53 protein-coding genes, 1 tRNA gene and 1 rRNA gene (1 of these 55 only partly in view) are annotated in these 56,772 nt (G+C 69.3%); 36 read left to right on the plus strand and 19 right to left on the minus strand.

Annotation, left to right across the window (positions count from 1 at the left end):
* The first annotated feature begins 2 nt into the window (after positions 1–2).
* The 18 genes from rrf to LC452_RS17785 all read left to right on the plus strand — a co-directional run bounded on the left by rrf (position 3) and on the right by LC452_RS17785 (position 17,372).
* Positions 3–119, plus strand: a 5S ribosomal RNA gene (gene rrf / locus LC452_RS17700).
* A 68-nt stretch (positions 120–187) separates the two neighbouring features.
* Positions 188–1,978, plus strand: coding sequence for a primosomal protein (locus tag LC452_RS17705; RefSeq protein ID WP_223627743.1), 1,791 nt, complete (start codon positions 188–190; stop codon positions 1,976–1,978).
* Positions 1,978–3,018 carry an HAD-IIA family hydrolase gene (locus LC452_RS17710; protein WP_223627745.1) on the plus strand — a complete coding sequence of 347 codons (1,041 nt, stop codon included), beginning with the start codon at positions 1,978–1,980 and terminating at the stop codon, positions 3,016–3,018. The genes LC452_RS17705 and LC452_RS17710 overlap by 1 nt, the downstream gene beginning before the upstream one ends.
* Positions 3,019–3,072: 54 nt before the next feature.
* A complete protein-coding gene (locus LC452_RS17715) occupies positions 3,073–3,249 on the plus strand; it encodes a hypothetical protein (RefSeq protein WP_223627747.1) in 177 nt (58 codons plus the stop codon).
* Positions 3,246–4,043, plus strand: a complete 798-nt coding sequence (locus LC452_RS17720) for a TlyA family RNA methyltransferase (protein WP_223627748.1) — start codon at positions 3,246–3,248, stop codon at positions 4,041–4,043. Before LC452_RS17715 ends, LC452_RS17720 begins: the two co-directional genes overlap by 4 nt.
* Positions 4,040–4,960, plus strand: coding sequence for an NAD kinase (locus LC452_RS17725; RefSeq protein ID WP_223627751.1), 921 nt, complete (start codon positions 4,040–4,042; stop codon positions 4,958–4,960). Before LC452_RS17720 ends, LC452_RS17725 begins: the two co-directional genes overlap by 4 nt.
* Positions 4,957–6,648, plus strand: coding sequence for a DNA repair protein RecN (gene recN / locus LC452_RS17730; RefSeq protein WP_223627753.1), 1,692 nt, complete (start codon positions 4,957–4,959; stop codon positions 6,646–6,648). The genes LC452_RS17725 and recN overlap by 4 nt, the downstream gene beginning before the upstream one ends.
* Before the next feature lie 17 nt (positions 6,649–6,665).
* Positions 6,666–8,363 (plus strand): CTP synthase, encoded by a 1,698-nt coding sequence (locus LC452_RS17735; RefSeq protein WP_223627754.1) that lies wholly within the window; start codon positions 6,666–6,668, stop codon positions 8,361–8,363.
* 7 nt (positions 8,364–8,370) lie between these two features.
* A complete protein-coding gene (locus LC452_RS17740) occupies positions 8,371–8,952 on the plus strand; it encodes an NUDIX hydrolase (protein WP_223627756.1) in 582 nt (193 codons plus the stop codon).
* A gap of 2 nt (positions 8,953–8,954) precedes the next feature.
* Positions 8,955–9,857 (plus strand): site-specific tyrosine recombinase XerD, encoded by a 903-nt coding sequence (gene xerD / locus LC452_RS17745; protein WP_223627758.1) that lies wholly within the window; start codon positions 8,955–8,957, stop codon positions 9,855–9,857.
* An 81-nt stretch (positions 9,858–9,938) separates the two neighbouring features.
* Complete coding sequence (locus LC452_RS17750; protein WP_223627760.1) at positions 9,939–10,820, plus strand: ParA family protein; 882 nt, start codon at positions 9,939–9,941, stop codon at positions 10,818–10,820.
* Positions 10,804–11,652 carry a ScpA family protein gene (locus LC452_RS17755; protein WP_374197784.1) on the plus strand — a complete coding sequence of 283 codons (849 nt, stop codon included), beginning with the start codon at positions 10,804–10,806 and terminating at the stop codon, positions 11,650–11,652. Before LC452_RS17750 ends, LC452_RS17755 begins: the two co-directional genes overlap by 17 nt.
* Complete coding sequence (gene scpB, locus LC452_RS17760; protein ID WP_223627762.1) at positions 11,642–12,247, plus strand: SMC-Scp complex subunit ScpB; 606 nt, start codon at positions 11,642–11,644, stop codon at positions 12,245–12,247. The genes LC452_RS17755 and scpB overlap by 11 nt, the downstream gene beginning before the upstream one ends.
* Positions 12,244–13,041 carry a pseudouridine synthase gene (locus tag LC452_RS17765; RefSeq protein ID WP_223627764.1) on the plus strand — a complete coding sequence of 266 codons (798 nt, stop codon included), beginning with the start codon at positions 12,244–12,246 and terminating at the stop codon, positions 13,039–13,041. The genes scpB and LC452_RS17765 overlap by 4 nt, the downstream gene beginning before the upstream one ends.
* Positions 13,038–14,174, plus strand: coding sequence for a prephenate dehydrogenase (locus LC452_RS17770; RefSeq protein WP_223627766.1), 1,137 nt, complete (start codon positions 13,038–13,040; stop codon positions 14,172–14,174). Before LC452_RS17765 ends, LC452_RS17770 begins: the two co-directional genes overlap by 4 nt.
* A complete protein-coding gene (gene cmk / locus LC452_RS17775) occupies positions 14,167–14,859 on the plus strand; it encodes a (d)CMP kinase (RefSeq protein WP_223627768.1) in 693 nt (230 codons plus the stop codon). The genes LC452_RS17770 and cmk overlap by 8 nt, the downstream gene beginning before the upstream one ends.
* Positions 14,860–14,899: 40 nt before the next feature.
* Entirely contained in the window at positions 14,900–16,372 is a 1,473-nt protein-coding gene (gene der / locus LC452_RS17780; protein WP_223628189.1) for a ribosome biogenesis GTPase Der, read from the plus strand.
* 76 nt (positions 16,373–16,448) lie between these two features.
* A complete protein-coding gene (locus LC452_RS17785) occupies positions 16,449–17,372 on the plus strand; it encodes an NUDIX domain-containing protein (RefSeq protein WP_223627769.1) in 924 nt (307 codons plus the stop codon).
* Between the two features lie 10 nt (positions 17,373–17,382).
* On the opposite strand, the gene LC452_RS17790 is transcribed toward LC452_RS17785, so the two are convergent.
* The 6 genes from LC452_RS17790 to LC452_RS17815 are packed head-to-tail and all read right to left on the minus strand — an operon-like array spanning position 17,383 to position 21,190.
* The gene (locus LC452_RS17790; protein WP_223627770.1) at positions 17,383–18,810 is read right to left on the minus strand and encodes an HNH endonuclease signature motif containing protein; all 1,428 of its coding nucleotides are present in this window, start codon (positions 18,808–18,810) and stop codon (positions 17,383–17,385) included.
* Between the two features lie 39 nt (positions 18,811–18,849).
* The gene (locus LC452_RS17795) at positions 18,850–19,224 is read right to left on the minus strand and encodes an RNA-binding S4 domain-containing protein (protein WP_223627771.1); all 375 of its coding nucleotides are present in this window, start codon (positions 19,222–19,224) and stop codon (positions 18,850–18,852) included.
* Positions 19,224–19,895, minus strand: a complete 672-nt coding sequence (locus LC452_RS17800; RefSeq protein WP_223627772.1) for a lysoplasmalogenase — start codon at positions 19,893–19,895, stop codon at positions 19,224–19,226. The genes LC452_RS17795 and LC452_RS17800 overlap by 1 nt, the downstream gene beginning before the upstream one ends.
* Before the next feature lie 40 nt (positions 19,896–19,935).
* Positions 19,936–20,391 carry a hypothetical protein gene (locus LC452_RS17805; RefSeq protein ID WP_223627773.1) on the minus strand — a complete coding sequence of 152 codons (456 nt, stop codon included), beginning with the start codon at positions 20,389–20,391 and terminating at the stop codon, positions 19,936–19,938.
* Between the two features lie 20 nt (positions 20,392–20,411).
* The gene (locus tag LC452_RS17810) at positions 20,412–20,609 is read right to left on the minus strand and encodes a hypothetical protein (RefSeq protein ID WP_223627774.1); all 198 of its coding nucleotides are present in this window, start codon (positions 20,607–20,609) and stop codon (positions 20,412–20,414) included.
* Positions 20,606–21,190 carry a GNAT family N-acetyltransferase gene (locus tag LC452_RS17815; RefSeq protein WP_223627775.1) on the minus strand — a complete coding sequence of 195 codons (585 nt, stop codon included), beginning with the start codon at positions 21,188–21,190 and terminating at the stop codon, positions 20,606–20,608. Before LC452_RS17815 ends, LC452_RS17810 begins: the two co-directional genes overlap by 4 nt.
* A gap of 107 nt (positions 21,191–21,297) precedes the next feature.
* Between LC452_RS17815 and LC452_RS17820 the strand changes: the two genes are divergently transcribed.
* Positions 21,298–21,371 (plus strand) — tRNA-Pro (locus LC452_RS17820).
* A gap of 129 nt (positions 21,372–21,500) precedes the next feature.
* Here the strand turns inward: LC452_RS17820 and LC452_RS17825 are convergent.
* Positions 21,501–22,463, minus strand: a complete 963-nt coding sequence (locus tag LC452_RS17825) for a zinc-binding dehydrogenase (protein ID WP_223627776.1) — start codon at positions 22,461–22,463, stop codon at positions 21,501–21,503.
* A gap of 86 nt (positions 22,464–22,549) precedes the next feature.
* Between LC452_RS17825 and LC452_RS17830 the strand changes: the two genes are divergently transcribed.
* Positions 22,550–23,179 (plus strand): TetR/AcrR family transcriptional regulator, encoded by a 630-nt coding sequence (locus LC452_RS17830; protein ID WP_223627777.1) that lies wholly within the window; start codon positions 22,550–22,552, stop codon positions 23,177–23,179.
* Between the two features lie 12 nt (positions 23,180–23,191).
* Here LC452_RS17830 and LC452_RS17835 read toward each other — a convergent pair whose 3' ends face one another.
* Both LC452_RS17835 and LC452_RS17840 read right to left on the minus strand, forming a co-directional pair.
* Complete coding sequence (locus tag LC452_RS17835) at positions 23,192–23,953, minus strand: class I SAM-dependent methyltransferase (RefSeq protein WP_223627778.1); 762 nt, start codon at positions 23,951–23,953, stop codon at positions 23,192–23,194.
* The gene (locus LC452_RS17840; protein WP_223627779.1) at positions 23,950–24,627 is read right to left on the minus strand and encodes a TetR/AcrR family transcriptional regulator; all 678 of its coding nucleotides are present in this window, start codon (positions 24,625–24,627) and stop codon (positions 23,950–23,952) included. The genes LC452_RS17835 and LC452_RS17840 overlap by 4 nt, the downstream gene beginning before the upstream one ends.
* A gap of 89 nt (positions 24,628–24,716) precedes the next feature.
* Between LC452_RS17840 and LC452_RS17845 the strand changes: the two genes are divergently transcribed.
* Complete coding sequence (locus LC452_RS17845) at positions 24,717–26,156, plus strand: cytosine permease (protein WP_223627780.1); 1,440 nt, start codon at positions 24,717–24,719, stop codon at positions 26,154–26,156.
* Positions 26,153–27,769, plus strand: coding sequence for an amidohydrolase (locus tag LC452_RS17850; RefSeq protein ID WP_223627782.1), 1,617 nt, complete (start codon positions 26,153–26,155; stop codon positions 27,767–27,769). Before LC452_RS17845 ends, LC452_RS17850 begins: the two co-directional genes overlap by 4 nt.
* Positions 27,770–27,776: 7 nt before the next feature.
* Here the strand turns inward: LC452_RS17850 and LC452_RS17855 are convergent, their stop codons facing one another.
* A complete protein-coding gene (locus LC452_RS17855; protein WP_223627784.1) occupies positions 27,777–28,682 on the minus strand; it encodes a patatin-like phospholipase family protein in 906 nt (301 codons plus the stop codon).
* A 157-nt stretch (positions 28,683–28,839) separates the two neighbouring features.
* Positions 28,840–30,972: an RNA polymerase recycling motor ATPase HelR gene (gene helR, locus LC452_RS17860; protein WP_223627786.1), complete on the minus strand. Its 2,133-nt coding sequence runs from the start codon at positions 30,970–30,972 to the stop codon at positions 28,840–28,842.
* 418 nt (positions 30,973–31,390) lie between these two features.
* Between helR and LC452_RS17865 the strand changes: the two genes are divergently transcribed.
* Entirely contained in the window at positions 31,391–31,771 is a 381-nt protein-coding gene (locus LC452_RS17865; protein ID WP_223627788.1) for a hypothetical protein, read from the plus strand.
* Positions 31,772–31,791: 20 nt separating this feature from the next.
* Here the strand turns inward: LC452_RS17865 and LC452_RS17870 are convergent, their stop codons facing one another.
* From LC452_RS17870 to LC452_RS17880, 3 genes are read right to left on the minus strand one after another with little or no spacing between them, the layout of a single operon-like run.
* Entirely contained in the window at positions 31,792–35,253 is a 3,462-nt protein-coding gene (locus LC452_RS17870; RefSeq protein ID WP_223627790.1) for an error-prone DNA polymerase, read from the minus strand.
* The gene (locus LC452_RS17875; RefSeq protein ID WP_223627793.1) at positions 35,253–36,791 is read right to left on the minus strand and encodes a DNA polymerase Y family protein; all 1,539 of its coding nucleotides are present in this window, start codon (positions 36,789–36,791) and stop codon (positions 35,253–35,255) included. The genes LC452_RS17870 and LC452_RS17875 overlap by 1 nt, the downstream gene beginning before the upstream one ends.
* Positions 36,788–37,618 carry a hypothetical protein gene (locus tag LC452_RS17880; RefSeq protein WP_223627795.1) on the minus strand — a complete coding sequence of 277 codons (831 nt, stop codon included), beginning with the start codon at positions 37,616–37,618 and terminating at the stop codon, positions 36,788–36,790. Before LC452_RS17880 ends, LC452_RS17875 begins: the two co-directional genes overlap by 4 nt.
* A 145-nt stretch (positions 37,619–37,763) precedes the next feature.
* On the opposite strand from LC452_RS17880, the gene LC452_RS17885 reads away from it, so the two are divergent.
* The 5 genes from LC452_RS17885 (at position 37,764) to LC452_RS17905 (ending at position 41,011) form a co-directional block, all read left to right on the plus strand.
* The gene (locus LC452_RS17885; protein ID WP_223627797.1) at positions 37,764–38,234 is read left to right on the plus strand and encodes an A24 family peptidase; all 471 of its coding nucleotides are present in this window, start codon (positions 37,764–37,766) and stop codon (positions 38,232–38,234) included.
* 17 nt (positions 38,235–38,251) lie between these two features.
* Positions 38,252–38,467, plus strand: a complete 216-nt coding sequence (locus LC452_RS17890) for a response regulator (RefSeq protein WP_116636791.1) — start codon at positions 38,252–38,254, stop codon at positions 38,465–38,467.
* Complete coding sequence (locus LC452_RS17895; protein WP_223627799.1) at positions 38,457–39,074, plus strand: CYTH domain-containing protein; 618 nt, start codon at positions 38,457–38,459, stop codon at positions 39,072–39,074. The genes LC452_RS17890 and LC452_RS17895 overlap by 11 nt, the downstream gene beginning before the upstream one ends.
* Before the next feature lie 63 nt (positions 39,075–39,137).
* Positions 39,138–40,304 carry a type III polyketide synthase gene (locus LC452_RS17900; RefSeq protein ID WP_223627801.1) on the plus strand — a complete coding sequence of 389 codons (1,167 nt, stop codon included), beginning with the start codon at positions 39,138–39,140 and terminating at the stop codon, positions 40,302–40,304.
* Complete coding sequence (locus LC452_RS17905; RefSeq protein ID WP_223627803.1) at positions 40,301–41,011, plus strand: methyltransferase domain-containing protein; 711 nt, start codon at positions 40,301–40,303, stop codon at positions 41,009–41,011. The genes LC452_RS17900 and LC452_RS17905 overlap by 4 nt, the downstream gene beginning before the upstream one ends.
* Before the next feature lie 63 nt (positions 41,012–41,074).
* Here LC452_RS17905 and lpdA read toward each other — a convergent pair whose 3' ends face one another.
* On the minus strand, positions 41,075–42,472 hold the full coding sequence (lpdA, locus tag LC452_RS17910; RefSeq protein ID WP_223627805.1) for a dihydrolipoyl dehydrogenase: 1,398 nt from the start codon (positions 42,470–42,472) through the stop codon (positions 41,075–41,077).
* A 9-nt stretch (positions 42,473–42,481) separates the two neighbouring features.
* Positions 42,482–43,132 (minus strand): copper resistance CopC family protein, encoded by a 651-nt coding sequence (locus LC452_RS17915; protein WP_223627807.1) that lies wholly within the window; start codon positions 43,130–43,132, stop codon positions 42,482–42,484.
* A gap of 100 nt (positions 43,133–43,232) precedes the next feature.
* Between LC452_RS17915 and LC452_RS17920 the strand changes: the two genes are divergently transcribed.
* The 3 genes from LC452_RS17920 (at position 43,233) to LC452_RS17930 (ending at position 45,040) form a co-directional block, all read left to right on the plus strand.
* On the plus strand, positions 43,233–43,718 hold the full coding sequence (locus LC452_RS17920; RefSeq protein WP_223627809.1) for an FHA domain-containing protein: 486 nt from the start codon (positions 43,233–43,235) through the stop codon (positions 43,716–43,718).
* The gene (locus LC452_RS17925; RefSeq protein ID WP_223627811.1) at positions 43,718–44,395 is read left to right on the plus strand and encodes a MerR family transcriptional regulator; all 678 of its coding nucleotides are present in this window, start codon (positions 43,718–43,720) and stop codon (positions 44,393–44,395) included. The genes LC452_RS17920 and LC452_RS17925 overlap by 1 nt, the downstream gene beginning before the upstream one ends.
* A gap of 99 nt (positions 44,396–44,494) precedes the next feature.
* Positions 44,495–45,040: a MerR family transcriptional regulator gene (locus LC452_RS17930; protein ID WP_116636800.1), complete on the plus strand. Its 546-nt coding sequence runs from the start codon at positions 44,495–44,497 to the stop codon at positions 45,038–45,040.
* 65 nt (positions 45,041–45,105) lie between these two features.
* Here the strand turns inward: LC452_RS17930 and LC452_RS17935 are convergent, their stop codons facing one another.
* Positions 45,106–45,909, minus strand: coding sequence for a ParA family protein (locus LC452_RS17935; protein WP_136054474.1), 804 nt, complete (start codon positions 45,907–45,909; stop codon positions 45,106–45,108).
* A gap of 92 nt (positions 45,910–46,001) precedes the next feature.
* Here LC452_RS17935 and LC452_RS17940 point away from each other — a divergent pair, with 92 nt between their 5' ends.
* The 3 genes from LC452_RS17940 to def all read left to right on the plus strand — a co-directional run bounded on the left by LC452_RS17940 (position 46,002) and on the right by def (position 51,829).
* Positions 46,002–49,409 carry a pyruvate carboxylase gene (locus LC452_RS17940; RefSeq protein ID WP_223627813.1) on the plus strand — a complete coding sequence of 1,136 codons (3,408 nt, stop codon included), beginning with the start codon at positions 46,002–46,004 and terminating at the stop codon, positions 49,407–49,409.
* A gap of 66 nt (positions 49,410–49,475) precedes the next feature.
* Positions 49,476–51,338, plus strand: coding sequence for an AAA family ATPase (locus LC452_RS17945; RefSeq protein ID WP_223627815.1), 1,863 nt, complete (start codon positions 49,476–49,478; stop codon positions 51,336–51,338).
* Positions 51,338–51,829, plus strand: coding sequence for a peptide deformylase (gene def, locus LC452_RS17950; protein ID WP_223627817.1), 492 nt, complete (start codon positions 51,338–51,340; stop codon positions 51,827–51,829). Before LC452_RS17945 ends, def begins: the two co-directional genes overlap by 1 nt.
* A 75-nt stretch (positions 51,830–51,904) precedes the next feature.
* Here the strand turns inward: def and LC452_RS17955 are convergent, their stop codons facing one another.
* Complete coding sequence (locus tag LC452_RS17955) at positions 51,905–53,737, minus strand: long-chain fatty acid--CoA ligase (RefSeq protein ID WP_223627819.1); 1,833 nt, start codon at positions 53,735–53,737, stop codon at positions 51,905–51,907.
* Between the two features lie 152 nt (positions 53,738–53,889).
* Here LC452_RS17955 and LC452_RS17960 point away from each other — a divergent pair, with 152 nt between their 5' ends.
* Together LC452_RS17960 and LC452_RS17965 are read left to right on the plus strand one after the other, a co-directional pair.
* Complete coding sequence (locus LC452_RS17960) at positions 53,890–54,588, plus strand: 1-acyl-sn-glycerol-3-phosphate acyltransferase (protein WP_223627821.1); 699 nt, start codon at positions 53,890–53,892, stop codon at positions 54,586–54,588.
* Positions 54,589–54,625: 37 nt separating this feature from the next.
* Complete coding sequence (locus LC452_RS17965) at positions 54,626–55,966, plus strand: class II 3-deoxy-7-phosphoheptulonate synthase (RefSeq protein WP_223627823.1); 1,341 nt, start codon at positions 54,626–54,628, stop codon at positions 55,964–55,966.
* A gap of 89 nt (positions 55,967–56,055) precedes the next feature.
* Here the strand turns inward: LC452_RS17965 and pknB are convergent, their stop codons facing one another.
* Positions 56,056–56,772 carry the 3' end of a Stk1 family PASTA domain-containing Ser/Thr kinase gene (gene pknB / locus LC452_RS17970; RefSeq protein WP_223627825.1) on the minus strand. Its footprint extends 1,215 nt past the window's final position, so only the last 717 of its 1,932 coding nucleotides appear in the window; its start codon lies beyond the right edge, outside the window; its stop codon occupies positions 56,056–56,058.

Genomic DNA, 56,772 nt, shown 5'->3' on the forward strand with positions numbered 1-56,772 from the left:
GTTTCGGCGGCCATAGCGTGAGGGAAACGCCCGGTTACATTCCGAACCCGGAAGCTAAGCCTCACAGCGCCGATGGTACTGCAGGGGGGACCCTGTGGGAGAGTAGGACACCGCCGGACTTCTTTTAAGCAAATGGCCACCCATCGATGGGTGGCCATTTTGCGTTTATACGAAAACAGGGAGCATCATGCCGGAAGACGAAGAGCGCCGTCCGCGTCGCGACAACGACAGTGGATCGCGCAATCAGCGCCCTTCCGGCGGACGCCCCACACACAACCGCGACTCTGCGCCGCGCCGTGAGGGCGGCAACCGCTCCGGCGACCGCGCTCCTCGTCGTGAGGGTGGCGGGTACAACCGTGACTCCGCTCCCCGTCGTGAGGGTGGCGGGTACAACCGTGACTCTGCCCCGCGTCGTGAGGGTGGCGGCTATAACCGTGACTCGGCTCCCCGTCGTGAGGGTGGCGGCTACAACCGTGACTCCGCCCCGCGTCGTGACGGTGACAACCGTTCTGCTGACCGTGGCCCTCGTCGTGAGGGTGGCGGGTACAACCGTGACTCCGCCCCGCGTCGTGAGGGTGGCGGCTACAACCGTGACTCGGCTCCCCGTCGTGAGGGTGGCGGCTACAACCGTGACTCCGCTCCCCGCCGTGATGGCGACAACCGTTCCGCAGACCGCGGCCCCCGTCGTGAGGGTGGCGGGTACAACCGTGACTCCGGTCCCCGTCGTGAGGGTGGCGGCTACAACCGTGACTCCGCCCCGCGTCGTGAGGGTGGCGGCTACAACCGTGACTCCGCCCCGCGTCGTGAGGGTGGCGGCTACAACCGTGACTCCGCCCCGCGTCGTGAGGGTGGCGGCTACAACCGTGACTCCGCCCCGCGTCGTGAGGGTGGCGGCTACAACCGTGACTCCGCCCCGCGTCGTGAGGGAGGTTTCGACCGCGATCGTGCACCGCGCCGTGACTCCGGATCCGACCGCGACCGCTCTCGGTCGTTCCCGCAGCGCGGAGGGTCGGGGCGCGAGCGTCCGGTCCAGGCGGCTGACGAGCGTCCGCGCTTCAACGACCCGCACATTCCCGACGAGATCACGGCACGCGACCTGCACACCTCGGCGCGCAACGAGCTCAAGACGCTGAGCAAGGAGAACGCGGACCTCGTAGCCCGCCACCTTGCCATGGCCTCGCAGCTCATCGATGAGGATCCGGCGCGTGCTCACGAGCATGCTCTCGCGGCCTCGCGTCGTGCCGGCCGTATCGCGATCGTCCGTGAGACCCTCGGGATCACCGCGTACGCGACGGAGGACTTCGCCCTCGCGCTGCGTGAGCTGCGCACCTACCGCCGCATCTCCGGCAAGGACGACCAGATCGCCCTCATGGTGGACAGCGAACGCGGCATCGGCCGACCGGATCGCGCGCTCGAGACCGGCCGCGCCGTCGACCGCACCGCTCTCACGACCCCGGTGCGGGTCGCGCTGGCGATTGCGATGTCCGGCGCACGCCTCGACCAGGGCGACCTCGAGCTCGCGCTGGGTGAGCTGGAGATCCCCGAGCTCGATCCGGACCGCGCCTTCGAGTGGAGCCCGGCACTGTTCGCCGCACGCGCGGCGGTGCTGGAGGACCTCGGGCGTGACGAGGAAGCAGCCTTCTGGGCACACCGCGCCGACGTCGCCGCCGAGGCTCTCGGGGTTGACGAAGCAGGCGACGAGGAGCTCATCGTGGAGGACGGCCTCATCGAGGGCGACTTCGATGATGACGAGATCGCTGTGGATCCTATCGCCGACGCAGACGAAGAGCCCGCCGACGAAGAGTCTGCCGACGAAGAGTCTGCCGACGAAGAGTCTGCCGACGAAGAGCTCACGGTCGAGGACGAGGTCCGCGAACTCCTCGGCGAGGACGAAGACGATCTCGACGCCGCCGACGAGACCGCCGCCGATGGGCCGATCGCCGCCGACGGAACCCGTGCCCCGGAGCAGGAGGCGTAGTGGCGCTGTTCGCCCGGAAGCGCTCGACCGCGCCCACTCCGCTCGACGGCGTCGACACGGTGCTGGCGGATCTCGACGGAGTCGTCTACGCGGGTCCCGGTGCGCTGCCGTTCGCGGTGGAGAGCCTGAACCGCGCGGGGGAGTCCGCCCGACTCGGCTACATCACGAACAACGCGTCGCGCACCGACGCGTCTGTAGCGGAGCATCTGAGCAGCCTCGGACTCGACGTCGCGGCATCCGATGTCGTGACGAGTCCGCAAGCCGCGATGCGCCTGCTGGCGGGCGTCCTTCCGGCTCCTGCGACGATCCTTGTCGTCGGAGGGGACGGTCTCGTCGACGAGGTCACGAAGGCCGGCTACACGGTCACGCGCAGCGCGGAGGATTCGCCCGCCGCGGTCGTGCAGGGCTTCGCTCCCGAGGTGGCCTGGACCGACCTGGCCGAGGCGGCGTTCGCACTCAAGCTCCCCGAGGACGAGGGCGGCATCCCCTGGATCGCCACGAACACCGACTGGACGATTCCGCGTGAGCGCGGCGTCGCACCAGGCAACGGCACGCTCGTGTCGGCTGTGCACACGGCCATCGGCCGTCTCGCGACCGTCGCCGGCAAGCCGGAGGCTCCGATCTTCGACGAGGCGCTCGCCCGCTTCGGTGCGCGGAAGGCCCTGTTCATCGGGGATCGTCTCGACACCGACATCATGGGGGCGAACCGTGTCGGGATCGACTCGGTGCTCGTGCTCACCGGCATCGACCGGCCCAAGCACGTGCTCGCCGCGCCGGAGGGCTCGCGTCCCACGTACATCCTCGGCGACCTGCGCGAGCTGCATGAGCCGTACCCCGAGGCCGTCGAGAAGGATGGCGTGTTCCATGTGAACGGCGCCGCCGTGCGTGTCTCCGGCGCCGACGTCGAGATCATCGCGGAGTCCGGCGCGCAGATCGACCTGCTCCGTGCGGGGGCCGCCGCGATCTGGGCCTCGGGCACGCCCGTGTTCGTGCTGCGGGTTCCTGAGCGCCTCTACGACGACCCCTTCCACCGGCCCTGACCCCGAGGCGCCGTGGCTCCCTCCGCCGTCCGAGGTGCCGCGTACAGTAGAACCGTGAGCGATGACACGACGAGCGCGCCGACCGACGGCCTCTGGAGTCGTCTGCGCCTGATCGAGGGGCAGCCGCTTCCCGCGCGCGCCGACGCCTATTCGGCGCTGCACGACGAGCTGTCGCGGCGGCTCGAGAGCGGGGCGAAGCTCGACCAGCGGGAGACCCCGGGATCCCGATGACGCGACTCGACGCCGCCCTCGCCGCCCGAGGACTCGCCCGTTCGCGCAGCCACGCAGCCACCCTCATCTCCGAGGGACTCGTGAGTGTCGACGGCCGCCCCGTCGTGAAGTCCTCGACCTCGGTCGACGACGCGGCCGAGATCACGATCGCCGGTTCCGACCACTACGTGGGGCGAGCCGCGCACAAGCTCATCGCCGGCCTCGACGGCTTCGGCATCCCCGTCGAGGGAAGACTCGCTCTCGACATGGGCGCCTCCACCGGCGGATTCACCCAGGTGCTGCGCGAGCGCGGCGCTCGTCGGGTGCTGGCCGTCGACGTCGGACACGGGCAACTGGCGCCGTCCATCGCCGCAGACCCGGGCGTCGTCGCCGTCGAGGGCTACAACGTGCGGCACATGACCCCCGAGAACCTCGCCGAGGTCACCGGCGAGCAGGAGCGACCCGACCTCGTCGTCGGAGATCTCTCCTTCATCTCGCTCGAGCTCGTGCTTCCGGCCGTCGCGGGCGTCGCCGCACCGGCATCCGACGTCCTGCTGCTGGTGAAGCCCCAATTCGAGGTAGGGCGCACGGCTGTGCGCGGCGGCCTCGTCACCGACCCTGCCACGCGCGCCGATGCCGTCGCCCGCACCGTGTGGAGCGCGTGGGACGTGGGGCTCGGGATGCTCGGCATCCTTTCCTCCCCGATCCTCGGAACACACGGCAATGCGGAGTATCTGGTGCATCTCGCGCCGGGACGCGGCAGCAATCCGACAGAATGGTTGGACAGCATCAATCGACTGGCAGGAGGACGATGAACGAGCGCAGGATCCTGGTCGTCGCCCACGCCGGCCGCGTCGAGACCGTCGAGGCCGCCCGTCGCGTGATCGATGCACTGCGGGGAGCGGGCGCGCAGCCCCTCCTGGCCGCCGACGACCATGCCGCGCTCACCGCGGTCGATGCGTTCTTCTCCGACGTCGATGTTCTCGACGTGTCTTCGGACTCCGTCGAGCTCGAGCTCGCCATCGTCCTGGGCGGTGACGGCACGATCCTGCGCGCGGCCGAGCTCGTCCGAGACAGCGGCGCTCCCGTGCTCGGCATCAACATGGGTCACGTCGGCTTCCTCGCCGAGATCGATCGCGACGACATGGACGACGCCGTCCGCCGCGTGATCGACCGCGACTACGAGGTCGAAGAGCGTCTGGCGCTGTCGGTGCGGGTGAAGGATGCCGCGGGCGCGGTCGTCTTCGACACCTGGGCGCTCAACGAGGCGACCGTCGAGAAGGCGAGTCGCGAGCGGATGATCGAGGTCGTCCTCGAGATCGACGGCCGCCCGCTGTCCAGCTTCGCCTGCGACGGCATGGTCATCTCCACGCCCACCGGATCGACCGCCTACAACTTCTCCGCCGGCGGCCCGGTCATCTGGCCGAGCGTCGAGGCGATCGCGGTGGTGCCGTTGTCGGCGCATGCCCTGTTCGCGAAGCCGCTCGTCGTGAGCCCCGATGCCGCCGTCGCCATCGAGATGCTCGAGCGCACCGACGGCTCCGGGATCCTGTGGTGCGACGGCCGTCGCTCGCATGACCTGCCGCCCGGCGCACGTGTCGTCGTCCGTCGCTCCTCGCGCCCGGTGCGCCTCGCTCGCCTGCACCCCACCGCCTTCACCGACCGCCTGGTGCGCAAGTTCCGCCTGCCCGTCGAAGGATGGCGCGGGCAGGAACCGGGGAAGACCCCATGATCGAAGAGATGCGGATGCAGGGGCTCGGCGTCATCGCCGACGCCGTACTGCCCCTCGGCCCCGGCTTCACGGCCATCACGGGTGAGACCGGCGCGGGCAAGACGATGGTCGTCACGGGGCTCGGACTGCTGCTCGGCCAGCGCGCCGACTCCGGCGCCGTGCGCGCCGGCTCCGCTCAGGCCTCGGTCGCCGGTGTCTGGATCGTCCCCGAGAAGGGCGACGTCGCCGACATCGTCACGGATGCCGGCGGGGAACTCGAACCCACGGGAGAGAACCGCGCAGAACTCTACGTCTCACGCACCCTGAGCGCCGAGGGGCGGAGCCGCGCCAGCGTCGGCGGGCGCGCCGCACCGGCGGGCGTGCTGTCGGCCCTCGCCGAAGAGCTCGTGGTCGTGCACGGGCAGTCCGAGCAGCTGCGACTGCGTTCGGCCGCTGCGCAGCGCGATGCTCTCGACCGCTTCGGCGGCGCTCCCATCGCGAAGGCGCTCGAGGCCTACACGGCATCCTTCGCCCGCTGGCGGACGCTCGACGCGGAGATCGAGGAGATCTCCGGAAACCGGGATCGACGAGCCGAAGAGGCCGCGCGGCTCCGCGAAGCGCTCGCCCTCATCGAGGCGACCGCCCCCGAGCCGGGGGAAGACCAGGAGCTCAGCGAACGCGCCGAGCGCCTCGCCAACTCCGAGGAGCTGCGTCTGGCGGCATCCCTCGCCCACGGCGCCCTGTCGAGCGAGGAGGGCGAGCCCGATGCCTCCGCCCTCGTCGCCGAGTCGCGTCGTCTGCTCGAGAAGGTCTCCGACACCAAGCTCACGGAGATCGCGGAGAGTCTCGCCGACATCGGGTACCGGATCGCGGACGCGGCCGGCCTGCTGTCGGCGTATCTCGCCGACCTCGACGAATCGGGACCGCACGAGCTCGCCGCGGTCGAGGAGCGCCGTGCCGCGCTCGGCACGCTCATCCGTGCGCACGGATCGCTCGACGAGGCACTCGAGGTCTGGCAGACCGGCTCCGCGCGACTCGCCGAGCTCGACGACGACGGGGAGCGCATCGAGCGCCTCATCGTCGAGCGCGACGCTGTGCGCGCCGAGCTCGACGGCCACGCCGCCGCGCTGACCGCCGAGCGCACATCCGCCGCGACCCGCCTGGGTGCAGCGGTCTCGGAAGAGCTGCACGCCCTGGCGATGCCGGATGCGCGCCTCGAGGTGGCTGTCACGGAGGGCAGCGAGAGCACGCACGGCCGCGACGACGTGGCGATCCTGCTCGCCCCGCATCCGGGCGCCGAGCCGCGTTCCGTCGGCAAGGGTGCATCCGGGGGAGAGCTCTCCCGTGTGATGCTCGCGATCGAGGTCGTCATCGCCGGAACCGACCCGGTGCCGACCTTCGTGTTCGACGAGGTCGACGCCGGCATCGGCGGTGCGGCGGCGATCGAAGTCGGCCGGCGACTCGCCCGGCTTGCAGAGAAGTCGCAAGTCATCGCCGTCACACATCTCGCGCAGGTCGCGGCCTTCGCGAACAACCACCTGTCCGTCGTGAAGGCCCACGATGGAGCCGTCACCGCCTCCAGTGTGCGGCGCCTGGAGGGCGGCGAGCGGGAGGCCGAGATGGCTCGTCTGCTGTCCGGACTCGCCGATTCCGACGCCGCTCTGAGCCACGCCCGAGAACTTCTCAGCCTCGGCGCCCTTACTGCCTGATAGGATCGAAGCCCGTGATGAACTCTTCTTCCGCGGGGCCCAAGAACGACACGACCAAGCACATTTTTGTGACAGGTGGTGTCGTTTCGTCCTTGGGCAAGGGGCTCACGGCAGCCAGCCTGGGCAACCTCCTCACCGCTCGCGGACTCCGCGTCGTGATGCAGAAGCTCGATCCGTATCTGAACGTCGATCCGGGCACGATGAACCCGTTCCAGCACGGCGAGGTCTTCGTCACCGACGACGGCGCCGAGACCGACCTTGACATCGGCCACTACGAGCGCTTCCTCGACATCAACCTGTCGCAGGCGGCCAACGTCACCACCGGCCAGATCTACTCGCAGGTCATCGCGCGTGAGCGTCGCGGCGAGTACCTCGGCGACACCGTGCAGGTGATCCCGCACATCACCGACGAGATCAAGCGCCGGATGCGCCTGCAGGCGAACGAAGAGCCGCGACCCGACGTGATCATCACCGAGGTCGGCGGCACGGTCGGCGACATCGAGTCGCAGCCGTTCCTCGAGGCCGCCCGTCAGCTCCGCCACGAGCTCGGCCGCGACAGCGTGTTCTTCGTGCACGTCTCGCTCGTGCCCTTCATGGGCGCGTCGGGAGAGCAGAAGACCAAGCCGACCCAGCACTCCGTCGCAGCGCTTCGCCAGGTCGGTATCCAGCCCGACGCCCTCGTGCTCCGCAGCGACCGGCCGGTGAGCGCGAGCAACCGGAACAAGATCGCCCTGATGTGCGACGTCGAGGTCGAGGGTGTCATCAACACGGTCGACCTGCCGAGCATCTACGACATCCCCTCGACGCTCAACGACCAGGGGCTGGATTCCTACATCGTGCGCCGCCTCGGCCTCGACCAGAAGGCGGCGGAAGAGGTCGACTGGACGCGCTGGAGCAAGGTGCTCCACGCCGTGCACAACCCCAAGCACGAGGTCACGATCGGCCTGGTGGGCAAGTACATCGACCTGCCCGACGCGTACCTCTCCGTGACCGAGGCCCTCAAGGCGGGCGGGTTCGCGCAGGAGACCAAAGTCAACATCCGCTGGATCCCCTCCGACCTCTGCGAGACGCCCGAGGGTGCGCAGGAGCAGCTGGCGGATCTCGACGGCATCTGCGTGCCCGGAGGCTTCGGCATCCGCGGCATCGAGGGCAAGCTGGGCGCGCTGAAGTTCGCACGCGAGCAGGGAATCCCGACGCTCGGTCTCTGCCTGGGCCTGCAGTGCATGGTGATCGAATACGCCCGCGATGTGGCCGGCATCGTCGGAGCATCGTCGAGCGAGTTCGATCCCGAGACGACCGAGCCGGTCATCGCCACGATGGCCGAGCAGATCGAGATCCTCGACGGCGGCGACCTGGGCGGCACGATGCGTCTCGGCCTCTACCAGGCCGCTCTGGCTGAAGGATCGCTCGCCCGCGAGCTGTACGGCACGCCCGAAGCAGCCGAGCGCCACCGCCACCGCTACGAGGTCAACAACGCGTACCGTGACCGCCTGTCGGATGCCGGACTCGTGTTCTCCGGCCTCAACCCGGAGCTCGATCTCGTCGAGTACGTCGAGCTCCCGCGCGACGTGCACCCGTACTACATCGCCACGCAGGCGCACCCCGAGCTGCGTTCGCGTCCTACCGCCCCGCACCCGCTGTTCCGCGGACTCGTCGGCGCCGCGATCGAACGTCACCGCGCCAGCGAGCTGTTCGATGTCAGCGCCGATGAGTGACGCGCCGATGAGGGAGTCGACCGAGCTCCTCCGTGACGAGCCCTTCGAGCCGGAGGTCCTCCAGAGCGACCTGGCGTACCACGGCGCGGTCTGGGACGTGCGCGATGACCGCGTGCGCTACGGCTCCGGGGAGATCCGGCGGCAGTACGTCGCGCACACCGGTGCCGTTGCGATCCTCGCGCTCGACGACGAGGGCCGCGTCCTGCTGATCCAGCAGTACCGGCATCCGATCCGCCATCGCGACTGGGAGCTGCCCGCAGGGCTGCTCGATGTCGAGGGCGAGGAGCCGCTGGAAGCGGCGAAGCGCGAGCTCGCCGAGGAGGCCGACCTCGTCGCCGCGCGCTGGGAGCCGCTGGTGTCGTCGTGGACCACGCCCGGCGGCAACGACGAGATCATCCACATCTTCCTCGCGACGGGTGTCTCTGCAGCCGAGTCCGCCCACGACCGCGAGGACGAGGAGGCCGACATCCGCGTCGAGTGGGTGCCGCTTCCGGACGCCGTCGACGCGGTGCTCGCCGGACGCATGCGCAACGGCATCCTCTCCATCGGAGTGCTGGCGGCCACCCAGAGGCTGCGCGATCGGTCCTGAGGATGCTGCTCGCGCGCGCCTTCGACCTGTATCTGCGGCATGTCACGGTCGAACGCGGGCTGAGCGAGCACACGATCTCGGCCTACCGTCGGGATCTGGGCGGATACCTGGAGTGGCTGTCCGCTGACGGCATCGCCGACACGGCCGAGATCACCCCGGCGGTCGTCGGCCGCTTCATCGCGGAGCGCTCCTCTGCCGAGCCGCCGCCCGCCTCGACGAGCCTCGCGCGGTTGCAGTCGTCGGTCCGGGGATGGCATCGGTTCCTCGCACGGGAGGGCATCGAGGCGGATGACCCGAGCGGACGCCTCCGCCCGCCGAAGGCGCCCCGCCGTCTGCCGAAAGCTCTGACGATCGACCAGGTGGAACGCCTGCTCGCCGCCCCGTCGTCGGAAGACCCGGTGGGCATCCGCGATCGGGCCCTGCTCGAGCTGCTGTACGCCACGGGAGCGCGTGTGTCCGAGGCGATCGGGCTCGACGTCGACGATCTCGCGCACGGCGATGTGCTCCGGTTGCGCGGCAAAGGGTCGAAGGAGCGCATCGTCCCGATCGGCTCCTACGCCCGGGCTGCGGTCGACGCGTACCTGACCCGGGTTCGCCCCGGGCTCGCCGTGAAGGGTCGTGCATCATCGCGCCTGTTCCTCGGCGCGCGAGGGGCGCCGTTGTCCCGGCAGAGTGCGTGGCTCGTCATCCGGGCCGCCGCGGAAGACGCGCAGATCACCAGCGAAGTGTCGCCGCACACCCTGCGGCACTCGTTCGCGACGCACCTGCTGCAGGGCGGTGCCGACGTGCGCGTGGTGCAGGAACTGCTCGGACACGCCTCGGTCGCGACGACGCAGATCTACACCCACGTCTCGGTGGACACGCTGCGGGACATCTATGCGACGTCCCACCCCCGCGCCCGCTGAATCGGCCGCGCCGCGTGCCGGGAAAGGCGGGGAAGACGTCGGCCGCTAGAATCGACCAAGCACGAAGGAGCAGGAGAACCGGTGGCTGAGAAAGCGGCGAAGTCCAGGGCGAAGGCCGACGAGACCCCCTTGGGACCCACCGGCCGCCCGTATCACGGCTTCGCGACGCCCGAGCCGCTGAAGTCCCATGGCCCGGCACGCATCATCGCGCTCTGCAACCAGAAGGGCGGCGTCGGCAAGACGACGACCACCATCAACCTCGCCGCGGCCCTCGCCGAGTACGGTCGCAAGGTGCTGGCGGTCGACTTCGACCCCCAGGGTGCGCTCTCCGCAGGCCTCGGCATCCAGACCCACGACGTCCCGACGGTCTACGATCTGCTGCTCGACACGAAGCGCGATGCGCACGATGCGATCGTGCACTCGGGTGTCGAGGGCCTCGACGTGATGCCCGCGAACATCGACCTGTCCGCCGCCGAGGTGCACCTCGTGAACGAGGTCGCCCGTGAGACCATCCTCGCCCGTGTGCTCCGCCAGGTGGCGGGGGAGTACGACGTCATCCTCATCGACTGCCAGCCGTCGCTCGGCCTGCTCACCGTGAACGCCCTGACGGCCGCGCACGGCGTGATCATCCCGCTCGAGTGCGAGTTCTTCGCGCTGCGCGGTGTGGCGTTGCTGATCGAGACGATCGACAAGGTCCGCGACCGGCTGAACCCCTCCATCACGATGGACGGACTCCTGGCCACGATGTACGACTCGCGCACGCTGCACTCGCGCGAGGTCCTCGAGCGCGTGGTCGAGACCTTCGGCGACGATGTTCTCGAGACCGTGATCGGCCGTACCGTGAAGTTCCCGGATGCCTCGGTCTCGGGTGTGCCCATCACCGAGTTCGCTCCGGAGCACGCCGCCGCCCAGGCATACCTGCGGCTGGCGCGGGAGCTGGTCGCCCGTGGCGCCGTCGCCTGACGAGAATCCTGTCGAGGGGATCCCCGAGCCCGCCGTCGAGCTCGAGGACAGCCCCGGTTTCCGTGTCTCCCTGTCGAACTTCGACGGCCCCTTCGATCTGCTGCTGAACCTCATCTCGAAGCACGAGATGGACATCACCGAGGTGTCGCTGAGCGCTGTCACCAATGAATTCATCGCGTACCTGAGCCAGCTCGACGACGACGAGGAGCTCGACCAGGCGTCGGAGTTCCTGGTGGTCGCGGCGACACTGCTCGACATGAAGGTCGCCGGCCTGCTGCCGCAGGGTGAGCTGGTGGATGCCGAGGCGGTGGCACTGCTCGAGGCGCGCGACCTGCTGTTCGCCCGCCTCCTGCAGTACCGGGCGTTCAAGGAGGTCTCGGCCTGGTTCGCCCGCTGCCTGCAGCGCGAGGATCGGCGTCACGTGCGCGCCGTGCGCCTCGACGAGAAGCACCGTCGTCAGACGCCGGAGCTCGTCTGGTCGCTCACCGCCGAGGATTTCGCCGCCCTCGCGCTTCTGGCCTTCGCACCGAAGGAGATCCCGCACGTCGGGCTCGACCACCTGCATGCGCCGCTCATCAGCATCCGCGAGCAGGCGGCGATCGTCGTGACGCTGCTGCGCGCGACGGAATCGGTGAGCTTCCGCGAACTCGTCGCGGGCGTCACCGAGCCGGGCATCGTCGTCGCGCGTTTCATCTCCGTGCTGGAGCTGTACCGGCACGCGGCGCTGTCGTTCGAACAACTGGAACCGCTCGGCGAGCTCACGCTCCGCTGGGCCGCCGACTCGTGGTCGGATGAGACTCTGGCCACCCTGGGAGCCGACTATGACCGATGATTCTTCGACGGACTTCCCGACCTCGGAGGCCGTGCGCGACACCCCGCTCTCGGAGCGCGTCGAGGCGATCCTGCTGATCGTCGACGAGCCCATCGGTCTGGTCGCCCTCGCCGCCGCGGTCGGATCCCCGGTGCCTGCCGTGCGGCAGACCCTGGAGACGCTCGTCGACGACTACGACGGACGCGGGCATGGACCGCGCCGCGGGTTCGAGCTGCGCGAGGTGGGCGGCGGCTGGCGGCTGTACGTGCGCGAGGACCACGACGACCTTGTGGCGGAGTTCATCGGCGGTCAGGCTCCCGCACGCCTGTCCCAGGCCGCGCTCGAGACGCTCGCCGTGATCGCCTACAAGCAGCCGGTCACGCGCAGCCAGGTCGCCTCCATCCGTGCGGTGAACGTGGACTCCGTGGTGCGGACACTCCTCGCCCGCGGTCTCATCACCGAGCTCTTCGCCGACTCCGAGACCGGTGCCATCAACTACGGCACGTCCGACGCGCTCCTGCAGCACCTGGGCATCAACTCGCTCGACGAGCTGCCCCCGATCTCCCCGCTGCTCGACGACGGCGCAGACGGCTTCGACGAAGGGACCATCCGATGACTGACATCTCCAGCGAGGGCGCACCGGAGGGCGTGCGCCTGCAGAAGGTGCTCGCGGCCGCCGGGGTGGCCTCGCGCCGTGTCGTCGAGAACTACATCACCGAGGGGCGCATCCGTGTCAACGGCGTGGTCGTCGAAGAGCTCGGACGCCGGATCGACCCCGAGCACGACCTGGTCGACGTCGACGGCACCGCCGTGCAGCTCGACGTGTCGAAGCGCTACGTGATGCTCAACAAGCCGACCGGCGTCGTCAGCAGCATGAAGGACGAGAACGGCCGCCCAGACCTGCGCCGGTTCACCGCCGACTACGAGGAGCGCCTCTACAACGTGGGCCGACTCGACGCGGAGACGAGCGGCCTGCTCATCCTCACGAACGACGGCGGCCTGGCCCACGTGCTGGCGCACCCGTCGTTCGGAGTGACGAAGGTGTACATCGCGAAGGTCGAGGGCACGGTGCTGCCGCAGACGATCTCCAAGCTCACGAAGGGCATCGAGCTCGAGGACGGCCCGATCGCGGCCGACAAGGCCCGCCTGCTTGACACGTCCCGCGGATCGAGCCTGGTGGAGCTGACGCTGCACTCCGGCCGCAACCGCATCGTGCGCCGGATGCTGGCCGCGGTCGGCCACCCGGTCACCGAACTCGTGCGCCGGCAGTTCGGACCGCTCCACCTGGGAACCCTCCCGGCGGGGAAGACCCGGGAACTGAGTAAAATCGAACTCGGCGCGCTCTTGACTCTGTCGCGCCGTGATTCCGGTGTCGCCGAGGCGCCAGGCGAGCAGCAGGAGAACGAGTGACCGATACGACGAGTGCGCCCACGGTGCGGAAGGTCGGTGCTGTCGCGCCTCGCCTCTCCGGCACCGTCCGCATCGTCGGTGCCGGCCTGCTCGGCGCGAGCGTCGGGCACGCTCTCCGCGCGAAGGGCATCGACGTCGTCCTCACCGACGCGTCGCCCGCGCAGCTGCGTCTCGCGGTCGACTACGGCGCCGGTCGTCTCTCAGCCGATGACGACGCGCCCTCGCTGATCGTCGTCGCCGTTCCGCCCGATGTCACCGCCGACGTGATCGAAGCCGAGCTCGCGCGGTACCCGGATGCCGTGGTCACCGACGTCGCGAGCGTCAAGCTCGAGCCGTTCCGCACGCTGCGGGGACGCGGTGTCGACCTCACGCGCTACATCGGCTCGCATCCGCTCGCGGGTCGCGAGCGCGGGGGAGCGATCTCCGCCCGCGCCGACCTGTTCATCGGCCGTCCCTGGGTGGTCTGCCGCGACGAGGACACGAAGGCTTCCGATCTCGCACTCGTCGAGGCTCTCGCGCTCGACGTCGGCGCCATGCCGCTGGAGATGACGCCCGAGGAGCACGACCGCTCGGTCGCGCTGACCTCGCACGTGCCCCAGGTCGTCGCCAGTCTTCTCGCCGCGCGTCTCGCCGGGGCAGAGGAGGGTGCGCTGCGCCTCGCCGGCCAGGGCGTCCGCGACACGACGCGCATCGCGGCATCCGCTCCCGAACTGTGGGTGCAGATCCTCGGCGCGAACGCCGGACCCGTCGTGGAGATCCTCGATGCGCTGGCCGCCGACCTCGGCGAGATCTCGGACGCTCTCCGTCAGCCGGGTGCTCCCGGCGCCCGTCGCGTCGTCGCGGAGACGATCCGTCAGGGCAACGACGGCGTCGACCGGCTCCCCGGCAAGCACGGACAGAACCGTCGCTTCGAGTCGCTCATCGTCATGATCGACGACACCCCCGGCCAGCTCGGCCGCCTGTTCGGCGAGCTCGGCGAACTCGGCGTCAACGTCGAGGACCTGAGGCTCGAGCACTCGCCCGGTGCCCAGTTCGGTCTGGCCGAGATCAGTGTCGAACCGGCCACGCTGCATGGAGCGATCACCGGGCTCCAGGAACGCGGATGGCGGATTGCAGGGAACACCAATGACTGACACTTCGACCGCCACCAAGTTCATCGCGATCGACGGTCCTGCCGGCTCCGGCAAGTCCAGCGTCTCGAAGGCCGTCGCCCGCAAGCTGGGCTTCGGCTACCTCGACACCGGTTCGGCATACCGTGCGCTCGCCTGGCACGTGCTCGATCGTGGCGCTGACACGACGGATGCCGATGCGGTGCGCACCGCGGCATCCGACTTCCCCGTCGTACTCGGGCTCGATCCCGACGACCGCACCGTGCGGGTCGGCGATGTCGAGGTCACCGAGGCGATCCGAGACCCGCGGGTCTCGGGTGCCGTGAGCGGCGTCGCCAGGGTCGCCGAGGTTCGCGCCCAGGTCAACGAACTGTTCCGCGCACTCGTCGCCGACGCCGCGTATCCCGCGGTGGTCGTCGAGGGCCGTGACATCACGACCGTGGTCGCGCCCGACGCGCCCGTACGGATCCTTCTGACTGCGGCTCCCGAGGTACGGGCCGCCCGCCGCGCCGGCGAACTCGCCGGCGAGAACGCGGATGCTGTCGCCGCTGCGCTGCACAAGCGCGACGCGTCCGACAGCACCGTCGTCGACTTCCTCAACGCCGCGGACGGCGTCGAGGTCGTCGATTCGACGGACCTTGATTTTTCCCAGACCATCGACGCCGTTCTCACGGTGATCGAGCAACACCGAGGAGCACACCGTGGCTGACGACGAATACGAAGGCGGCCCCGACCAGCTCGCCGAGAAGATGGAGCAGATCGACGAGGAGCTCGCCGAGCAGCGCGCCGAGACGCTCCGTGCAGGTCTGGCGGACTACGACCTCGACGATGAGGATGCCGCGCTCCTCGCCGGCATCACCATGGGCGAGGACGGGATCATGTTCAGCCCGGCCCTGCCGGTGGTGGCGATCGTCGGACGGCCGAACGTGGGCAAGTCCGCGCTCGTGAACCGCATCCTCGGTCGTCGTGAGGCCGTCGTGGAGGACACGCCCGGCGTGACCCGCGACCGCGTGACGTACAAGGCCGAATGGGCCGATCGCCGCTTCTCGATCGTCGACACCGGAGGCTGGGAGCCCGACGCCCGCGGCATCGACCGCTCGGTCGCGATGCAGGCGGAGATCGCGATCGATCTCGCCGACATGGTGCTGTTCGTCGTGGATGCGATGGTCGGTGCGACATCGACCGACGAGCACGTCGTGAAGCTGCTCCGCAAGAGCGGCAAGCCGGTGTTCCTCGTCGCCAACAAGATCGACGACGCTCGGCAGGAGCCGGAAGCGGCAGCCCTCTGGGGCCTGGGTCTCGGCGAACCGTACCCGGTGTCGGCCATCCACGGTCGCGGCGTCGCCGACCTGCTCGATGCGGTGCTGAAGAAGCTCCCCGAGGTCTCGGCCGTCGCGAAGCAGGAGATCGGCGGACCGCGTCGTGTCGCGATCCTCGGTCGCCCGAACGTCGGCAAGTCGTCGCTGCTCAACAAGGCGGCGGGCGAAGAGCGCGTCGTCGTGAACGAGCTGGCCGGAACGACCCGCGACCCGGTGGACGAGGTCGTGGAACTCGGCGGCAAGATGTGGCGCCTGGTCGACACGGCCGGCATCCGTCGTCGTGTGCACATGGCGCAGGGCGCCGACTTCTACGCTTCGCTGCGCACCTCCGCCGCGCTCGAGAAGGCCGAGGTCGCTGTGGTCGTGCTCGACGTGTCGGAGACGATCAGCGAGCAGGACGTGCGCATCATCGACCTCGTGCTGGAGTCGGGCCGTGCGCTCGTGCTCGCGTTCAACAAGTGGGACCGTCTGAACGACACCGACCTCGAGAACGCCGACCGCCGCCGCTACCTCGAACGGGAGATCGAGCAGGACCTCGCGCACGTCGCGTGGGCTCCGCGCGTGAACATCTCGGCGAAGACGGGGCGTCACCTCGACAAGCTCGTCCCCGCGTTGGAGACGGCACTCGAGAACTGGGATCGCCGCATCCCGACCGGCAAGTTCAACGCCTTCCTGGCCGAGCTGGTGGCGGAGCACCCGCACCCGCTGCGTGGTGGCAAGCAGCCGCGCATCCTGTTCGGCACGCAGGCATCGACGCGTCCGCCGACGTTCGTGCTGTTCACCACCGGATTCCTCGACCCGGGCTACCGTCGGTTCATCCAGCGACGCCTGCGCGAGATCTACTCGTTCGAGGGAACGCCGATCGTGATCAACATGCGTGTGCGTGAGAAGCGTCAGCGCTGACCTGTTCCTGGTGCGCCTGTTCCCGCCTGTTGCGCGGGGTGGTGCCGATGCCCGGATGCTGTGAAAGGCTGAAGGGGTGACTGTCGTACCTCCCGCCACCGGTGAACCGCGTCGCCCCGACGGGCCGCGGAATCCGGGCGATGCCTGGGTGGTCGCGGAGTCGGGGGAGAAGTACTGGGGACGCTTCGGCGCCGCCGGTCTTCTCGCGTTCGATCCCGCCCGAGGCATCCTGCTGCAGCATCGTGTCTCGTGGAGCCATTTCGGGGGCACGTGGGGGCTGCCCGGCGGCGCGCTGCACGAGGGTGAGACCGCGATGGTCGGTGCGATCCGTGAGGCGCAGGAGGAAGCCGGCGTGCCGGACGGCGCCGTCCGCGCGCGATTCACGAGTGTGCTCGATCTCGAGATCTGGTCGTACACGACGGTCATCGCCGATGTGCAGGTGCCGTTCGATCCGGTGATCAGCGACCCGGAGAGCGTGGCGCTCGAGTGGGTGCCCGTCGACGAGGTCGCGTCTCGGCCGCTGCATCCGGGATTCGGTGCCGCGTGGCCGGCGCTGCGTTCGCTGCTCGATGTACGGCCTGTGATCGTGGTCGATGGCGCGAACGTCGTCGGTTCTGTTCCGAACGGTTGGTGGAAGGATCGCGCCGGCGCGGCGTCGCGTCTTCGTGCGCGCCTGGAGGGGCTGGCAGTGTCTGCGGACGATCTCGGTGTAGCCGGTGACGTGTGGTTCCCTGCGGTGTCGCTCGTGCTCGAGGGCCAGGCTCGTGGTGTTGCCTCGGGTCTGGATGCCGACTCGGTATCTGTCATCAACGCGGACGCCTCGGGCGACGACGCGATCGTTGCGGAGGTCGAGCGTCGCGTCGGTGCGGGGGACACCGTGCTGGCTGTGACGAGCGACCGTGCACTTCGTGAGCGGGTCGAGCGGGCAGGTGCCGCGCAGGTGCGGTCGGCCGGATGGCTGGTGGATCTGCTGGCGCAGGCCGACCGCGCGAAGAGCTGACTCTCCATACTCAGACGAACATGACGCGGTGGGTGGGTCGGTCGGTGTAGTCGCGGCCGAGGGGGCTGTGCCAGGTGATGGTGCCGTCGGGTTCTTGGGTGGCGGTCCACCGGTGGGTGTTCGGGATGTCGGGGTGTTTGAGGGTGTGGTGGGCGCGGCAGAAGTGGGCGAGGTTGTCGATCCGGGTCTTGCCGCCTCGGGCGTGGTCGTGGTTGTGATCGATGTCGCACCGGTGCACCGGTGTGCGGCAGCCGGGGAATCGGCAGTGCTGGTCCCGGGCACGCAGGAACCGGCGCATCTGCTCGGTCGGGGTGTAGGTGTCGGTCTGGGTGACCATCCCGAACCGGTCGAGCAAGAGGCGTGACCAGCCGGTATTTCGTCCGGCGAGGAGCCGGGCGATGTCCGGGTGGAGGGGCCCGTGTCCGTCGAGGTCGGCGGGGCGGTCATCGGCCCCGGCAAGGGTCGTGCCGGCGACGGTGACCTGGATCCGGCCCTGGATGTTCTCGAGCCCGGTCCCGTGGACGGCGCTCGGGTCGGCGGCGAGCAGCAGGTCCGCGAGCAGGTCGGCTTGCACCTGATCCCACGTGCGGGTGTCCGTCACCACATCCGAGGCATCTGCGGTGTCGGGGTCGGTGGCGAACGTGTCGTCGCTGAAGATCTTGCCCTCATCGGCCGCGGTCGCCGCGTTGGCGTCGGTCTTGGTCGAGGTCGAGGCGTTCCTGTTCGCGTCGGTGCGGGGCTCGTCGTCTCTCGCGGCAGCAGACTCTCGATCACGGTTGCGGATCACCTGTCGCGTCATCTGTGCCAGCCGGTCGGCGATCGCGACCGCCACCCATTCCGGGAGCACCGCGGTCAACAACGCCAACCCGTCCCCGACGGACCGCACCTTCACACCCCGCTCCCCGGCCGCACGCTTGTGCCGCTCCGCCACCGTCTCCCCGACCAGGGCGGCGGCGATCTGCTTCGCGTGCGCCGCCGTCCGTGCCGCCGTCTCCCGCTCCGCGAACACCAGCACCGCCGCCTCATACAACCCCATCACGCCGGCATCCACCCGCCGATTGCGGATCGCCTCCGACACGATCGCACTCGCCCGGCAGATCTCCCGCACATGCCCCGCGCTGACCCGCCCCACCGCGAACGACTCCCGCACCGCGGGCAGGTCACAACTCAGCGTCCGGGCATCAGCGAACGCGAACTCGACAGACCCTTGCGGGATCCGGCCCGCAGCAGAGAACTCCGCGACCATCGACCGGTACATCGCATCCCGATGAAACCCATTCCCCACAACATCCCTGTCGTGAATCGCGATCCGCTCGCCGAGCAGTTCCATCGCCTCGCACTCGAGAACCGCGGCCTGACGCTTCTTCTCCACCCACGCATCCAACACACGACGACGCTCCTCGAGATCGAGGTCGAAATCCGTCCGCTGCTGAGCCATGACCCCAGTTTAGAACAAATGTTCGAAACTCGCAGTATACTACTCGAGGAAGTGCTCGTCCCGCCCGCGGAGCTTGTCGATGTCTCGACGTTCGCGCTTCGTGGGTCGACCCGCACCTCGATCGCGAAGGCCGAGGGCCGCCTGAGGCTCGCGCGCAGGGGTGCGATCGTTGAAGGCGAGCGCAGCGACCGGAGCGCCGACGCGCTTCACGAGGATCTGGCGGACGCCGAGGATGCGGTCGAATCCAGAGATCCGGATACGGACCTCGTCGCCGACGCGGATGGTCGCCGCGGCCTTCACCTTCTCGCCATTGACGCGTACATGCCCGGCGCGGCATGCAGTCGTGGCAGCCGATCGCGTCTTGTAGACGCGGACAGCCCAGAGCCAGCTGTCGACGCGAGCGGAGTCTGGCATCAGGAGGTCCTCTTCTCACGAAGGGCGATGAGTGCGCCGGCGACGAGCAGCCCCTGGCCGAGGGTGTAGGTCAGCATGATCACGGGGTTGCTCCAGGAGGGAAGGCCGTCGGGTAGGAAGAGTCGGAAGGCCAGCACCGTGTCGCTCGCGAGGAAGAACACGCCGCCGACGGCGATGATCGGGTGGCATCGTGAGGAGAATGCGGCCGTGCCGCCGAGCACCAGACCGTACGCGGCGACGGCGATCAGCAACCCGCCGGTGTGCGGGCCGAGGAAGACGAGCATCGCGATCCACCACACGGCGTAGATCAGTGCCCACCACGGCATCCGTCGTCGGGAAAGATGGCGGACGAACAGGGCGATGTATGCCACATGCGCGATACCGAAGAACATCAGCATCAGTGGAAGCTCGGGCGCCATGGGGAAGAAGACGCTCGCCCCGTCTCCGAGCCATGAGAACAGCAGAGCGGCGAGCAGCGCGACCAGCGCGGAGGCCGGGAAACGGCGACGGATCGAGAACACCACCGGGACCGCCAGGAGCGGCATCAGCAGCAGCTTCGTCGTTCCGGCTGCCGGGCTCTCCACAGCAAGCAGCGCCACGTGCACGGCCGAGACCACGACGAAGGGAACGAAGGCCCACAGGATCGGCGTGGGAAGCGAGCGGCGCTGCATCACCCCATCGTATTGTCGAGGGCCGGCGAACCCCGACCGATCAGGATTCGACGGTGACCTGGTCGACATCGCCGTCCGGGCCGAGGTGCACGGCGGGCCAGTACCCCTCGGGGAAGTGTTCGCCGCAGTCGTCGGTCAGGTGCAGGACGATCGTTCCGTCGGATGCCGCTTCGACCGTCTCGAGGGTGAGATCGGATGCTGCGTCGTCGAGCTCGTGCGGTTCGGGTTCGCCGTTGCTGAAGTTCGTGACCACGGCATCCGATGCGATCCGCCGCAGCGAGGCGAGGTCGGCGATCGTCTCGCGCACGCGGGGGAGGAGCGGCGTGATCTCGTCGGGACTCGTCCCTTCGAGCATGAGCTCGACGTCTGTCCCGTCGACCACGACAGTGCCGCCGTACCATTCATGGGTGAGGACGCTGCCGTCGGTCAGCTCGGTGGTGGCGCGGGTGAGGGAGCCGAGGGTCGGATCGTCGATGGTCGGATGCTCGTCGCTCATGACTTCACGCTAGCGCTCGGTCATGGTGCAAGGCGCAACCCGATGGGCTCGAGGTGCTCGCGGAGGATGCTGATTGCCTTCGGTCCGACGCCGTGGATGGCGAGCAGCTCTTTCTCGGAGGCTCCGTCGAACTGGTCGAGGCGCGTCAGACCGTGGAGGGCGAGTTCGCGCCGCGATACCTTGCCCATCGCGGCAGGGAGTTCTGAGTTCTCGCTCACGAGCGGAGTTCCAGCGTGACGAGAGTGCGACCCGGCTTGAGCTCGGTCGTCTCGGCGAATCCCGCTGCGAGGAACGTGCCGACCGTTCCGTGGAACAGGTCGTTAGTGCGCTGCTTTGCGCCGCCGGTGTCGACCGGGTACCCCTCGATGAGTCGGGCGCCGGATCCTCTGGCGAAGTCGACGGCAGCCCGCAGCAGTTCGAGGTTCAGCCCGGATCCGCGGTGCTCGCGTCGCACGACGAAGCACGTCACGGCCCACACCGAGTCGTCGTCGAACGGTTCGGTGGACGCGGCTGCGATGATGCGCGTGCGCGGGACACGCGCTTGCTTCGTGCGAGGACCGATTCGGATCCAGCCGGCGGCCTCGCCGTCGACGTAGACGATGATCCCTGGCGGCGGCCCGTCGTCGATCTCGGCGCGGAGCATCTCGGTGCGCTGCGGAGTGGTCGTCTCGTTCCAGTCCTTGTTGCTCAGGACCGGCCAGATGCACTGGCAGCTCGCGCCGTCACCGCCACCTGTGAGCGCGTGCTGAACATCGTCCCAGCGGGCGGTCGTCGCCACCTCGGTCGTGATCGTCGCCATGCACGGCACGCTACGCCGAGCGTCCGACACCCGCAACGGACCGGTTCGCGGAGCGCCGCCGGGTCAGGCTAAGATAGGGGAGTTGCCCGCGCGGAAGTGCGGAACAACGGGCTGTGGCGCAGCTTGGTAGCGCACTTGACTGGGGGTCAAGGGGTCGCAGGTTCAAATCCTGTCAGCCCGACCGAAAAGCCCCGGAGAACCGCAGAGTCACGCGGATCTCCGGGGCTTTTTCCCTGCCCCTCGGCGGCCGAGACGACCATCGTCGCCCCTCACGGCGCCGCGAGCTGCGCTCTCAACCGGCAGAGCCCGCTCAGGGCACGAGCACGATGCGCCCGAACACCTCACCCGCATCCATGAGTCGGTGCGCCTCGGCGGCGGCGCTCAGGGGGAGGGTGTCGTGAACCACAGGGGAGAGGATGCCGCGAACAGCGTCGTCGAACATCTCGCCTCGTACCCGGGCGAGCTCGTCACGGGGCACGGTATCGAGGCTGAGCGTTCCGAAAGTGATCGATCGGCGGAAGCCGGCCAGAAGCGCCGTGCCGAAGTCAGCGGGCGGGAAGCCGCCGACCACGCCCACGGCGATCAGGCGGCCGTTGGGTGCGAGGCGCTCGATGAATCGGGGAAGATCGGCGCCGCCGACGATGTCGAGGATGACGTCGAACTCGGCCGGAGCCTTCGTGTCGCCCGCGCCGGCGCGGTCGAGTATATGAGTGGCGCCGAACGTGCGCAGTCGCTCGCCTCGTTCGGGAGACGACGTGGTGACGGAGATGGTCGCGGCGCCGGCCCGAGCAGCCAACTCGACACCGGCCAGGCCGATGCTCCCGGCGGCGCCCCGCACGAGCACGGATTCGCCCTCGACAAGGCGGGCGCGTTCGAGCGCGAAATGCGCGACCGGCGCAGCACTGCCGAGGGTCACGGCCTGGACGGACGTGAGCTCGGATGGCAGCGCGACGATCTCGTCGGCGCGAGCGGTCACGTACTCGGCGTACCCACCCGAGATCCCGGTGAACGCCCAGACGCGTCGACCGAGCCATACCGGGTCTACATCGGACCCCGTCGCTGTCACGACCCCGGCCGCTTCGCTTCCGGGGATCATCCCCGAGTCGCGAGTCGCTTCGGCGATCCCGCCCCGGCGGATCACGACGTCGACCCCGCCGACGCCGATCGCATCCGTTCGAATGAGGACCTCGCCGACTCCGGGCGTCGGTACGGGAAGGTCGGTCACCTCCATCCCACTCGGGTCGCCGAAGGTCCGGATGATCACTGCGCGCATGGGTGCACTCCGTTTCGCGGCGGGATGTCGGACCCGCCTTCCGAAACGTAACGGACGCCAGCGTCCACTTGAGTAAAGTGAGACACATGTCCGTCACACTGCCTCAGGATCTGCGCTCCGACGCGATGGAGAACCGTGATCGGGTCCTCGCCGCAGCTCGCGAACTGTTCGCGACCGACGGCCTCGCCGTGACGATGCGGGAGATCGCTCGTCATGCGGGTGTCGGGCCGGCGACTCTCTACCGTCGGTTCCCCACGAAAGCCGATCTCGTCCGCGCCGCTTTCGTCGACGAGCTCGACGCCTGCAAGTCGATCGTGGTCGATGCCCTCGCCGACACCGACCCATGGCGCGGTTTTCGAGGCATCATCGAGCGTGTCCTCGAGCTCAACGCCCGGAACCAAGGCTTCACGGACGCATTCGTCTCCGCCTACCCCGGGGACGTGGACTTCAGAGCGCATCGCGAGGCGGCGGTGCGGGGGATCGTCACGGTCGCTCGTCGTGCCATCGAGGCCGGCGCTCTGCGCGCCGACTTCGTCCTGGACGACTTCCTGATCGTCTTGCTCGCGGCGCGCGGACTGTCGAGTACGACGGAGGCGGAACGCGCCGGTACCGCTCGTCGCTATGCGGCGCTGGTCATCGACGGGCTGCGCGCGTCCGACCGGCACGGGTCGCTACCGGCCCCGCCGCGACTCATCCCGAGCGTCATCCCGGGGTAGGCCGAGCCTCACTCACCTCGTCGCCCGACGGGCTTCGATGAGATGGCGAGTCGAATGGGCGATGAACGGGCCATCCTGCTGGATGAGCCGGTGGAGCTCACGGAGCTTGTCGCGGTACTGATCGACCGAGAATCCGGGCACCCACCAGATCACCTTTCGAAGCAGGTAGACCACCGCGGCGACATCATGGATCTCGATCCGCAGTCGCGCCGTCTGCAGATCCACGATCTCGAGGCCTGCGGCTTCGGCGGCGGCCGATTCATCGTCGGGATGCCGGCCTCGGCGGGCTTCCGGCTGCGGTCCGAGGAAGAACTCGATCAGCTCGAACACGCTCGCCGGCCCGACGTGCTGCGCGAAATACGTTCCACCGGGCTGCAGCACTCGTGCGATCTCGTCCCACCAGATCGTCGCCGGATGCCGGCTCGTCACTAGATCGAAGGCCTCATCGCCGAAGGGCAGCGGCGGCTCGTCGGGATCGGCGACGACGACCACCCCTCGTGGATGCAACAGACGGGTGGCCTTGGCGACATTCGGTGGCCAAGATTCCGTGGCGACAGCGACCGGAGGGAACGTCTCTGCCTGTGCGAGCACCTCCCCGCCACCGGTCTGCACGTCCAGGGACGCCGACGCTCGACCCAGGCGTTCAGCGAGCTGGTAGCCGTATCGCCACGCGGGTCGCTCTTCGGTGGCGCGCCCATCCAGCCAGGAGAAGTCCCAGCCGGACACGTCGGCGGATTCCCCGGCTTCCAGCAGGGCATCGAATTCGTTTTTCACCTTTCCGTCCTTCCCGTCAGGGCGGTCTCGTCGATCGCCTCCCGCAACCTCCCCGCCTCCAACCCCAGCGCCCACTCCGCGACATCCGCGACCACGCGCGTGTGTGCCGGGTGCTCGATCGGCGCGGAGGAGTTGACGTACGATCCACCTCCGTCGAGTGCGATGAGGATGCGGATGCAGGCGGCCTCGGCGTCCGCTCCGGGGAAGTCACCCGAGGCGATGCCGTCCTCGATGATCGCGGTGAGGCGTTCGCGGTCGAGCCCGTCCTGGATCTGCAACTCGGTGTCGAGCGCCGGGCTGAACCGCGAGAGGTGCCGCGCGTTCAGCCAGAGCCGGGCCAGCGGCAGCGAGCGGCCGCGCTCGACGTGATCGACGAAGCGCGCCAGGCGGTGCAACGGCGTGCCGCCGGTCGTGAAGAACTGCTCGCGTTCGATCACCGCGGCCCGTGCGAACGCGGCGACGACCAGATCCTCCGCGACGGGGAAATAGTGCGTGATCAGGCCGGGCCGCACACCGAGCCGGGCGGCGACGGCGCGGAGCGTGATGCGCTCGAGGCCTTCCTCGATCGCGATGGCCGCGGCGCAGGCGAGGATGTCCTCCCGCCTCTCTTCCGGAGGTTTGCGGGTGCGCGGCGATGCGGCCGGAGAAGAAGTGCTTGACGTCACCCCGCCCATGCTATTGAATGAGTGACCAATAGTCCATTGGGCATGTGACCAATAGCACGGTGACCGATAGCGATGACGCTCCTCCCGAAAGGAACTCCATGACCCAGAACCCTCCCGTCGACCACCTGGCGGTCGATCACGTCGACGCGGCCTCCCGCCCCGAGACGCGAGGCATCGAGCTGATCGACGACGCCGAGCGGCACGGCCGAGCGCGCGACCTGTTCCTCATCTGGGCGGCCCCGAGCGTCAGCATCCTGAATCTCACGATCGGAGCATCGCTGATCCTGCTCGGTCTCGAGATCTGGCAGGCGATCGCCGTCATCGTCGCCGCCTCCCTCCTGTGGATCCTGCCCGGCATCATCGCCGGCAGCGGACCGGCATCCGGCACCTCCGGGTCGGTCGTGACGCGGGCGATGTACGGCATCCTCGGCAACCGGCTCTTCGTCGCCGTCGTCGGCTGGTTCATCGGCGCGGTGTTCCTCTCACTGACCTGGCTCGCGTCGTCGTTCCTGGGCGCCGACCTGCTGCGGCGCATCGGCATCGACGACCCGATCTGGGTCCCGATCGGCGTCACGCTGGTCGTCTCGGCGGTCACGATCCTCGTCGCCATCTTCGGTCACGGCCTCATCCTGCGCGCCTATCCGTACATGGCCGGAGCGCTCTTCGTGATCTTCCTCGCTGTGGCGGGGTTCATCCTGCCGACCGTCGACTGGCAGTACACGGCTGCCGAGCCGCTGAGCGGCGCCGCGCTGTGGTCGGCGATCTCGATCGGCTTCACGATCCTCGCCTCGACGCCGCTGTCTTTCATGAACAGCCCCGACATCGCCCGCTACCTGCCGCGCGACACCAAGCCCTCGCACATCACCGCCGCGACGGCGCTCGGCGGCGCCATCCCGTTCATCGTCTTCACGATCGTGGGAGTGCTGCTGGCGACCGGAGTGAGCGATGCGGCCTTCGCCGTCGGCATCGACGTCGCGCTGGTCGATCTTCTCCCGTCGTGGCTCGGACCGATCCTCGTGCTCGGCGTCGTGATCAACACGATCGCCCTGAACGCCATGACGGCGTACACCTCGAGCATGGCTCTGCAGGCGATCGGCTTCCGCCTTCGCCGCATCCCCGCGGCGATCATCGTCGGCGTCGTCGGCACCGCACTGACCATCTACCTCGTGCTGTCGTCGAGCCTCCTGGAGGCCGCCAACCTGATGCTGCAGTTCCTGGTCGTGGTCTCGGGGCCGGCGATGGCGATCTTCGTCGTCGACGTCATCCTGCGCCGCTACGACTACGACGGCGTCGACCTCTTCCACGACCGGCCGGGAGGCCGGTTCTGGTACTCGGCCGGGTGGAGCATCCCCGGCATCGCCGCGCTCTTCGCCGGCGGAATCGTCACGGCACTGTGCCTCTCGACGAGCGTCTGGAGCGGTCCCGTCGCCCAGCTCACCGGCTACATCGACCTGTCGGTGCCGGTCGGTATGCTCGTGGCCGCGGTGCTCTATGCCGGCCTGTTGCGCACGCCCCTCGGAAAGGACGGTCGACCATGACCACCCGCTACATCAACGGACGCATCTTCACCGCCGACACCGACCCGGCCAGCGCCTGGGCCGAGACCGTCGTGATCGACGACGCCACGATCGTCTACGTCGGCTCGACCGACGACGCCCCCGAGGCCGACGACACCGTCGACCTGCAGGGCCGACTCGTGCTGCCCGGCTTCACCGACGCCCACACGCATCTGCTCATGGCGGGTGCGGCCCTCGGGCAGGTGCCGCTCACCGCCGCGCGCTCGCTCGAAGAGATCCAGACGCTGCTGCGCGATGCCCGCGCGGCTGATCCGGACGCGACCGTGATCCGCGGACGCGGCTGGCTCTTCGACTCGGTGCCCGACGGCGCGCCGACCGCGGCGATGATCGACGCGGTCGTCAGCGACATCCCCGTCTATCTCGACGCGAACGACTACCACTCGTGCTGGGTGAACAGTGCCGCCCTCGCGGAGCTCGGCATCACGCGCGACACCCCCGATCCGATCGGCGGCCACTTCGCCCGGGATGCCGCGGGGGAGCCGACCGGCCTGCTCTACGAGACCGCGGCGACGCAGTACGCCTGGGCGCACCGTGACGAGACGACCACCGATGCGGACCGCGACGCCGACGTCGAGCGCGTCATCGACGCCTACCTCGCCGCCGGTGTCACCGGAACGATCGACATGGCCTTCGACGAGTTCGGACTCGCGGCGCTCCAGCGCGCCCAGGCGCGACACGGGGGAGAGCTGCCGATCCGCGTCGCTGCGCACTGGATCATCAACAACACCGGCGACGACGACGCGAACCTCGCTCAGGTCGCGCGCGCGGCCGAGCTCGCCGACCACGATGCTTCGTCGTGGTTCCGGATCGTCGGAATCAAGCTGATCCTCGACGGCGTGATCGACGCGTGCACCGCCGCGATGCGGCATCCGTACGCCGACGGAACGAACGCCGCACCCATCTGGCCCGTCGCGCAACTCAACCCCGTCGTCGCCGCCGCGGATGCCGCCGGCCTCCAGGTCGCGCAGCATGCGATCGGCGACTATGCGAGCGAGATCGCCCTCGACGCGATCGAGCACGCCGTCGCCGTCAACGGCGAGAGGCCGCGCCGGCACCGGATCGAGCACCTCGAGTACGCGGCCCCGGGAACCGCCGAGCGGATGGCGCGGCTCGGCGTGACCGCCTCGATGCAGCCCGTGCACAGCGACCCGGCGATCTTCGCCAACTGGGCCGAGATGCTGGGCGACGACCGGGTGGACCGGGCCTTCCCGTGGCCGGAGTATGAGGATGCCGGAGCGCTCCTCGCCTTCTCGACCGATGCGCCGACCGCCCCGCACGAGGCGCTCGCGAACATGTACGTCGCGTCGACCCGCGCCTCGGCGCTCGACCGGAGCGTGCCCGCGATCCACCCGCAGTTCGCGCTCCCTCTGGCCGCGGCGATCGGTCATGCGACCCGCGACGCGGCGGCATCCGTCGGCGACGGCGACTGGCGCGGACGAATCGCCCCGGGCTTCGCGGCCGACCTGACCGTGCTCGACACCGATCCGTTCGCCGAAGGGCCGGAGTCCCTGCTCTCCGCGCACGTCGTCGAGACGATCGTCGCCGGGCGGACCCGCTACCGCGCGGAGGGATGACCGCCCGTCACGCGCACCAGAACCCGCGGAGGCTCTCCGCCAGGGCTTGCCCCTGCGCGTAGCCTCCGCGGGCGGCAGGGAGTCGGGTCGACGGATCGAGGGCATTGGCATTGAAGACATCGCCCGCGCCGGCATCCGGGAAGACGGTCTCGACCACGCTGCCGCTCGCGCGGAGCTCCTCGACCTGGGTCGCGAGATCCATGCCCCACGCGAGAGGCTGACGGGATCTGCCGCCGAACGGCTCCAGGATGAGGACCCGGGAGAACCCTTCGGCGAGGTCGGCGTTCGAGCTGCGCCGGTATCCGCCGTTCAGGTACCGGTCCTCACCGATGCGATAGGGCGTCATGGCCGACGTGCTCGCGGCCACCGCGTCCACCAGGTCGATGCCGCTGTGCCGATCGAACACCACGGGTTCGCCGGTACGGGCATCGACGGCCGGAATCAGCACGCGCTGCTCGGGCCAGGCGTGGCGGGGGAGCCGGGCGGAGACGATGCTCCGCCAGCGCGCGGCATCCGCTCCTTCCGACGAATCCCGCTCGAGTGCCGCCGCACCGATCCTGCGGCGCATGTCGGCGGCGTCGGCCGACGCCGCGATGATCGCGTCGGACCACGCCATGTAGTCGGGCCCGGAGAGCGCGGGGCGCGTTGCGGGTGGAGTCCGTCCCGGCGCCGGTCGCGCCGGTTCGGCGACGATGGCCGCGTACAACTCGGACGAGGGTGTGCCGCTGGTGATCTGCGCCGCAACGGTCGATCCCGCCGAGGTGCCGACGATGAGATCTGCCTCGGTGAGCTCGAGGCTGTGGGCGGACAACCCGGCGATGAGACCGAGCTGCCAGGCGTTACCGGCTGCTCCGGCTCCGGCGAGGACGAGGGCGCGCGTGAGAGCACGTGATGAGGAGGGAGTGATGTTCATGGGAGTCGCCTTTCGCGATGTGCCTGTGCGGCGCTCCCGGTGGCGACGGCGTCAGCCGCGTGATCGTGGACTTTCGGAGGGAGCGCCCACTGTGGTCTCTGCATACATGGGTCACACCTCCGTTCATCGGAACACGATCGCCGAACGTTAGCACGGCTCACTTCAGCACCACCAGCTCTCGCGTCGTCCTCGTCATGGCCACGTACTGATCCACCGCCGCGGTGAGGTCGTCGCCGAACTCGTCGGGCCGGACCAGGAGCACCAGGTCGAACTCCAGGCCCTTCGCGCTCTCGGGTGTGAGCGAGCGCACGCGCGGGGTCGGGACGAACGACTCGTCGCCGATGACACAGGCCGTACCCTCGAGGTGGGCGTCGAGCCAGGCGGCGAGGATGCGGTCCCGCTCCGCCACCGACGCGTATGCGACCGGTACTCCGCTGTCGCGCACCGATGTCGGCACGTTGGCGTCGGGGATGGCTCGACGGATGATCGGGGCGGCGGCCTCCATCACCTCCCGTGGTGTGCGGTAGTTCACGCTCAGCGGCGCGATCCTCGCTCCGCTGACGCCGATTCGCGCGAGGCGGCCCTCCCAGCTCTCGGTGAACCCGTGCCGTGCCTGTGCCCGATCGCCCACGATCGTGAAGCTGCGCGAGGGGCAGCGGGCGACCAGCATCCGCCATTCCGCGTCGGTGAGCTCCTGCGCCTCGTCGACGACGATGTGCGCGAAGGGGCCGGCCAGCTCGTCCGGTGAGGCCGCGGGCGGTGCATCGGCGCCTGCGAGCACGTTCCGCGCGTCCTGCCCCTTGAGGATCGACATGACCTTCATGTCGCTGTCGTCGTTCTCGATCAGGTGGTCGATCACGTGGGACATCTGGTCCTCTGCCGCGGCGACAGCGGCCTGGCGACGATGCTCCTGACGGACGCTCTCCGGATCGCCGATGCGTCGACGCGCCGCGTCCAGCACCGGGAGGTCGGAGACGGTCCAGGCCGCCGGGTCGTCCCGTTGGAGGAGAGCGACCTCGGTGGTCGACAGCGCCGGTGCGCACTGCTGCAGAAAGGCGGGCGAGGTCCACAGGCGGGCGACGACGGATGCCGGTGACAGGAGGGGCCACGCGCGGACGAACGCGCCCGTGAGTTCCTCGTCCTGCCGCAGCCATCGCCGGACGACGTGCGGAGGCACATCGTCGTCATCGATCTGATCGACCAGCAGCTCGAGGATCTCCTCCCAGACCTCGTCGCGGGCCTCGTTGTGAGGGGAGGCCGGATCCGCGGCTGAGAACACCTCCGCCCACTCCTCGCGGCTCAGCCACAGATCGGCCCAGGGTGACTCGATGCGCATGGCGTGCTGAGGCGGGTGCTCGAACGCCGACGCGGCGGCAGCGACCAGCGACTGCGGATCGAGGCTCGCCTTCAATGCCGCGATCCGGTGATCTCTATCCTCTTGCGCTGCCGATCCCTCGGGCGTGAGATCGCGCAACGTGGCGAGTCGCACGGTGTCTTCGCCGAGACTGGGCAGCACGTCTTCGACGTAGGCGAGGTAGTGCGCGTTCGGCCCGACGAGCAGCATGCCGCCGCCGCCCTGCGTGAGCCGTGGCTCGGCGTACAGGAGGTGCGCGGCACGATGCAGGGCCACGACGGTCTTCCCCGTACCCGGACCCCCGTCGACGACCAGTGCACCGCGGGAAGGGGTGCGGATGATCGAATCCTGATCCGCCTGGATCGTCGCGAGCACGTCGCGCATCCTCGAAGTCCGGTGGCTGGCGAGGCCCGCGATGAAGGCGGACTGGTCATCGAGTGCGGCGGTGTTCTCGAATCCGTCCGGCGACAGTGCCTCGTCCCAGTAGTCGCTGATCCGTCCGTCGGTCCAGCGGTAGCGACGGCGCGAGACGATGCCGCGGGGATCCTCCATCGTCGCGGCGAAATAGGGTTCCGCAGCGGGCGCACGCCAGTCGATGAGCAGCCGGGTGCCGTCGGCGGCAGCCAGCCCCGTACGGCCGATGTAGATCGGAGGGCCTTCCGTGGGCGTCATCCGGCCGAGGCACACGTCGATGCCGAAGCGGTCGAGCACTCGGAGCCGGCTGCTGAGCCGGCGGATCTCCAGATCGCGGTCCACGGCGTCGCCGCCGAGGTGGGCGGTCTGTCGGCGCACCTCGGTCAGACGGGCCGAGGTCTCCGCACGCTGGAGCTGCAGGGTGTCGGCGATGCGACCGAGGTGCGTGCGGTCGGCGTCGAGGAGTGCGGGCGCGGCTTTCGCCGTCAGATTGTCGGGGAGCAGGAAGGGGTCGATGGGCATGAATCTCCTTCGCGCTCGAGCGCAGATCGCACGAGCGAGGGTCGATTCTGCCCCACGACGGGGGTCTTGCGGCAAGCCCCCACCCCAGCGATATCCTGGAAATGCAAGGAGGCGCGGATGCCGGACGATCATCGTCCGCCCGGGCTTTGCGCGGCGGCGGAGGTATGCCCTCCCGACAGGCCCCGCCCCAGACGGAGTCGTCGAGAGGGCCACCGCCCTTCCCGGACGGTTGGGGAGGCGGCGAAGATATCGCTGCACTCATCGGCTGATCCCCAGACTCAGCCCTTGTAGCCCCCGCTACACATAGCAGAGTACATCGATTTTGTCTTGTCCACCATTTGGGGGACAAAGAAATTTTCGAAACTTGATCGAACACGACGCCGGTTGTCTTCTCGACACCACTGCCTAAGGTGGAGACATGGACAGACTGCTCGTTCTTCCGGCTCACGTCGCGATTCCTCACGGCCACCGCCTCGAGGTGATCGAGCAGATCGACCTCCTTACCGAGGAGCCCGTCGTCCTCGCCGTCGTCGACCTCGACACCGGCATCCGCTACCGGCGCGCTGACGAGGCGCGCGGCGATTTCACGCGCTGGATCGGACGAGTGCTGGAGTGCACGGTGACGATCGGAGGGTCCGGGCGCACGGTGCTGCGCGTCGATCCGATCGGGCAGGGCTCCGCCGGAGCGAAGGGCGCACTGCACGGCGCCGACGCCGCAGCGGATGCCGCGAAGGCCGAGGCCGACCGCTGGGGTGGCACGGATCGCCCGCCGACGGAGGAACCCGAACGCTTCTGGTGAGCTCCGCCCTCTGACCGACATCAGCGGAAGTCCCTGGACCGATGTGTGAGCCCGGTGCGCAGATCCTCGAAGGCGTCGGCGAGCACGTTCACGACGCCCTCCTCTGAGCGCTCCAGGATGCCGCGGATGATGAGCGCCGGCGAGTCGCGCGCCACGCGCCGATAGCGGTTCCACACGCCGGTCGAGCAGACGACGTTCACCAGTCCGCTCTCGTCTTCGAGGTTCATGAACGTGATGCCGGAGGCCGTCGCCGGTCTCTGGCGGTGGGTGACGAGGCCGGCGACCTCGATGCGCCGACCGGACTCGTGCTCGCGCAGGTCGGCGGCGGTCAGGACGCCGCGTTCGTGCAGCGCGTCGCGGAAATGGGTCATCGGGTGATCATCGGTCGACACCCCGGTCGCCCAGAGGTCGGCGGAGAGCCGCTCATAGCTGGTCTGATCGGCGAACAGCGGCGGCTGCACGGCGACCGAGGTGCCGGGGAGGAAGCGCGACCGGTCATCCGCTGCCGCCCCCGCGAGCCAGATCGCCTCTCGCCGCTCCAGGCCGAGGCAGGCGAACGCCCCGGCGGTGGCGAGCGCCTCCAGCTGCGCGGCGGTGGCATCCGTGCGTCGCACCAGGTCGTGCAGATCGCGGTAGAGGCCGTTCGCCTCGCGTTCGGCGACGATCTTCTCCGCCAGGGGGACCCCGATCCCGCGGATGCCGCTGAGCCCCAGTCGCACGGCGTAGGAACCGTCCCTGCGGTGCGTCTCTGAGACATCGGGTGCGTCTCTGTCGAAACGGAGCGTCGGCGGCTGCGGGATGACGAGGCAGTCATCCCGGCCGGTCGGCTTCCGCACTGCGGGCCCCGCGAGCGGCTCCAGCGTCTCCGTGGCCCCCGAGACATGCAGATCGGGACGCCGGACCTCGACACCGTGCCGCCGGGCATCCGCTGTGAGGGTCGCGCCGGAGTAGAAGCCCATCGGCTGCGAGCGCAGGAGGCCGGCGAGGAACGCGGCGGGGTAGTGCAGCTTCAGCCAGGAGCTGGCATAGACGAGGAGCGCGAACGACAGCGAATGCGACTCGGCGAAACCGAAGTTCGAGAACGCCTGGATCTGCGCGTAGATGCGATCCGAGGCTTCGGTGTCGAGCCCGCGCCTGGCCATCCCCGCGTACAGCTTCTCCCGCACCCGCTCGATCTTCTCCAGTCCTCGCTTGGACCCCATGGCCCGACGCAGCAGATCGGCCTCATCGGCTGTGCAGTCGCCGACCGCCGTGGCCATCTGGATGAGCTGCTCCTGGAAGATCGGGACCCCCAGGGTGCGCTTCAGGATCGGTTCGAGATCGCTGTGCGGGTAGGGGATCGGGAAGTCCACCGGTTCCTCGCCCCGGGTGGCGCGCTCCCTGTTCTCCTCGTCGACACGGTCCTTCGCGATCTTGCGTCGGACGAACGGATGCACGGCCCCGCCCTGGATGGGTCCGGGGCGGATGAGGGCGATCTGGATGGCGAGGTCGTAGAAGCTCCGCGGCTGCAGGCGGGGGAGCAGACCGATCTGCGCGCGGGACTCCACCTGGAACACCCCGATCGAATCCGCCCGGCAGAGCATGTCATAGACCCCCGGCTCCTCCTTGGGGAGCGTCTCGAGCGTCCACTCCTCTCCGGTGGCCTCTCGGATCATGTCGAAGCAGTGCTGCAGTGCGGCGAGCATCCCGAGACCCAGCAGGTCGAACTTCACCAGTCCCATGAAGGCGGCGTCGTCCTTGTCCCACTGGATCACGGTGCGGTTCTCCATGCGGGCGTGCTCGACCGGCACGACCTCGCCGACCGGTCGCGCCGTGAGCACCATGCCGCCGGAGTGGATGCCGAGGTGGCGCGGGGCCTTCAGCAGCTCGCCCGCGTAGTCGAGCACGTTCTCGGGGATGTCGTGCCCGTCGGAGGGCTCCAGACCCGTGCTCCAGCCGTCGACCTGACGGGACCAGGCGTCCTGCTGGCCAGGGGAGTGGCCGAGCGCCCTGGCCATGTCGCGCACCGCGTTCTTCGGACGGTACTGGATGACGTTCGCCACCTGCGCTGCGCGCTCCCTGCCGTACTCGCGGTACACCCACTGGATGATCTCCTCCCGGCGACGGGAGTCGAAGTCCACGTCGATGTCCGGCTCCTCGGTGCGGGTGGTGGCGAGGAACCGCTCGAAGGGGAGGCCGTACAGGATCGGGTCGACGGCGGTGATGCCCAGCAGATAGCAGACCGCGCTCGCCGCCGCCGATCCGCGCCCCTGGCAGAGGATGCCGAGCCGTCGCGCCTCGGTGACGATGCCGTGCACGATGAGGAAGTACCCGGGGAAGTCCTTCTCCTCGATGACGTCGAGCTCCCGCTCGATGCGGCGGTGTCCGTCGTCGTTCAGCCGCGGGTACTTCGACGGCACGGCCTCCCACACCAGCTGCCGCAGCCAGCTCATCGGCGTGTGCCCCTCCGGCACCTTCTGCTTCGGCAGCGCCGGACGCGCGAGCCGCAACGGGAAGGCGGATGCCGCGGCCAGCTCGAGGCCGTGCGAGATCGCACCGGGGTAGCGCTGGAAGCGCGCCGACATCTCCGCTCCACTGCGCAGGTGCGCGCCGCCGTGCGCGGGCAGCCACCCGTCGAGCTCGTCCATGCTGCGCACCGCCCGCACGGCGGCGATCGCCTCGGCGAGCGGGGCCTGCGCGGGACCGGCGTAGTGCACGTTGTTCGTGGCCACCACGGGCAGTCGCATCCGTCTGGCGAGCTCGGCGAGGGTGTCGTTGCGGCGGGTGTCCTGCGGGTCTCCGTGGTCGAAGAGCTCGACGGCGACGTGGTCTGCTCCGAACAGGTCGACGAGGGTTCGGAGCGGGGTCGCGGCATCGCCGGCCTCGAGCCCCTGGCGCACCGCGCCTTTGCGGCATCCGGTCAGGATCGTCCAGTGCCCGCCGGCGCTCGCCGCGAGCTCGTCGAGGTCGTAGACCGGTCGTCCCTTCTCGCCTCCGCGCAGCTGGGCGGTGGTGATCGCGCCGGAGAGGCGGTGATAGCCCTCCATCCCGCGGGCGAGCACCAGCAGATGCTCGCCCACAGGGTCGGGGCTGCCCCGCTGCGGGGCGGGAAGGTCGAGAGACAGCTCGGCGCCGTACACCGTCTGCAGCGGCGTCTTCATGAGCTCGGCCTGGTCGGCGAACCGCGCGGCGCCGTAGAAGCCGTCGTGGTCGGTGAGCGCGAGAGCGGTGAGACCGAGACGCTCGGCCTCGGCGAGGAGATCTTCCGGGGCGGAGGCGCCGTCGAGGAACGAGTACGAGGAGTGCGCGTGCAGCTCGGCGTAGGGAACCGCATCGACCGGCCGCGATATGCCGGTGACCGGTGTGCGCTGTCGGCGACGGCTCACCGGCCCGGGGTCGGGTCGCGACGCGGGCGGTTCGATGTTCTGCCGCGGGGGCGGCTCCTCTCCGCTCAGGGTGCGCTCGAGCTCGCCCCAGGTCTGCGGCGGATTGTGCCAGCCCATCAGCGATACCTCCCCTCGACCCACCAGCGCTCGCCGGCGCGGAAGACGAGCCAGGCGCGGTCGTGGTCGTCGACGATCTGGAGCCGATGCCCCCGTCTGCCCCCGCCGGGTGTCCAGCGGCGCTCGTGCACGGGCCAGGGGCCTGCCCAGCCCTGCACGTCGACGCCGTCGATGCGAGCGGGCTCCTGGGAGAGGGTTCCGCGTTCGTCGATGCTGATCGTGGTGCCGTCGGCGGCGAGCACCCCGATGGGGCGCGGCGGCAGGAAGACCTCGGCGGGGAGGGGGTCCGGCAGACTGCCCGGCCATGGGGAACGGGGATCGCGGGGCGGGACCGGCCGCTCGCCCCAGGGGGTGAGCACCTGACGATCGGCGAGCCAGCGGCCACCGGCGAGCGCGGCGGTCACCACGCCCTGATGACCCAGCATCGTCTGCACACGGGACACCGCATGGTGCAGTCGCTCATCGGTGCCGGAGCCGAAGAGGCCGGGCTGGTGGTGGGCGGCATCGTCGACGGCCACCGGCACGATGCGCACCGCCATGATGCCGCCGAACGCGCGCGCCTCGTCGACGGGCTCCTTGGCCGACTCCCCGGCCAGTGCCTCCAGCTGCCAGCGCACGCGGTCGACGAGGTCGGAGGCGTCGAAGCAGGTCGGATGCAGCCAGGTGCGGGAGAAGACGGCACCGTTGTCGTCGGTCATGTCGATCCGCACCTCGGTGCAGACGACCGAGGCGTCTCCGAGGGCGAGAAGCACGGCATCCGCCGTCTGCCGCACGGCGAAGGCCACCTGATCGGTTCCGCCCAGCGGCGATTCGAACTCGATGTTCCGCACGAGCTCGGGGTCGGGTGGGCGAGGGATCAGCGGGCGGGAATCGGCGCCTGCGGCGAGTGCGTGCAGACGAGCGCCGTGCTCGCCGAAGCGGTCGCGCACGTCGAGGGGGGCGAGTGCCGTGAACTCACCGAGGGTGCGCACACCGAGTCGGACGAGCAGGCCCGTGATCTGCTCGTCGCGCAGCACCTGCACGGGGTAGGGGGCGAGGAACTCCTGCGAGCGCCCCGGCGGGACGACGGTGCAGGCGTCGCGGCCCCGCGCGGCGATCTCGGCGGTGAAGGGACCGTCGGCGACGCCGATGCGCACCTCGGGCAGCCCGGCCTCCGCGAGCACGGCGGCGAGGGCGGCGGCGGCCTCGGCCTCTCCGCCGTGATAGCGGGAGATGCCCCGGGCGCGGAGGATCGCGAGCCCCGGGCGCAGCAGGGTCACACCGGGGGCGTGCTTCTCGATGAGCTGCAGCACGGGGAGGAAGGCGCGTTCGTCGCGTGCGGGGTCGTGCGGGAGCACCCGCAGGGAGGCGAGGTGCCCCTGCGCGATGCGGCGGCGCTGTCCGGTGCGCACGCCGTGCTCTCTGGCCGAGGCCGTGCAGGCGACGATGGTGCCTGCCTGCACCAGGGCGGTGGGCGGATGCGGGGGCGGTCCGCCGAGAGCGGCGCGCAGCGGCCAGTCCGGGAACCACAGCACGAGGACGCGGAGCGGGGCGTTCATCCGGCCTCCGCCCAGTGCAGCAGCTCGGGTGGGGCGCCGTCGCCCGCCAGGGCCCGGCCGGATGCCGGTCTGCTGGATGTTGCGGGTTCGACGCCGAGCGACGGCAGCGCGGTGAGCTCCGTCGCAGCGGCCTCGATGGCTCCATGACCGCCGGGGAGCTGCACGCGCACGCTCGAAGGTCGGGGACTGTGCCGGGTGGTGGCGGTCACCGTCACCGTGCAGTCGGAGAGCAGTCCCCAGCCCGCGCCGAGACCGTGCCAGTGCGGGTCGTGGATGCGGATCGTGCCCTCGCTCTGCGGCCATCTCTCCGCTCCGCCCGATCCCGCGGCGGGATTCTCCGTGACGAGCAGCGTGCACCCGCGGTCGCGCAGACGCGCGCTCAGACGGGAGACATCGGCATCACGCGCCCTGCTGCCGGGGTTCACGACGATGAGTGGGACGACCTCGGCCAGAGCGGAGGTCGCCGCGAGCCAGCGCTCGCCGGGTGCGGGCACGAGGATGAGGCGCGCCAGGTCGATGCCGAAGGCGGCGGCCGCTTCGACGCCGAGCGTGGGCATGCCGACCACCGCGCACCAGTGCCCCTTCTTGGAGGCCGCGCTGAGCAGAGCGAGCACGAGACTCGGCGAGGGGGAGACGGTGTAGGCGGTGCCGGTCTGGAGTCCCTCTTCCGGCAGCAGCGCGCTGAGGGAGGGGTCGAGCGGGAGCAGCGCGTGCTCGCTGCGACGCCGCTGCATCCTGCTGATCTCGCGGCGCAGACGCAGCACCTCTCCGGCGCGGGTATCGCTGGTCGGAGAGAGCGCGGTCACCGCATCGAGCCCGATCCCCATGCATCCATCCTCGAAGATATGTACGAATAAAGCAAGTGGCACTGACGACGCTAGTTCGTACATCGGACATCCCGGAACCGTCCGCCGAGCAACGGTTATCCACACCCCCGGCACGCGGCATCCGCGGATCTCCTAACCTGCCGGGATGGATCCCCGGCTCGCGCTCGTCGCCCTCGCGCACGGTGCGCTGCTGGGGGTCGGAGGATGGCTGATCGTGATCGACGTCCGCACGCACCGCCTCCCGAATCGGATCGTGCTGCCGACCCTGGCGGCGCTGATCGCGCTCGTCGTGATCGATGCCGTGGTCACGGGGGAGAGCGGTGCGATGGTCCGCGCCCTGCTCGGCATGCTCGTCCTCGGCGGGTTCTACGCCCTGCTCCGGCTGATCAGCCGATCGGGCATGGGCGGCGGTGATGTGAAGCTCGCCGCCGTGATCGGCCTGGTCCTGGCGTGGCACGGCTGGTCGGAGCTCGTGGTCGGTGCGGCCTCCGCCTTCGTGCTCGGATCCCTATACGCCCTCGCGCTGGTCCTCCTGCGGCGCGCGGACGGCACGACCCGCATCGCGTTCGGCCCGTGGATGATCGCGGGTGCCGTGTTCGGCGTCTTCATCGGGTGAGGGGCTACGCTGAACGCATGGCACTCGCACGACTTCACGGCGGCCCGCTCGACGGGCAGATCATCCCTCTCGGCGACGCGGACGACAAGCTGATCGTCCCCTACAGCGAGACGCAGGTGGTGTACAACCGCCGCGGCGAGCCCCAGAACACGGGGCCGGAAGACGGTCCCACCGAGATCGACTACTGGTTCGACGAAGCCCTCGAGGACCTCACGCTCAACGATGACGACTGAGCCGTCTCGCACGGTCGAGGTCGAGCGCAAGTACGACGTCGATGTCGAGACGCCGCTTCCGGACTGGAACGCGGTACCGGGCGTCGATGCGGTGTCGAGCGGAGAGGCCAGGGCGCTGGACGCCCGCTACTTCGACACCGTGGACGGGGCGCTCGCCCGCTCCGGAGTCGCGCTCCGTCGTCGCACCGGAGGTCCTGATGAGGGCTGGCACGTCAAGGGCCCGCGGGAGGGCGACGGACGTCTCGAGCTCGGCTGGCCGCTCGCGGACGGTGACGAGCTCCCGGATGCCGTCGCCGAGACCGTCTCCACCTGGACGACCGAGCCTCTGACCCCTCTCGCCCGGATCGAGAACGACCGCACCGCGTACCTGCTCACAGGGCAGGACGGGGTCGTGGCGGAGTTCGTCGACGACCGGGTGCGCGCGACCGATCTCCGTCGTGGCACGCAGCGCGAATGGAGGGAGTGGGAGATGGAGCTCGGTCCGGCGGCACCCGCCGACGAGGCAGGCCGCGAGGAGTTCTTCGCCGCTGTCGAACGGGCCGTGCGCGCCGCGGGAGGCCGTGACGCCTCCTCCGGATCCAAGCTCGCCCGTGCGCTCGGATCCTGATCGGATGTCGACGCCGCGCGCAACCCCGTTCCGGCGCAGCTCGGCGCGTGCTTGAGTGACAGCATGAGCCGACCGCCTGTGCTTCGATCGCTGCAGACGATCGTCCCCGACACCGTCCTCCACCAGGACGAGGTGCGCGACATCTTCGCCGCGCAGCCCGATCTCGGGCGGCTGGCGCAGCGGATCGTGTCGACGTCGTTCAACGTGTCGGGCATCGACACCCGGCACACGGTGATCGACGAGCTCTCTCAGGACTCGCAGACCCCAGAAACCGACCCGGTGTTCTACGACCGTCGATCCGGCGCGCTTCTCGCACCCGGAACGAGGGCCCGCAACGATGTCTACACGCGTGAGGCGGGTCGGCTCTTCGTCGACGTGGCGCGCCTGGCTCTCGATGCCGACCCCGACCTCGAAGCGGCGGACGTGACGCACGTCATCACCGCGTCGTGCACCGGTTTCCACGCGCCCGGCCCGGAGTACGAGATCGTGCGGGCGCTCGGGCTCTCCGACAGTGTGCAGCGCTACCACCTCGGCTTCATGGGCTGCTACGCGTCGATGCCCGCGCTCCGTGCCGCGAGCCAGTTCTGCGCCGCCGACGAGAACGCCGTCGTGCTGGTCGTCAGCGTCGAGCTCTGCACGCTGCACCTGCGGTCTTCCGAGGACCCCGACACGATCGTCGCCTCCTCGCTGTTCGCGGACGGCGCGGCGGCGGGCATCGTGACCGCGCGTGATCTGCCGTCACCGGTCACCGGTCTGCGCCTCGACCGCTTCCACACCGCGATCGCGCCGGAGGGCGAGAAGGCCATGGCCTGGACGATCGGCGACACCGGGTTCGAGATGATCCTCGCGACGACCGTGCCGCAGATCATCGGCGACACGATCATCGGCGCCATGCGACCGCTCTACGCTCCCGAAGACGACCTGGTCGGAGCCTTCGATGAGGGGGCCGTCGGCGGAGAGGTCGAGCACTGGGCGATCCATCCGGGAGGGCGCAGCATCCTCGATCGCGTGCAGGAGAAGCTGCACCTCACCGACGTGCAGCTGCACCCGGCCAGGGAGGTGCTGCGCGAGTACGGCAACATGTCGAGCGCGACCGTGCTCTTCGTGCTCAAGCGCATCCTCGAGGAGGAGGGCGCCCAGGTCGGTGATCGCGTGTCGGCGATGGCCTTCGGACCCGGCCTCACGGCCGAGAGCGCGCTGATGACCGTGACCGCCCCCGCGGAGTCATGACGCGCGGACTCTCGGTTCGGGACGTCGACGTCCGCGAACTGATGGACGACCCGCAGGCTGATGAGCGGATGCTGGCGCGCACATACGGACGCTTCGGATTCATCAACGCCGTGGTCTCGCGGCCGGGACGGATCTACCGGCGCGACATCAGGCCGCGCGCGGCGGGAGCGAGACCGCTGCGCATCCTCGACATCGGTGCGGGCGGCGGGGATCTGTGCCGGTTCCTCGCCGGACGTCTCCGTCACGACGGGATCGAGGCGGAGATCACGGCCCTCGACTCCGATGAGCGCGCGATCCGCTGGGCCGCCGCGCACGACCGCGGTGCCGGGGTGCGATACCGCTGCGCCCTGTCGACGGAACTCGCGGATGCGGGGGAGACGTTCGACGTCGTGCTCTCCAACCACGTGCTGCACCATCTCGACGACCGGGAGCTGCGGACCGTACTCGACGACTCCCGGCGACTGCTCGCGCCCGGAGGGCTGGCGGCCCATCATGACATCGCCCGCGGACGCGCGGCGTACGCATCGTTCGCCGCGGTCACGGGACTCCTGTCCCGGAATCTCCTGGCGGATTCGTTCATCCGCGTGGACGGGCTCCTCAGCATCCGCCGCTCGTACACGGCGACGGAACTCGCCGCGATCGTCACGCCGGACTGGGAGGTCCGCAGAGGCGTTCCCGCACGGGTGGAGCTGCGGCTGGAACTCTGACGCCGGAAGGCCCCGGCTCTCTTCGAAAAGGGAACCGGGGCCTTCCTGCGACCGACCGTGTGGTCAGAAGTTGATCATGTGACCTGCGAGGCCGTGGAAGCCCTCCTGCAGCGCCTCCGACAGCGTCGGGTGGGTGTGCACGTTGCGGGCCAGCTCGAGAGCCGTGAGGTCCCACTTCTGCGCGAGGGTCAGCTCCGGCAGGAGCTCCGCGACATCGGGGCCGATCATGTGGGCGCCGATGAGCTCGAGGTGCTCGGCGTCGGCGATGAGCTTCACGAAGCCGACGGGCTCGCCGAGGCCGTGCGCCTTGCCGTTGGCCATGAACGGGAAGCTGACGACCTTGATGTCGCGGCCCTCGTCCTTGGCCTGCTGCTCGGTGAGGCCGAACGAGGCGACCTGCGGCGAGCAGAACGTCGCGCGGGGCATCATGCGGTAGTCGCCGAGGGTCATGGTCTCGGCCTTGCCGATCGTCTCGGCCGCAACGACGCCCTGCGCTTCGGCGACGTGGGCGAGCTGCAGCTTCGCGGTGACGTCGCCGATCGCGTAGATGCCCTCGACGTTCGTGCGCATGTGGTCGTCGATGTCGATCGCGCCGCGCTCGGTGAGCTTGACGCCGGTCGCGTCGAGTCCGAAGCCCTCGGTGTTCGGGGCGAAGCCGACCGACATGAGCACCTTGTCGGCCTCGATCGACGCCTGCTGGCCGTCTTTGCCCGTGTAGGTGACGGTGACCGAGGAGCCGTTGTCGACGACCGTCTCGACCTTGGTCGAGGTGAGGATGTCGACGCCGTAGTTCTTGTACTGCTTCGTGATCTCCTTCGACACGTCGGCATCCTCGTTGGGGAGGGCGCGGTCGAGGAACTCGATGATCGTGACCTTCGTGCCGTAGTTCGTCATCACGTAGGCGAACTCCATGCCGATGGCGCCGGCGCCGACGATGACGATCGACTTCGGCAGCTCACGGCTGAGGATCTGCTCCTCGTACGTGACGATGTTCTCGCTCAGCTCGACACCCGGCAGCAGGCGCACGCGCGAGCCGGTCGCGATGATCGCGTTGTCGAACGTGACCTCTTCCGTCGAGCCGTCTGCCTTCGCGACCGAGATCGCCTTCGGGCCGGTGAAGGTGCCGCGACCGTCGTACTCGGTCACCTTGTTCTTCTTCATCAGGAAGTGGATGCCCTTGACGCGCCCGTCGGCGACCACGCGGCTGCGGTCGAACGCCTTGCCGTAGTCGATCGTGAACTCACCCGAGATGCCGAAGAAGTCGGCCTTGTGGTTCAGGGTGTGCGCCAGCTCCGCGTTCTTGAGGAGCGCCTTGGAGGGGATGCAGCCGACGTTGAGGCAGACACCGCCCCAGTACTTCTCTTCGATGATGGCCGTGGAGAGGCCGAGCTGTGCGCTGCGGACAGCGGCGACGTATCCACCAGGACCGGCACCGAGGATGACGACATCGTAATGGGGCATGCGTTAAGCCTATCGCTCCGGGGAGGGGTCGGAATCGGCGTCGGGGCCGCTCCGTCGCCCGCGGACCGAGAGCCAGACCACCAGGGCCACGATGATCAGGATGCCGACGATGGAGACGACCCAGATCCACGTGGTGGAACCCGATCCCGCGTCCGCGTCCGGGGCCGGGGTGGTCGTCGCGTCGGGTGCCTCGGATGCCGCTTCGCTGGGTGCCGCGCTGGTCGGTGCGGCGCTGGGCTGCTCGGAGGGTGCGGCCTCGGAGCCTGTCGTGACGGTGAAGTAGTACTCGTCGGAGGTCGGGTGCCCGTCGCTCGAGACGACCTTCCAGATCACGTGGTACTGACCGGCGGGAGCGGAGGACACGAGCGGTTGCGTCACCACGGCGCCGTCGACGGTCGCCGGACCGTCGGTGACCGTGTTCCCCTCGGGGTCGGTCACCACGACCTCGGTCGCTCCTTCGCCCTCGATCAGTTTCGCGCTGAAGGTGAGAGTCAGCTCGGCGGGCAGCACGTCGACCGAGCTGTCGGCCGCGGGCGACGACGAGACGAGCGCGTCGTGGGCGGATGCCGAGAGCGGGGAGAACAGAACGAGGAAGGCGGCGAGGAGGGTCGCGGCGAGAGCGACGGGCGCGGCGGAGCGGCGCAGGGCTGTGGTCTTCACAGGTCCAGCCTAGGAATCGCCGGTATGTGATGGCTGAGTATGAACGCGGCCTCCCGCGAGCCCCTCGGCATCCGTTAGTCTGGACAACCAGGAGGGCACAGTGACTGACAGCGACAGCCGACCGGCCGGAGAAGCCGCGATCCACCGCTCTGGCGAGCAGAAACACGACGTGACGCAGACGTTCGGGCACGATTCGGACCTGTCGTTCGTGCCGTTCGGTGTGGAGCTCACCGACGTCGAGCAGACCGCGATCGCGGCACTGCCGACGGGATCGGCCCTGTTGCTGGTCCGCTCCGGTGCTCTCGCGGGCGCCCGGTATCTTCTCGACACCGACGTGACCACCGTGGGGCGACACCCCGAGGCCGACATCTTCTTCGATGACGTCACCGTCTCGCGCCGCCATGCGGAGATCACTCGCACCGGCGCGACGTTCGAGATCATCGACCAGCGCTCGCTCAACGGCACGTACGTGAACGGCGAGCGGGTCGACCGCAGCCCGTTGATCGACGGCTCCGAGCTCCGCGTCGGCAAGTTCCGTCTGAACTTCTTCGCCTCGCCCCACGACCGTCAGGCGGCGAACGCCTGATGGCGGCCACTCCCGCCCGCGAACGCTCAGCGTCCGCGGGCCTGCTGAGTATCGGTCAGGTGCTCGCGCGTCTCACTCCGGAGTTCCCCGACCTGACCTCCAGCAAGCTGCGATTCCTCGAGGTGCAGGGCATCGTCAGCCCCTCGCGAACCGAATCCGGCTACCGCAAGTTCTCGGCGGCCGACATCGAACGGCTCCGTCTCGGCCTCACCCTGCAGCGGGACCACTACCTTCCGCTGAGCGTCATCCGCGAACAGCTCGACGACGGCGCGGGGGATGCGTCGCTCGCGCCGCCGCCCTCGATCACCCCCGCCCCGCGTCGCTATCGGCGCGCCGAGCTCCTTGCGGCAGCCGGGGCCGGACCCCAGCTGCTGAACGACGCCATCAGCACCGGCGTCATCACCGCGCAGGAGAACTATCCCGAGGCGACCGTGACTCTGCTGCGCGGACTCGTCGCCCTGGATCGCCACGGGATCGAGCCGCGGCATCTTCGTTCGCTCCGTCAGGGAGCCGAGCGTGAGGTCGCCCTCATCGAGTCGGCCATGTCGTCGCTGCTGCGGCGGACCGATGCCGCGTCGCGTGCCAAGGCGAGCGAACTGGCACCCGAACTGGCGTCGAAGATCGACGAAGTGCGCACGCTCTTCGTCAAGGACGCGCTGTCGCGGGCGCTTTCGTAACGAACTGATTGCGACACACCTTCGGTGTCCCACGGATGTCATTGCCGGTGCCCGAGCACTGCTCTACCGTGGAGATAACCGTTCCAGGGAGGATTTCAGATGAATGCGGATGAGCTCACAGGCGACCCGCGGTTCGTACCCGAACTCCTCTTCACGGACGGTCTTCCGGCCATGGACGACGAGGTCGGCTACCGCGGCGCAGTCGCCGCTCGTGCCGCCGGCATCACCTACCGTCAGCTGGACTACTGGGCACGCACCGAGTTGGTGGAGCCCACCGTCCGCGGCGCGAGCGGCTCCGGTTCGCAGCGTCTCTACGGCTTCCGCGACATCCTGGTCCTCAAGCTGGTCAAGAGCCTGCTCGACACCGGCATCTCCCTGCAGCAGATCCGCACGGCGGTCGAAGAGCTGCGTCGTGCCGGCATCCGTGACCTCGCCGGCACCACGCTGATGAGCGATGGCGCCTCCGTCTATCTGTGCACGTCGAACGACGAGGTCATCGACCTCGTGAGCCGCGGCCAGGGCGTGTTCGGCATCGCCGTCGGCAAGGTGCTCCGCGAGGTGGAGTCGACGCTCGTCGCGTTCGACCCGACCGCGCCCGACCCGGTCGACGAGCTCTCGGCGCGCCGCTCGAAGCGCTCCGCCTGATCCTTCGCATCTCACGAGAAACGGCCACCCTCCGAAGAGGGTGGCCGTTTCCGTGTCGCTGAGCGTCAGACGGTCTCGGGGAGCGCGATGCGTCCGGTGCGGATGATCCGGTCGAGCAGCTGATCGAAGTCGGCGGCGAGCTCCTGCGCGGAGTCTCCCGGCCAGATGTGCAGCGGCTTCGCCGCACCCTGCGCCTGCTGCAGCGAGGTGCGCTCGGGAAGCTGCGGCGCGAGGACGAGCGGTCCGAACATGTCGCGGAGCTCCTTGATGCGGAACTGGTGCTCGATGGACTGCGGACGCACACGGTTGACGACGATGCCGAGCGGCTGGAGACGCGGGGAGAGACCGCGGCGGATCTCCTCGATCGCGCGGAGGGCGCGGTCGGCGGCGGCGACGGAGAAGAGGCCGGGCTCGGTGACGACCATGACGCGATCGCTCGCGGCCCAGGCCGTGCGGGTGAGCGCGTTCAGCGACGGGGCGCAGTCGATCAGCACGAGGTCGTAATCCGCCTCGACGGCCGCGAGAGCCTCTTCGAGCTTCCACACATCGCGCACGCTCGGGTGCGGACCGTCGAAGTTGATGGCGGACGGGCTGCCGATGAGCACATCGATCGTGCCGGGATGCACCTTCGCCCAGCCGCTGGAGGTGATCGCCTGACGGACGACCTTCTCCTTCGGGTTCGCCAGGACATCGGCGATGTTGAGTCGTCCGGCCACCTGGATGTCCATCCCGGTGGAGACGTCGGACTGCGGGTCGAGGTCGACGACGAGAGTCCGGACTCCCCGAGCGAAAGCCGCTGAGGCCAGCCCGAGTGTCACGGTCGTCTTGCCGACGCCCCCCTTGAGAGAGCTGACGCTGAGTACGTGCACGGAGACCACGTTACCTTCCCCTAGGCTGAGGGGACACTCAGCCCCGCCCCTGCACGTCGAAAACGGCGTGCATCGAGCTCTCAGAGGTGTGCATGTTCCAGAAGATCCTTGTGGCCAACCGCGGCGAGATCGCGATCCGGGCCTTCCGAGCGGCGTACGAGGTGGGGGCGCGCACCGTCGCGGTCTTCCCGCACGAGGACCGCGGATCCGTCCATCGGCTCAAGGCGGACGAGGCATACGAGATCGGCGAACGCGGTCATCCCGTCCGCGCCTACCTGAACGTCGATGAGATCATCCGTGTCGCGCTCGAGGCGGGTGCGGATGCGATCTACCCCGGGTACGGGTTCCTCTCGGAGAACCCGGAGCTCGCGGAGAAGGCGGCTGCGAACGGCATCGTCTTCGTCGGTCCGCCGGCGAACGTGCTCGAGATGGCGGGGAACAAGGTCGAGGCGAAGCGCCACGCGATCGAGGCCGGCGTGCCGGTGCTGCGCTCCACGGAGGCGTCCGACGATGTCGAGGCGCTCGTCGCTCAGGCACAGGGCATCGGCTTCCCGCTGTTCGCGAAGGCCGTGGCCGGCGGTGGGGGCCGCGGGATGCGCCGTGTCGAGACGCTCGGCGACCTTGCGCCCGCTCTCGCCGAGGCGATGCGGGAGGCGGCGAGTGCGTTCGGCGACGCGCGGATGTTCCTCGAGCAGGCGGTTCTGCGTCCCCGTCACATCGAGGTGCAGATCCTCGCCGACAAGACGGGCGAGACGGTGCACCTCTTCGAGCGCGACTGCTCGGTGCAGCGGCGTCACCAGAAGGTCGTGGAGATCGCTCCGGCGCCGAACCTCGACGACGGCATCCGCACGGCCCTGCACGGCTACGCGGTGGCGTTCGCTCGCTCGATCGGCTACGAGAACGCCGGAACCGTGGAGTTCCTGCTCGAGACCGCGGGGGAGCGCACGGGAGAGGTCGTCTTCATCGAGATGAACCCGCGCATCCAGGTCGAGCACACCGTGACCGAGGAGGTCACCGACGTCGACCTCGTGCAGAGCCAGATGCGGATCGCTGCCGGTCAGACGCTCGCCGAGCTGGGTCTCCAGCAGCAGAACCTGCACCTGCGCGGCGCGGCCCTCCAGTGCCGCATCACCACGGAGGACCCGACGCAGGGCTTCCGCCCCGACACGGGCAAGATCACGACCTACCGCTCTCCCGGCGGCGCCGGCATCCGCCTCGACGGCGGCACCGTGCACCAGGGCGCGCAGATCAGCCCGCACTTCGACTCCATGCTCGCGAAACTGACGTGCCGCGGCCGGGACTTCCCGGCAGCCGTCGCGCGTGCACGTCGAGCGCTGGCCGAGTTCCGCATCCGCGGCGTCTCGACGAACATCCCGTTCCTGCAGGCGCTGCTCGACGACGATGCGTTCATCGCCGGCGATGTCAGCACCTCCTTCATCGACGAGCGCCCTGATCTCCTGCGCGGACGGGCCTCCAAGGACCGCGGGACGCGGCTGCTCAACTGGCTGGTCGACGTCACCGTCAACAAGCCGAACGGCGCGCACCCCGGTGTCGTCGACCCGGTGACGAAGCTCCCCGCCGTCGACCTGTCGGCCGAGCCGATCGCGGGATCGCGTCAGCGCCTGCTCGAGCTCGGTCCTGAGGGCTTCGCCCGCAGCCTGCGCGAGCAGACCGCGCTGGCGATCACCGACACCACCTTCCGCGATGCGCACCAGTCCCTGCTGGCCACGCGGGTCCGCACCAAGGACCTCGTCGCCGCGGCTCCGTACTTGGCGCGGCTCACTCCGGGACTCCTCTCGGTCGAGGCCTGGGGCGGCGCGACCTATGACGTCGCGCTGCGATTCCTCGGTGAGGACCCGTGGGAGCGCCTGGACAAGCTGCGCGCCGCACTGCCGAACGTCGCGATCCAGATGCTGCTGCGCGGGCGGAACACCGTCGGCTACACCCCGTACCCGACGGCCGTCACCGAGGCGTTCGTCGCCGAGGCGGCCGCGAGCGGTGTCGACATCTTCCGCATCTTCGACGCTCTCAACGACGTCGAGCAGATGCGCCCGGCCATCGAGGCCGTGCGCAACACCGGCACCGCCGTCGCCGAGGTCGCCCTCTGCTACACCGGCGACCTCCTCGACCCTGCCGAGAACCTCTACACGCTCGACTACTACCTGGGTCTCGCCGACCAGATCGTCGCCGCGGGCGCCCACATCATCGCGATCAAGGACATGGCGGGGCTCCTCCGTCCCGCCGCCGCTGCGAAGCTCGTCGCGGCGCTGCGTGAGCGCTTCGACCTCCCCGTCCACCTGCACACCCATGACACGCCCGGTGGCCAGCTCGCGACGCTGCTCGCCGCCAGCGCCGTCGGCGTGGATGCGGTGGATGCCGCATCGGCACCGCTGTCGGGCACCACGAGTCAGCCGTCGCTGTCGTCGCTCGTCGCCGCGCTGGCGCACACCGACCGCGACAGCGGCATCGCCCTCGACGCGGTGTCCGACCTCGAGCCGTACTGGGAGGCGGTGCGCCGGCAGTACGCGCCCTTCGAGTCAGGACTCCCCGGACCCACGGGGCGCGTGTACCACCACGAGATCCCCGGCGGCCAGCTCTCGAACCTCCGCCAGCAGGCGAAGGCTCTCGGACTCGCGAACGACTTCGAGCTCATCGAGGACATGTACGCCGCCGCCGACCGCATCCTCGGTCGTGTGCCGAAGGTCACGCCGTCGTCGAAGGTCGTCGGCGACCTCGCGCTGCACCTGGCCGCGGTGAAGGCGGATCCCGCGGACTTCGAGGCGAACCCGGAGAAGTACGACGTGCCGGACTCGGTCGTCGGATTCATGGCGGGCGAACTCGGGGATCTTCCCGGGGGGTGGCCGGAGCCGTTCCGCACGAAGGTGCTCGCCGGGCGCTCGGTGCGCCTCGGACTCACCGAGATCTCGGCGGAGGACGAGGCGGCCCTCGCAGGCACCAGTGCAGAGCGTCGCGCCCGGCTCAATGCGCTGCTGTTCCCCGCGCCGACCAAGGAGTACCTCGAGCGGCGCGAGCTGTTCGGAGACCTCTCGGTGCTCGACACGAGCGACTACCTCTTCGGGCTCGTCCAGGGCCAGGAGCACCGCATCGAGATCGATCGCGGCGTGCAGCTCTTCATCGGCCTTGAAGCCATCGGCGACGCCGACGACAAGGGCATGCGCACCGTGATGACGACCCTCAACGGCCAGCTCCGGCCGGTCTTCGTGCGAGACAGATCCGTCGCGGTCGAGGCGCATCAGGTCGAGAAGGCGGACACCTCCGTTCCCGGTCAGGTCGCCGCGCCGTTCTCCGGTGTCGTCACGCTGAAAGCCGAGGTCGGCGTCGCGGTGCGGGCAGGCGAACCGATCGCATCCATCGAGGCGATGAAGATGGAAGCCGCCATCACGGCTCCCGTCGACGGAGTGATCGAGCGCCATGCGATCGGCGAGACGCAGCAGGTGGATGCCGGAGATCTTTTGGTCGTCATCCGTCCCGCACACTAATCTTGTGCGGGCGAGGGCCGCGCACTGCGTGCGCACCCGAGGCCCGCGCAGGCTTGGAGTGACATCGTGACCCCGAAGAACAGCACAGACCCCGAAGAGAACCCGCTGGGAGTGCTCGATGACGCCGCGTCCGTGGACACGGCCGTCATCGGGATCCTCGGCGGGACGGCCCAGGTGAGCGTCACGTTGCCGAAGGACGATGACGACGATCTCGACGACGAAGCCGTCGTCGACGGAGAGGTCGTCGGAGACCTCGTCATCGACGAGCTGCCGGTGGTGACCGACCGGAAGGCGGTCTCGGCGCCGGTCCCTCAGCCTGTGCTGAAGGCTCCGGTCTCGTCGAAGGACAAGCCGGGCAGGCCCGACTCGTCGACCGGCAAGGAGCCCGGCATCGTGATCGGTCCCATCGTGATCGATGAGCCCGCGCCGATCGCGCCCGCCGCGGCGGAGGTCCCGCCCGAGGAGATCGTCCACGTGGCGGAGCTGGAGCCCGAGCCTGCCGACGAGGCCCCGGAACCCGAGTCGATCGCCGAGGCTGAGGCTGAAGCTGAAGCTGAGGCTGAGGCTGAGCCGGCCCGGGAACCCGAGCCGGCCCAGGAACCCGAGCCCGCCCAGGAACCCGAACCGGAACCCGAGGCCGAGCCCGCGGCCGAGGTCGCGCCCGAGCCGACTCAGGAACGCGAGCCCGAACCCGAACTCGCGCCGATCGCCGCGAAGACCGAACCCGCCGCCGTGCCCGATCCGGACGTCTCCGAGACGCACGCGGAGGAAGCCGCCGTCGCTGCGCGGTTCCTGGCCAGGGCGACCGCCGATCCCGCCGAGGCCCCCGTCGTGACAGCTGCTGTGCGCCCGCCCGCCGTGAAGGAGACCGAAGCCGTGTCCACTCCCGACGAGAAATCCGTCGTCCCGCAGCCCACCAGGGCGTCCTCCCGCACGGACGTGACGCTGACCTCCAAGCGTCTGGATGATTTCGGCGACTCCTCGCGCGAGTCCGCGGATCTGCTCACCGCCGACAGGCTGCTCGATCCCCACCGCGTCACGAAGCCGGAACCCGAGGGGGCCTGGAGCCACTTCCTCTACACCGTGTCCGGACGCCGCATCAACATCGGCGACGGCCGGCGTGCGCGCGAGCGCAAGGCGCTGACCGCCCGGATCGCCGCTCCACTCACTGGGGGAGCGCGGTTCGTCCCGGTGCTGTCCCGCAAGGGCGGCGTCGGCAAGACGACGATCACCGCCCTCCTCGGAATGGCCCTGGCCGATGCGCGCGAGGACCGCGTGATCGCCGTCGACGCCAACCCCGATCGCGGCACCCTCGCCGAGCGCATCGTGCGACCGCAACACAACAAGTCCGTCCGCGATCTGGTGCGGATCCACGACGACGTGCGCGGATATCACGACATCTCGGCCATCGTGGCGCGTGATGCCACCCGCCTCGACGTGCTCGCCTCCGACGCCGATCCCCGGATCGCCGAGGCGTTCAGCGACAGCGACTACCGCGACGTCGCCGGTGTCGCCGCGCACTACTACTCGCTCGTGCTGACCGACACGGGGACGGGCATCGTGCACTCCGTGATGTCGGCGACGCTCGATCTCGCGGACCAGATCGTCATCGTGTCGGGGCTGAGCGTCGACGAGGCGCGTCTGGCGTCGGAGACGCTCACCTGGCTCGAGACCAACGGATACGCCGAGCAGGCGCGCGAGGCGATCGTCGTGCTGAACCAGTCGACCCCTGGAGCGCCGCTCGTGCGCCTGAACGAGCTGCAGACGCACTTCGCCACGCGGGCCAAGAGTGTGATCCGGATGCCGTACGACCCGCAGATCGCCGGCGGCGGCACCATCGTGTTCGCGAACCTGCTGCCCGAGACGCGGATCGCCGCGCGTCAGCTCGCCGCGCTGCTGGTCGAGGGCCTGCGGGCGAAGGCCGCCTGATGACGGTGCGCGAGATCCGCATCTTCGGCGACCCCGTGCTCCGTACGGTGTGCGCTCCGATCGAGGAGATCGACGACGGCGTGCGCGCGCTGGTGGCCGACCTCGTCGAGACCGTGGAGCTTCCCGGTCGCGCCGGTGTCGCCGCCCCGCAGATCGGCGTGGCGCTGCGCGCCTTCAGCTACAACATCGACGGCGACATCGGGTACGTGCTCAACCCGGTGCTCACCGAGGTCAGGGGCGAGCCCGTGCCGACCGGCGAGGGGTGCCTGTCCGTCCCCGGTCTGTGGCACGATGCTCAGCGGCACCCGTGGGCGCGTGTGGAGGGGATCGATCTCGACGGGAACGCCGTGGTGCTCGAGGGCGAGGGCCTTCTCGCCCAGGCGCTCCAGCATGAGACGGACCACCTCGACGGGAAGCTGTTCCTCTCGCGCCTCGATCCTGAGACGCGCAAGCAGGCGATGCGCGAGGTGCGCGAGAGCGACTGGTTCTGACACTCGAGGCTTCATCCCGCACGCACAGCACACAGGAAAGGCCCCGCACCGGCGGGGCCTTTCCTGTGTGACGGGTCAGCCGCCGATCGCGACGTTCGTCGTCGATACGGGCTCGTCGTAGATCGCGGAGACCTCGTCGGCGAAGTCGTTCATGATGACGTTGCGCTTGATGGAGAGCTTCGGCGTGAGGTGGCCGGACGCCTCTGTCCACTCCGACTCGAGGATCGTGAACTTCCGGATCGACTCGGCGCGCGACACTCGCGAGTTCGCGCCGTCGACCGCCCGCTGCACCTCGGCGCGCACGGCCTCGTTGCGCGAAGCGTCCTGCAACGACATCTTCGCGTCGAGACCGTTGTTCGCCAGCCACGTCGGGAGCATCTCGGGGTCGAGCGTGACCAGCGCGGAGATGAACGGGCGCTGATCGCCGACGACGACGACCTGGCCGATGATCGGGTTCGCACGGATCGGGTCCTCGAGCGCGGCGGGGGCGACGTTCTTGCCTCCCGCTGTGACGATGATCTCCTTCTTGCGGCCGGTGATCGTGAGGAAGCCCTCGGAGTCGAAGCTGCCGATGTCGCCGGTGCGGAACCAGCCCCCGTCGCTGAACGCCTCGGCCGTGGCCTCGGGGTTGTTCCAGTACTCCTTGAACACGTTGACGCCGCGGACCTCGATCTCGCCGTCCTCGCCGAGGCGCACGCCGACGCCGGGAAGTGCGGGGCCGACGGTGCCGATCTTGGACTTGTCCGCCAGGTTCACCGTGGCCGGTGCCGTCGTCTCGGTGAGGCCGTAGCCCTCGAGGATCACGACGCCGAGGCTGTGGAAGAAGTGGCCGAGACGGGGGCCCAGGGGAGCGGAGCCCGACACCGCGTAGACGACGTTGCCGCCCATCGCCTCACGGAGCTTGCCGTAGACGAGCTTGTTGAAGAGCGCGAACTTGAGCTTCATCCCGAACGGGATCTTCTTGCCCTCTTCGAGCAGCTTGGAGTGCTCGATGGCCACATCCGCCGCGGCCCGGAAGATCTTGCCCTTGCCGCCGGCCTCGGCCTTCTGCTCGGCGGAGTTGTAGACCTTCTCGAACACGCGGGGGACCGCGAGGAGGAAGGTCGGCTTGAACGAGCCGAGCGCGGGCAGCAGCTGACGCGTGTCGGGCTGGTGACCGGTGCGGACGCCGGCGTGGATGTCGAGGATCGAGATGAACCGCGCGAACACGTGGGCCGTCGTGATGAACAGCAGCGTCGACGCTCCAGGGGTCTCGACGACCTCGTTCAGCGCCTTCGCGGAGTTGCGGGTGAGCTCGACGAAGTTGCTGTGCGTGAGCACGCAGCCCTTGGGGCGTCCGGTGGAGCCCGAGGTGTAGATGAGCGTCGCGATGTCGGAGCCGATGGCGAGGTTGCGTCGACGCTCGATCTCGTCGTCGGTGATCGAGGCGCCCCCTGCGGTCAGCGTGTCGATCGCGCCGAGGTGCAGCTGCCAGATCTCGCGGATGAGGGGGACCTCGCTGCGGATCTCGTCGACGCGGGCGAAGTGCTCGGGCGACTCGACGACGAGGGCGATCGCGCCGGAGTCCTCGAGGATCCACTGGATCTGCGAGGGGGAGCTGGTCTCGTAGATCGGCACCATCACGGCGCCGGCGTAGAACAGCGCGAAGTCGACGAGCGTCCATTCGTACGTCGTGCGGGCGAGGAATCCGACCTTCTCGCCGGGCTGGATGCCGGCAGCGGCGAAGCCCTTCGCGAGGGCGATCACGGCCGTCTGGAAGTCGGCGGCGGAGATGTCGCGCCAGCCGTCGCCCTCCGGGACCGAGAACAGTGCACGGTCGGGGGTGGCCTTGACGCGCTGGAACAAGAGGTCCGAGACGTTTGCCTCGGGGTCGGCGGGGACGATCGCGGGGACTTCGAACTGGACCACGGCAGCTCCTTCGGTACCGGTCGGGCAGGTGTGTGGTCTTGAGTCTAGGGCATGACACTCAATCGCAACTTTGCTGGGACTGAGTCGCGATCCGCAGGCGAGAACGAACAAGACCCGAGCGGATGCCGGGCGCGGCGCTAGACTTCACCTCGATGTTCTACTGGCTGATGAAGTACGTCGTGATCGGCCCCGTGGTCAAGGCGATCTTCCGCCCCTGGATCGCGGGACGGAGGAACGTGCCCGCGAACGGTGCGGCGATCCTTGCCAGCAACCACCTCTCGTTCGCGGATTCCGTCTTCCTTCCGCTCGTCATCGACCGACGGATGTCGTTCCTCGCCAAGAGCGACTACTTCACCGGCCGCGGCATCAAGGGCTTCGTGACCAAGTTCTTCATGAGTGCGACGGGCCAGATCCCGATCGATCGATCCGGCGGCAAGGCCTCGGAGGCCTCGCTGAACACCGGACTCCAGGTGCTCGGCGCGGGAGACCTGCTCGGCATCTACCCGGAGGGCACCCGCAGTCCCGACGGCAAGCTCTACCGCGGGCGCACCGGCATCGCCCGGATGGCGCTCGAGGCCAAGGTCCCGGTCGTCCCGGTGGTCATGGTCGACACCGATACCGCCATGCCGATCGGGCAGCGCCTGCCCCGCATCATGCGCGTCGGGATCGTCATCGGCGAGCCGCTCGACTTCTCCCGCTACGCCGGGATGGAGAACGACCGATACATCCTGCGGTCCGTCACCGACGAGATCATGGTGGCCCTGCATCGCCTCGGCCAGCAGGAGTACGAGGACGTCTACGCGTCGACCGTGAAGGACCGCCTCCCGTCCCGCGTCACACGGGGCTCGTAGAGCGTCTGGGGTGCACGCCGACCACTAGGCTTGAGGCATGCTCCCGCACCACATCGACGCCCTTGATGCCTGGCGCTCGCTTCCCATCAAGCAGCAGCCGCAGTGGCCCGACGCGGACCGCGTCGCCGACGTCTCCCGTCAGATCGCCACGCTTCCGCCGCTGGTCTTCGCGGGCGAGGTCGACAACCTCCGCGATCGCCTCGCTCGCGCGGCATCCGGCCAGGCATTCCTCCTCCAGGGCGGCGACTGCGCCGAGACGTTCGCCGGCGCGACCGCCGAGCAGATCCGCAACCGCATCAAGACGGTGCTGCAGATGGCCGTCGTGCTCACCTACGGCGCTTCGATGCCCGTCGTCAAGATGGGGCGCATGGCCGGCCAGTTCGCCAAGCCGCGCTCGAGCGACAACGAGACCCGCGGCGATGTGACGCTGCCGGCCTACCGCGGCGACATCGTCAACGGCTACGACTTCACCGAGGGCTCCCGGCAGGCCGACCCCGGCCGTCTCCTGCAGGGGTACCACACGGCGGTCTCCACCTTGAACCTCATCCGCGCCTTCACGCAGGGTGGATTCGCCGATCTCCGCGAGGTGCACTCCTGGAACAAGGGGTTCGCGCAGAACCCGGCCAACCAGCGCTACGAGCGCATGGCCTCCGAGATCGACCGTGCCATCAAGTTCATGGAGGCGGCGGGCGCCGACTTCGACGAGCTCAAGCGCGTCGAGTTCTTCACCGGCCACGAGGGCCTGCTGATGGACTACGAGCGCCCGATGACGCGCATCGACTCCCGCACGGACACGCCGTACAACACCTCGGCGCACTTCCTGTGGATCGGTGAGCGCACCCGCGATCTCGACGGCGCGCACGTCGACTACTTCTCGAAGATCCGCAACCCCATCGGCGTCAAGCTCGGACCGACGACCACGCCGGAGACCGCGCTCGCCCTGATCGACAAGCTCGACCCGGAGCGCGAGCCCGGACGCCTGACGTTCATCACCCGCATGGGCGCCGGCAAGATCCGCGACGCGCTGCCGCCGCTGCTCGAGGCTGTCCGCGACTCCGGTGCGCAGCCGCTGTGGGTCACCGATCCCATGCACGGCAACGGCATCACCACGCCGACCGGCTACAAGACGCGTCGCTTCGACGACGTCGTCGACGAGGTCCGTGGCTTCTTCGAAGCGCACCGCGCGGTGGGCACCTTCCCCGGCGGCATCCACGTCGAGCTCACCGGCGACGACGTCACCGAGTGCCTCGGCGGCTCGGAGCACATCGACGAGGCTGCTCTGGCCACGCGCTACGAGAGCCTGTGCGACCCTCGCCTGAACCACATGCAGTCGCTCGAACTCGCCTTCCTCGTGGCCGAGGAGCTCGAGAAGCGCTGAGCCGTCCCACAGAGCAGAACCCGCCCTCACGTCGATCGCGAGGGCGGGTTCTCTGCATCGGGGCTTCGACAGCGGAGCGCGCGAGGGGGTCAGCCGGCGGCGAAGACGCGCACTTCCGAGCCCCGCACGCGAGACTCTCCGGCCTCGGGGTCGGTGCGCGTCGCGGTGAAGATGTCCCAGACGAGCTCGGGCGCGGCCGTGACGGGCTTGAATCCGGCATCCTGCAGCTTCTTCACCGCGTCGCGGATCGAGATGCCCGACACGTCGGGGATCTCGATCGGCTCCGGCCCGATCGACACGATCAGCTTCACATCGTCGCCGGGGCGCCAGTTGCCCTCTGTGGCGCGATCGGCGAAGCCGATGACGCGTCCCTCGGCGATCGAGTCGCTGTACTGCTCGACGCGCTCTCCGACGACGTTCAGGCCCTTGTCGGTCAGGGCCTGAGTGGCTTGCTGCACAGAGGTGTCGGCGACATCCGGCAGGGGGCCCAGCGATACGTACAGGTCGATCGTGTCGGCCTCGAAGAGTTCGCAGCCGTCACCGCACGCGATCGGGTCGCCACCCGCTCGCGGAGTCAGGAACGCGTTGATGACGACGCCCGCGGCAGCGTCCGAGAACAGTTCCAGGGTCTCGTCGGCGACCGTGACGTTCAGAGTCTCCAGGTAGGCGCGAGCATCGTCCTCGGTCTTGCCGTTGAGTGCCTCCACCGTGTGCGGCTCGGGACCGAGCGAGATCAGCACGGTCACCTCCACGCCCTTCTCGAGCCGGTCGCCGGCCTGAGGGTCGGTGCGGATCGCCAGGTCCTT

It is taken from the genome of Microbacterium sp. EST19A, assembly GCF_019969685.1.
Classification (GTDB): domain Bacteria; phylum Actinomycetota; class Actinomycetes; order Actinomycetales; family Microbacteriaceae; genus Microbacterium.

Bases quoted from the DNA above. Each gene is read 5' to 3' on its own strand.
- scpB (WP_223627762.1), top strand. From the start codon at position 11,642: ATGACCGATGATTCTTCGACGGACTTCCCGACCTCGGAGGCCGTGCGC.
- LC452_RS17925 (WP_223627811.1), top strand. From the start codon at position 43,718: ATGGCGGCCACTCCCGCCCGCGAACGCTCAGCGTCCGCGGGCCTGCTG.
- LC452_RS17805 (WP_223627773.1), bottom strand. From the start codon at position 20,391: ATGAGCGACGAGCATCCGACCATCGACGATCCGACCCTCGGCTCCCTC.
- LC452_RS17830 (WP_223627777.1), top strand. From the start codon at position 22,550: ATGTCCGTCACACTGCCTCAGGATCTGCGCTCCGACGCGATGGAGAAC.
- LC452_RS17845 (WP_223627780.1), top strand. From the start codon at position 24,717: ATGACCCAGAACCCTCCCGTCGACCACCTGGCGGTCGATCACGTCGAC.
- LC452_RS17795 (WP_223627771.1), bottom strand. From the start codon at position 19,224: ATGCCAGACTCCGCTCGCGTCGACAGCTGGCTCTGGGCTGTCCGCGTC.
- LC452_RS17960 (WP_223627821.1), top strand. From the start codon at position 53,890: ATGTTCTACTGGCTGATGAAGTACGTCGTGATCGGCCCCGTGGTCAAG.
- der (WP_223628189.1), top strand. From the start codon at position 14,900: ATGGAGCAGATCGACGAGGAGCTCGCCGAGCAGCGCGCCGAGACGCTC.
- LC452_RS17850 (WP_223627782.1), top strand. From the start codon at position 26,153: ATGACCACCCGCTACATCAACGGACGCATCTTCACCGCCGACACCGAC.
- LC452_RS17965 (WP_223627823.1), top strand. From the start codon at position 54,626: ATGCTCCCGCACCACATCGACGCCCTTGATGCCTGGCGCTCGCTTCCC.
- LC452_RS17875 (WP_223627793.1), bottom strand. From the start codon at position 36,791: ATGAACGCCCCGCTCCGCGTCCTCGTGCTGTGGTTCCCGGACTGGCCG.
- lpdA (WP_223627805.1), bottom strand. From the start codon at position 42,472: ATGCCCCATTACGATGTCGTCATCCTCGGTGCCGGTCCTGGTGGATAC.
- LC452_RS17735 (WP_223627754.1), top strand. From the start codon at position 6,666: ATGAACTCTTCTTCCGCGGGGCCCAAGAACGACACGACCAAGCACATT.
- LC452_RS17900 (WP_223627801.1), top strand. From the start codon at position 39,138: ATGAGCCGACCGCCTGTGCTTCGATCGCTGCAGACGATCGTCCCCGAC.
- LC452_RS17725 (WP_223627751.1), top strand. From the start codon at position 4,040: ATGAACGAGCGCAGGATCCTGGTCGTCGCCCACGCCGGCCGCGTCGAG.
- LC452_RS17940 (WP_223627813.1), top strand. From the start codon at position 46,002: ATGTTCCAGAAGATCCTTGTGGCCAACCGCGGCGAGATCGCGATCCGG.
- LC452_RS17870 (WP_223627790.1), bottom strand. From the start codon at position 35,253: ATGGGCTGGCACAATCCGCCGCAGACCTGGGGCGAGCTCGAGCGCACC.
- LC452_RS17880 (WP_223627795.1), bottom strand. From the start codon at position 37,618: ATGGGGATCGGGCTCGATGCGGTGACCGCGCTCTCTCCGACCAGCGAT.
- LC452_RS17765 (WP_223627764.1), top strand. From the start codon at position 12,244: ATGACTGACATCTCCAGCGAGGGCGCACCGGAGGGCGTGCGCCTGCAG.
- LC452_RS17705 (WP_223627743.1), top strand. From the start codon at position 188: ATGCCGGAAGACGAAGAGCGCCGTCCGCGTCGCGACAACGACAGTGGA.
- LC452_RS17865 (WP_223627788.1), top strand. From the start codon at position 31,391: ATGGACAGACTGCTCGTTCTTCCGGCTCACGTCGCGATTCCTCACGGC.
- xerD (WP_223627758.1), top strand. From the start codon at position 8,955: ATGCTGCTCGCGCGCGCCTTCGACCTGTATCTGCGGCATGTCACGGTC.
- LC452_RS17855 (WP_223627784.1), bottom strand. From the start codon at position 28,682: ATGAACATCACTCCCTCCTCATCACGTGCTCTCACGCGCGCCCTCGTC.
- LC452_RS17905 (WP_223627803.1), top strand. From the start codon at position 40,301: ATGACGCGCGGACTCTCGGTTCGGGACGTCGACGTCCGCGAACTGATG.
- LC452_RS17790 (WP_223627770.1), bottom strand. From the start codon at position 18,810: ATGGCTCAGCAGCGGACGGATTTCGACCTCGATCTCGAGGAGCGTCGT.
- LC452_RS17890 (WP_116636791.1), top strand. From the start codon at position 38,252: ATGGCACTCGCACGACTTCACGGCGGCCCGCTCGACGGGCAGATCATC.
- LC452_RS17930 (WP_116636800.1), top strand. From the start codon at position 44,495: ATGAATGCGGATGAGCTCACAGGCGACCCGCGGTTCGTACCCGAACTC.
- LC452_RS17840 (WP_223627779.1), bottom strand. From the start codon at position 24,627: ATGGGCGGGGTGACGTCAAGCACTTCTTCTCCGGCCGCATCGCCGCGC.
- helR (WP_223627786.1), bottom strand. From the start codon at position 30,972: ATGCCCATCGACCCCTTCCTGCTCCCCGACAATCTGACGGCGAAAGCC.
- LC452_RS17895 (WP_223627799.1), top strand. From the start codon at position 38,457: ATGACGACTGAGCCGTCTCGCACGGTCGAGGTCGAGCGCAAGTACGAC.
- LC452_RS17740 (WP_223627756.1), top strand. From the start codon at position 8,371: ATGAGGGAGTCGACCGAGCTCCTCCGTGACGAGCCCTTCGAGCCGGAG.
- def (WP_223627817.1), top strand. From the start codon at position 51,338: ATGACGGTGCGCGAGATCCGCATCTTCGGCGACCCCGTGCTCCGTACG.
- cmk (WP_223627768.1), top strand. From the start codon at position 14,167: ATGACTGACACTTCGACCGCCACCAAGTTCATCGCGATCGACGGTCCT.
- LC452_RS17800 (WP_223627772.1), bottom strand. From the start codon at position 19,895: ATGCAGCGCCGCTCGCTTCCCACGCCGATCCTGTGGGCCTTCGTTCCC.
- LC452_RS17815 (WP_223627775.1), bottom strand. From the start codon at position 21,190: ATGGCGACGATCACGACCGAGGTGGCGACGACCGCCCGCTGGGACGAT.
- recN (WP_223627753.1), top strand. From the start codon at position 4,957: ATGATCGAAGAGATGCGGATGCAGGGGCTCGGCGTCATCGCCGACGCC.
- LC452_RS17885 (WP_223627797.1), top strand. From the start codon at position 37,764: ATGGATCCCCGGCTCGCGCTCGTCGCCCTCGCGCACGGTGCGCTGCTG.
- LC452_RS17720 (WP_223627748.1), top strand. From the start codon at position 3,246: ATGACGCGACTCGACGCCGCCCTCGCCGCCCGAGGACTCGCCCGTTCG.
- LC452_RS17825 (WP_223627776.1), bottom strand. From the start codon at position 22,463: ATGCGCGCAGTGATCATCCGGACCTTCGGCGACCCGAGTGGGATGGAG.